Genomic DNA, 57,671 nt, shown 5'->3' on the forward strand with positions numbered 1-57,671 from the left:
GAATGTGAATATCGCACAAAAATAAACCAAACAGCAGTTGAGCAAGGTCAACTCAGACTAGAGCATTTACGCACATTGCTGCTCGAATCTCGCGCCAAAGAATCAATGACCTATGATAAGAGTGGTAAAGCCCGGGGTGGCAAAAGTGGTAGAGGGATTAGAGCTTAAGTTGTAACTGATTCAGTTGAGCGCTTTATTAATTCAATTAGCGATTCGTTTTGTAGAAATACTCAAGACAAAATTTATTAACAGTTTTTCTGACGCCTTTATTTATAGGTTCTTTTTATCGACTATTTCAATGACTGTTTTCACACGTACTTTTCAACTACACAGTTTTGCCATTCATGTAAAAACGAAGAGTCAGACTCTGATATAGCTAGTTCATAATCAAATAATTCACTTTAAAAAAGTTCACATCAAACATTCATCCACGGCAACCTATTGCCGCCTAGCTAACTTAAGTAGCCCGTCGCACCTTAGTGCTAACCTTACGACTTCTAATAGTAATGTACATCCTTTACTCGTTTAGGCCGCGCAGTTGAGAGGTAAATGTCATACACACGTTTAAAGTCTAACTCTAGTTCTGTTGCATACAGATCGTCACCTACCGGATAGCTTTTAATAACGCGAGCACCGCGAATAACGCCTTGAACTGAGCTCGACAAACGCTCATCTGATAACAAAAAATTTGATAACGTTTGGCTGCCGTCAACTTTTTGGCCATATACTTGCTCAGTGAGCTCGCGATACGCATCAAGTTTCGAGGCCTTAATCGCCATTAATATCTTTGTGGAGTCTGAATTGCCACGTTGTCCTTTAATTGGCGCATAACCAATGGCTGATAGCACTGGGTAATCTTGCGGCTCTACCACTTCCCATTCAACTTGTTTATCAAAGACTGATGAGCAGCCAACAAGCACTAGGCTCAAACCCAATAAAGTCATACTTAATATTTTCATAATCATTCCAGTGATAACGGACCTGCACCTTTAATTAAGTGCTTTTATGACCATTCATAGTTGTAACTTGATAACTAGTAACAATAGCAAGCAAGAACCGCACCTATATTTGAAAATGTAACACCAATAGGAGGTAGCCGGTAATACTCTTCCAATGAATTAGTTTAGGTACGAAAAATGCTTCATTCGAACATATTGGGAAAATTGACAGTTTTTTATTCTATTTCGTCATTTTTCAAAGAGTAAAAGCACAACCTTAGTCATCATCACAAGCGAGCAACACTATGCCAAAGCCAGGCGACATGCTAACCACCTTATTAACCTGGGTTTTCTTGGTACTCATTTCGATGCCAATACCAACCAATGCGGCGTGGTTCGAAGCGACGGGTCAAGCAGTTATCAATAACGGCAATAAGGCCTTAGCTAAAAAGCAAGCCACTCATGAGGCCGTCAAACAGGCATTGATGTTCGCGGGCGCGTCCATTACCAGTGTGCAGGCAATGTCGAATGGCTTACTGGAAAATGACCGGTTCGAAATACGCAGTGGCGGTGAAGTCAATGACTTAACTTTGATCAGTGAAACTTACCATGATGATTATGTGACCGTCGTCATTCGCGCAGACATCTTTGCCCAAAGAACACAGTGTGATGCGGCACAGTATAAAAAGCGTTTAGTCAGTACTTGGTTCCCTATTCGAGACCGACAGCAAGGTATCACTGGTGGATTAACAGGATTTGGCCAAACAGTCAGTGAGCGCTTTGAACAACAGTTTAACCAGACCAGTCGTTTCGCGCGCATGACTCAGCGCCAACCTTACTATTTATCACCGCAAAGCCCTGACATAGAAAGCGACATCATCACGCTGGCTCGCCAAACTGATAATCAATATGTGCTGATTGGTGAAATCACCGAGTTCTCTGTAGAACGCTCGTCACGTAATGCATTGCTATTTTGGCAAGATGCCCCGTTGTCTAGGAATTTTCGTTTAGAACTCTCCTTATACGACGGCAACAACGCTAATTTGCTCAAGCAAGAACGCTTAGCTACTAACACGCCGTGGGAATTTGAACTACACCAACAAGTCAGCCCATCCAGTCAGCTGTTATGGCAGTCGCAGTTTGGCCAAGCTGTGACCGCAATAATCACCGAACAAGCATCATTAATAGATGAAGCCTTAGACTGTCTACCTACTTACGCTCGAGTTTTACAGGTCAATAGCGAGCAACTCACCGTCAACATTGGCAAACAAGACGGTGTACAGATTGGTGACGAGTTAACCCTTTTCAAACACACCCAATTTGTGGATGCCATCGGTAACCTGCATCAACAATTACGGCTTCATCCAAATCAAGTGAAAGTGATGCAAGTGTACAATGAAACCGCTGTGCTAATGTCGACCTCAAGCGTCCCATTGGCTAACATTCAACCAAACGATTTTGTGGCACGTCAGTAGCGCTTTCATTATGAGTAGTGCTGGGCAATAATAGCAGCGCTTGAACGGCGTCCCCGTAGTTTAATGGATAAAACGAGCCCCTCCTAAGGGCTAGATCTTGGTTCGATTCCAGGTGGGGATACCAAATTAGTTTTAGATTGAATCACTTCTTGTCGCCAAGGTTTATTACAATAACTCCCCCCTAGTTACCAAGCCGTTTATTTTATACCTAGATTATATTTACTTAGAGACCCTATTTTTACTGGATATATGCCCATGGGCATGTTTTGAGAAACTGAACTAGTTTTGTGTGAATCGAAAATAGATGGATAAAGAGCGAACAGAATACCTAGTTCAAATATGCTCAGGGGCTTGTGTCCCTGAGCATGACGTTTATGCGTCTTGTTCTCTAGCGTGACGCACGAGATTTGTCATCCAAGAACCTCCTGAGCACCAGTTTTCATCAGATGCTTCCGCTGATGCCACGGCAACGACATATGGCCCATCGTTCCAAAATGCAAACATAGGCCCACCCGAGTTACCGGGTGTTAAATCCGCGTGGGTACTCATCGATCTACCTGGGCCGAGATCATACCAAGGCTCATCAAGTTTCTTATCCCTTTGGTAAGTTGGTCGCATGGTGCCGCCTATGCTTCCAGGATAACCAATGTTGAACCAGTAGGGTTCGCCATCCCATGAGCTGTTGTACGTCCGAGTCCCCATCCAACCAAATAAATCACCGATTCTGTCATTCGTTACTAGCACGGCATAATCTTCATCAACCTCAAACCAACTAACGGTACGACCGGTAATTTTGGTGTAAAACCAAACTCTTGATATAGATGTGCTAGCCCTAAGAGAGCCGGCAGACCTATGTACTTCAACCGTGCCTGCACCATTTGAACTCCAATCAACTACGTGACTTGCAGTTAACACATGCCGAGGACCAACAATAACTCCAGACCCACTCCCAGATGACGTAACGACTTTACAAATGGTTCCCCACGGATAACTCGTGTCATTGTATATCCTGCGGTCCTCTGCGTTAAAAACAGTCAATGGCTTTAAGTCTTTACCGTTGAGAGTTACTCGCGCGGGCTTAGCTAGCTTTGCTTTACAAGGTTTTGGGCTGGTGCCGAACCACTTAGGTATCATTGGAATGGTGGGTTTACTGTCAACATCTTGGATACTTTTATGCTCAACGCTCTTCAGTTTGTAGCTCTTTAACTCAGGCAAGAGCATCGATTGCAGCTCCTTGGGAATTTTACCTTTCGAACTTCTAGCAAAAAATTTAGCAACTTGATCGTAGGCCAAGGGGGATTCAACATCTTTTTCATTTCCATTAGTCATTAGAATTTCCTTTTAAAATTAAATAATGTTTATCAGTAATCTCTACTAAATGATCACCACTATGAGCATAGTCGCTGCTCAATATCGACGCGAGTCAAATGGAATTTTTTTACCTTAAATGGGAAGGCAGTGGATTGAGAATTACGCTCTTAATAAGCTAAATTTTTCTCGATATTGGAAATTCGCCCCTAGGCACGCCGAGTCAAAATCTTGCAACATATCTAAAGACATCATAAATGGAAGCGACGCTGACTTTCTCATTTTGAAAGAAACAACACCCATTGACGTAAAGCTTAGATAAGTGTTTTTTACCGCAAGTATTATCGCGTCTGCCGAAGGGGCAAGAAATTAGAGTATGTTTCGTAATGATTTCATTACTCACAAAATCATCACGAAACAGGGTAAATCCACTTCATTACCCCACATAAGCAATACATTTCTACACCAGTGAAATTATCACGACATATTTCACTAACCGCTCATACTTAATACTGTTCACCCCGCCTATAAGTTATTGATAATAGTTTGCATTACCCTTTCTCTTTACATATTATCTCGACGTTTTTAGCATGCTTGACACACAATCAACACAAAAGTAACGGATACCTAAACTAAAATGAAAAGAACGCTACTCGCTACCGCTATCGCAACCACAATGTTTACCGCAGTTGCACAAGAAACGCCTAACAGTAGAGCCATTGAAACCGTCACTATTTACGGCAATCAACTTAAAGCACAGGAAGCAACAGGCGCGGCACAGTACATTGGTGAGCAAGACTTGGAGAAGTTCGCCTATACAGATATTCAACGCATTATTAGGCAAGCGCCGGGTGTGTCTTTACAAGTAGAAGACGGTTACGGCTTACGCCCAAACATCAGTATCCGCGGTGTAGCGACTGAGCGAAGTGGTCGTATTACGTTGTTAGAAGACAACGTTTTGATTGCTCCAGCCCCCTACTCTGCCCCTTCTGCGTACTACTTTCCCACAGCTGGGAGAATGAGCGCTTTTGAAGTGGTTAAAGGCCCTGCGGCGATTACCCAAGGGCCTTATACTATAGGCGGGGCAATCAATATGATTTCAACACCTATCCCAAGCACCCAAAGTGGACAAGTCACATTGGAAGCAGGTCAAGATGCAACCTATCGCGCCCACGCCACGATAGGCGGTCAGAATAACAATGGCTTCGGTTATTTACTTGAAGCGCACCAATGGCAATCCGATGGTTTTCAAGACATTGACCGCAGCAGCAATGACACAGGTTTAGATGTGACCGATGTCACCATGAAACTTGCCTACGCGCCAAGTGATTCACGTCATAGCGTAGAGCTTAAACTGCAATACACAGATCAAGATTCAGAGCAAAGCTACTTAGGTTTGACGGATGCTGACTTTGCTAACAACGCACAGCGTCGCTATGGTTTATCAGCTCTAGACAACATCAGCACAGAACATACACAAGTGATGTTAAATTATGCGTTTGAAATTAATAAAGACTTACACTTCACGACTGTTGCTTATAACAATACCCACGAACGTGATTGGTTTAAAACCGAAGGGATTGACTTAGATGGTAGCGAAAACGCCCAGGACTTCTCACGTACCAGTTGGTCCGATGTAGTCAACGCTATCAATAGCAATGAAGCAATTGGTGATACCAGTGTCGCGATGCTTCAAGGCATTTTAGATGGCAGCGTAAATACTGAAGTCGGCAGCATTCAATTGCGCTCTAACAGTCGAGAGTATTATTCACGTGGTATTCAATTTGGTTTGAACTGGAACAAGCAACTCGGTGAAGCCAAGCATCATATTGAGATGGGTGTGCGCCTACACGAGGATGAAGAGGACCGCCTACAGCGTAACAGTACCTACCAGCAAGTAGACGGCCAATTGTTATTAAGTGATTTAGGGGAGCTTGGCAACGCGGGCAATCGCGTACAGGATGCAGATGCATTAGCTCTGCACGTTTACGATCGCATAGAGCTCGGTGATTGGGTATTCACCCCAGGTTTACGCTTTGAAGATATCAGCCAAAGCCGCACTCGCTACACAAATGGCGCTGAGCGAGTATTTCGTGACGACAGAGAAAACGACACCACGGTATTATTACCAGGTTTAGGCGTGTTGTATAAAGTGGATAGCAACCTAAACTTGATTGCTGGTGCTCATAAAGGGTTCACTGCACCAAGTAACTCCCCTGGCGCGAAAGAAGAAGAAGCGGTTAACTATGAACTTGGCTTTCGCTACAACAATAACGCTTTGAACGCAGAGTTAGTCTACTTTTTAAGCGATTACGACAACATCGTAGGAGTGTGTACTGCATCTTCTGGCAGTAATTGTGAAATAGGTGACGCGTTTAATGGGGATGCTGCCACAGTGCAAGGCATTGAATTCTTACTCAAAACCGAGTTAGGCCAAATTAACGGCGTGCGCATTCCATTCAATCTAACCTACAGCTACATCGACAGTGAATTTGATACGGACATTTCAGGCACTGACTTTTTTGGAGACGTTAGTGCTGGCGACAGTATTCCTTATATTCCAGAAAACCAAGGCCAAATAACCATAGGGTTAGAAGGCGATAAATGGACAACCTACTTGAACGCCGTGTATGTAGACGGTGTTTGTACCCGTGCTTCCTGCGGCGGTTTCGAGGTGACAGATAGTTCATTCATTCTTGACCTATCTGGCTCGTATAACGTAAGTAACGACTTACGTGTTTTTGCTCGTATCGAAAACCTAACCGACCAAGAAGATATTGTTAGCCGTCAGCCTTATGGTGCTCGCCCCAACAAATCGCGTACAGCCTCTGTAGGCGTCACTTACAGCTTTTAATCTGAATTTGTAGTAACGTAGTTAATCAACATAAGTTAAATCGCACATCGCCTTACATTTGGAGTCAACCAAATCTAAGGCGATGTTTTATTCTCACTGCTAGAGTTTTCTGACGTCAACGGTCTCTCACACACTTCAAATACCTCACTTACTTTCTTTTTGAGCGTGCAAATTAATCTAATCCTAATTCCATTCAATAATGGCTGAGTGGTTAATTATTTATTGGAATTGGTATAACTGCATCGTCCCTTGTCTCAAGAATAGGATGCTAACCATGTCATTGAGCCTAAATTTTCGTTAAATCAAGGTCATAATCGATACTGACTTGGTAATTTATCTTGAATCAACGTTATAATCGAGCCAGTTGTAATTCGCTAGAGGATGTATACGAGTTTATGTCGAACGATAATAGTAAAGATGAAATGCCCTCCATGGTTTTGGATAAAGACGATGTGGAATCTTATCGTCGTAATCGTGGCCCTGCGCCATCGAAAAAGGAAAAATCATCCCCCACTGCTACACCCAGTAAAGCGCCAAAAGCGAAAGGCTCTGGCCCTTCTTGGTTAGCGTTAACCTTTATTATTATTATTTTAGGTGCGGGCATTGGTTATACGGCCTACACCATTGAGCAACAAAAGCTAGTGATCATTGAAGCGCAAAAGCGCATTGGCGATTTAGAAAACCGGCTTTCCGCCACCGGTGAAGAGATGGACCAATCAGCAGTCGCTTTGCAAGTAAAAGTGGGTGAGCTGAGTAAAAAAACGCAAGATTTGTGGGAACAAATGGATAAGCTTTGGGCTTCTGCTTGGCGCAGAAACCAGTCTGAAATCAAAGATCTCGAAGCTAGTATGAAATCTCAGAAATCAGTCCTTGAACAGAGCATCAGTGCCGTAAAAGGTGAAACAGACGTGAACGCTACAACGGTAGGCCTATTGCAAGAACAGTTAGACAGCACTAACAATACGGCTAATCGCTTAGCAGAGCTATTAAACAAAGTAGAGCAAACCGGCATAGATACCGATCAGCAAGTGACGAGTTTGCGTGAAAAATTAATGTCCACTGCATTAGCCAGTAATGGTTTAACTGGTCGTATAGCTGAGCTAGAAAAATGGCGAAAAAATGCTGAGCAGCAATTGAAGGCCAGTAATCAACCTGCTGCAACAACCCCGTAGTACTTAGCAATCGCTATAAAATAGCGCCTAAAATGTATTCATGTTTACAGACATTAAAAAAGGAGACCTAGGTCTCCTTTTTTAATTGGATTGTTATCTTATCTACTCAACGAAATAACTAGTCTACAAACCCTTCATTGGCTTTCACCGTTAACGGATGATAACCAGGTTTAGCTTCTGCGAAGGCTTTTTGCGCCAATACTTTACCTTTAGGCGTTTGCGACAATGCCTTGTAAATCGGCTTCACCAGCTTGTTACGACCAATACTCACTAAATAACTGTGCACCCGAGGTAGCGCGGGTTCATACCAGTTTTCCACGGCCATTAACAACCAGCTATGGGCAATCTCATTGTTCTTACTTTGGGTTAAATCAAATACCGCATCCAATTCAGCTAACTGATCTTGGCTAAGCGTTTCGGGCATGTTATTCAAGAAATACAACCACTGATGAACAACCCAATCTTTTGCGTCAATATCTTTGGCTTGTAACTCGCCATTGAGCCACTGATTGCGGGCGTCATCGACAATTTTAAACGCATTTGAATGCGGCACAGGTGCGCCTTGCGGGATCCCCGGTTGGAATATCCATTGATGAATACGCTCTGATGACAATTTATCAGCATAGTCGTTTAACAAAGTATCGTTCAAATAAGCCATGAACTGATCAGTGGTGATACTTTGAAACGCGAAATGCTCGAAATAATTTAGTAAAAATTGATCAAAATTATCTCGTCCGACTTTTTGCTCTAACTCCCTTAAAAACAGCGCTCCTTTTTCATAAGGAATATTACTAAACACCGCATCAGGATCTCGACCTCGAAGATCGATAGCAAGTATTTCATCATCTGCAGGTAAGCTATCGATATCGGCTTGTAAGTCTTGGCGACCTAATACTGCTTCCATGTTATATCTATTATCGCCATACACCATTTGCATGATGCGGTAAGTTAAATACGTGGTGAATCCTTCGTTTAACCATAGGTCACGCCAGGTCGCATTTGTTACGGTATTGCCAGACCACGAATGTGCTAATTCATGTGCAATCAATGACACTAGGCTTTTATCACCTGCAATCACCGTTGGCGTAATAAACGACAAGCGGGGATTTTCCATACCACCAAACGGGAAGGATGGCGGCAATATTAATAAGTCGTAACGATCCCATCGATAAGGCCCGTACGTCTTTTCGGTCACTTCAAGCATAGATTCCGTGTCGGCAAATTCGTCGGCTGCTGCATCAAGTAAGGCTGGCTCCGCATATACACCGGTGCGCTTACCCATAGGCTTAAATTTCAAATCCCCCACTGCTAACGCTATCAAATAGGCTGGGATTGGCTGGGGCATATTGAACTCGTAGACACCGTCACGAACCGTGTCAGGGTCGTTCGAAGCGCTCATCACAGCTAGCAGTTCTTTTGGTGTATGCACAGTGGCGTCGTAGGTAACACGCACCTGAGGTGAGTCTTGTAATGGCATAAAGCTACGCGCATGAATCGCTTGAGACTGGGTAAACAAGAACGGATGCTGCTTACCTGCTGTTTGCGCTGGTGTTAACCATTGTACACCTGATGCTTGCGGCGACGTTTGATATGAAACAGTGACTTTATCGGCACCTTCAGGCACGGTGATAGACAAAGGAGCGCCTAAAAAAGAATCTTCTTTACCCAAAGAATAAGGAATCGGCATGCCGTTTGCCGTTACCCCTTTAATAGTCAAATCACGTGTATCAAGTACTAACGTGTTATTGCCTTCCTGCATACGTTTTACCGTTAACTGCACATCCCCTGAGATAACTTTTTTGTCAAAGTTAACATCCAAATCTAATGCTAGGTGCGTCACACTGATTTGCTCTGGGTTTGAAAATGAATGGTAGTCTTTACCTGACTCAATATTCACTGCGACGTTAGTCAGAGTATCTGAAGAGGCTGTATGATTGGTTTGGTTAGAGCTGCCTTGTCCGGCACATCCGCTTAATGCAAAAATGGCAGATATGGTTGTCGCTAAAATGGCTGACTTCATTGTTGTTCCTGATGGTGAGTCCACGATAAATTGTTGCATATACCGAAGCCAAACAGAACCGTTAACCCACAGCTGACCCGTCAGTATTTTGTAAATTGAAATTTCTTTGTTTACCCTTATATAGATAAGGGCCAAACGCATAACCGAATGGAGAGCAGTATGTCATTTGACGAAGAATGCTTAGAAGATGATTTTTTATCGGCGATGAGTGACGTCACACCATTAGGTCCAGATGACAGAGTCAGCACAACCCAAGCTGAGAAAACCCTTGCCCAACAATTAAGGCGTAAGGCATTAGAGCAACAACTGAATCGTGCGAACAATTTTTTATCCTCTGAAATTACCCAGTTAGTGGCGCCAGATGACATGCTCGGCTTTAAGCAAGACGGTGTGCAAGAGGGAGTGTATAAAAATTTACGTTTGGGTAAATACCCAATTGATGATGTGTTGAATCTGCACACTGGCAGTTTCGAAAAGTCTCGACAATTGTTGTTTGATGCCATCATGGTAAATCAAGCTAAAGGCGTGCGGTGTATGCTCATTAAGCATGGGCGTGGTGAACAAAGCAAACCCATAGTAGCTTACTTAAAGAGTGCCGTTAATCATTGGCTGCTGCAATTACCCCAAGTTATTGCCTTTCACAGCGCACAAATTCACCACGGGGGAAGCGCGTCTGTGTATGCATTACTGAAGAAAAGCGAACAGCAAAAAGACCTTAACAGAGAATTACATCGTAAAAAATAGCCGCTGTTAAAACATATTCAAGCGTAAGATGTATGCATGAAAGAGGTACGTTATCTGGCTGATCAATAACGTTCAACACAGTTGATCAAGCACAACAAAGTGGCAAAGCTGAAAACGCTCAGTCCCTTTATTTCTCCGCAAGTACTGCTGGGGCGCTTACATAATGCGGTATTGCATTCGTCGACACGGGTTGTGATTTTGCTGAAGCGCTAAATATAGCGGCAACAATGAGAAATACGACAGTTGCTAACACGCCTGCCAAACCAAAACCTTTAGATGAACGATTCATATCAGTCTCTTATTATTTTATGGGGTACTTGCATCCTGCCCTAAAGTCTTAACATCCTTTTCACAAGCAGAATTGCAAAGTTCTGTCAAGAAACGAACGAATAATAATCAGCTTTTGCTCAGGTTACAAGTTTTTATTAAGTAAAATCAGTAAATTGAAAGAATAAAAAAAATTTCTCTCTCGGGAACTTTTTGTTTATTTTTTAAACATTGATTGTTTTTTGCGACAGAGAAACTAAACAAAAGTCGTAAACCTCTAATACTAAAAAAGAAATTCAAAAAAGCCCCAAATTCGGGGCTTTCTTTATAGGGTGTAATATTTACCTAAGGACTTCTTCGCCTGACTTACCCCAAATAAACACGGGCGTTTCTAAACATTCGCATCCACGGGCTATCTTCTTGCCAATCGTCCGGGTGCCAAGAGTTGGCCACCGTTCTAAACACACGTTCAGGGTGCGGCATCATGATGGTTGCGCGGCCATCCTTTGAAGTTAAACCTGAAAGTCCTGCAGGAGAGCCATTCGGGTTTGCCGGATATTGCTCAGTAATCTTGCCGTAGTTATCAATGTATCGCAGGGCAACAGTATTGCTATTTAGCGCAGCTTCCAAGCCCGAAGGTTGAGCAAATTCAGCACGCCCTTCACCATGGGATATCGCAATTGGCATTTTTGAACCTTGCATGCCTTTGAAGAATATCGACGGGGAGTCTTGCACTTCAAGCATAGCAACACGGGCTTCAAAACGCTCAGATTGATTGGTCACGAAATGCGGCCAAAGTTCAGCCCCAGGTATTAGCGACTTAAGATTCGATAACATCTGACAGCCATTACACACACCAAGGCTAAAAGTTTCGTTACGCTCGAAGAACGCTGAGAATTCATCACGCGCCATGGCGTTGAACAAAATAGACTTCGCCCAACCTTCCCCAGCACCTAATACATCACCATAAGAAAAACCACCACAGGCCACTAAGCCTTGGAATTCACTAAGTGACACCCGACCGGCGAGTATGTCACTCATGTGCACATCCACTGAAGCAAAGCCTGCGCGGTCAAATGCAGCAGCCATTTCAACATGTGAGTTCACGCCCTGTTCGCGCAATATCGCCATTTTAGGGGCGGTACCTTTTGCGATATACGGCGCCGCAACATCTTCATTCACATCGAAAGAAAGTACAGCGTGCAAACCTGGGTTATTCAGGTCGTTTTTGCTCGCCAGTTCTTGCTCTGCGCATTCTGGGTTGTCACGCAAACGCTGCATATGATGCGTAGTTTGCGCCCATGCATTACGATACACCCCGCGACTATTTTGCAGCACAGGCTTACCTTCGCGAGAAAAACGAATTTGATCATCATCTGATAACGTTCCAATGACATGGCTCACGTCCGATAAGCCATTGGCAGCTAATACTGCTTCTACCTGGTTTAGTTTATCTGCATTGAACTGAATAACCGCGCCTAACTCTTCATTAAACAAGGCGCTAGCATTGTCACCGGCTAATGCATCTAGCTTAACATCCAAGCCAGTATTACCGGCGAACGCCATTTCCACTAGAGTAGTAAACAAGCCGCCGTCAGAACGGTCATGATAAGCATGCAATGCTTTTTCGTTCACCAACTGTTGCATCGCTAAAAAGAAGCCTTTGAGCAACTCTGGAGAATCTACATCTGGCGTTTTATCGCCCAACTGTTGATATACCTGCGCTAAACAGGATGCCCCCATGCGATTTTGACCTGCGCCCAAATCGATTAACATCAGGCGCGTATCGCCTTTTGTTGTCAATTCTGGGGTCAAGGTTTTACGCACATCCTTCACCGCACCAAAAGCGGTGATCACCAATGACATGGGCGAAGTAACAGCCTTATCGCCTTGTGCATCTTGCCACTGGGTCTTCATAGACATAGAGTCTTTGCCCACTGGAATAGTCAATCCTAGGGCTGGGCATAACTCTTCACCAACCGCTTTGACCGCTTCGTAAAGGCCCGCATCTTCCCCTGGGTGACCAGCTGCAGCCATCCAGTTAGCTGATAATTTAATACGTTTTAAGTCGCCGATATCGGCAGCGGCAATGTTAGTCAAGGCTTCGCCTACAGCTAATCGCGCAGATGCACCATAGTTTAATAACGCAGCTGGTGTGCGCTCGCCTAAAGACATCGCCTCACCCTGATATGAATCAAAAGCCGCAGCAGTGACGGCTACATCGGCCACAGGGATTTGCCAGGGGCCTACCATTTGGTCACGATTTACCAAGCCCGTTACCGAGCGATCGCCTATGGTGATCAAAAAGGTTTTCTCAGCAACCGCGGGCAAATGTAACAGACGCAGTGCGGCTTCATCTAAATCGATATTGCTAACATCAAAAGCACTGCCAGTCAGTGCTTTTGATTGTACATCACGATGCATTTTAGGCGCTTTACCGAGTAAGACATCAAGGGGCATATCAATCGGTTTATTATTGAAATGGCTATCATCCAAGGTCAAATGGCGGGCTTGTGTCGCTTCACCGACCACAGCAAACGGCGCACGTTCACGGGCACAAATATCGGTAAAGGTGGCTAAATTTTCTGGGGCCACAGACATCACATAACGTTCTTGCGACTCGTTACACCAGACCTCTAATGGGGTCATCCCGGGTTCGTCGTTCGGTACATTACGTAATGAGAAATTAGCGCCTCGGCCACCGTCGTTAACCAGTTCTGGGAAAGCATTGGATAAACCACCAGCGCCCACATCGTGGATAAACTGGATTGGATTGTTTTCGCCTAGTTGCCAACATTTGTCGATCACTTCCTGACAACGTCGCTCCATTTCAGGGTTGTCACGTTGTACCGAAGCAAAGTCTAAATCTTCGTTAGATTCGCCAGATGCCATTGACGATGCCGCGCCGCCGCCTAAACCAATGTTCATGGCCGGGCCGCCCAGGGCGATAAGCTTGGCCCCAATGGTTATTTCACCTTTTTGAGTATGTTGCTTACGAATATTACCTAACCCACCCGCCAACATGATGGGTTTGTGATAACCGCGCACTTCTTCGCCATTAAAGCTGGTCACTTGTTGCTCGTAGGTACGGAAATAGCCAAGAATATTCGGGCGACCAAACTCGTTGTTAAAGGCTGCGCCGCCCAGTGGGCCATTTAGCATAATATCGAAGGCCGTTACGATGCGCTCAGGCTTACCATAATCGTTCTCCCAAGGTTGCTCAAACCCTGGAATACGTAAGTTAGATACAGAAAACCCGACTAAACCTGCTTTAGGTTTAGAGCCGCGACCTGTAGCACCTTCATCTCGAATTTCACCACCCGAGCCTGTGGCCGCACCACTGAAAGGGGCAATAGCGGTTGGGTGGTTGTGGGTTTCAACTTTCATCAGAATATCGATGTCTTCATGGTGATAGCGATACTGATTACTGTCTGCTTGAGGGAAGAAACGCCCTGCGAAACTACCTTCCATTACAGCGGCATTGTCTGCGTACGCCGAATGCACATAGTCTGGGCACTTTTCGTAGGTATTCTTAATCATTTTAAACAATGATTTAGGCTGCGCTTGCCCATCGATTGTCCAATCAGCGTTAAAAATTTTATGGCGACAATGCTCTGAGTTTGCTTGAGCAAACATGTAAAGTTCGATGTCGTTAGGGTTACGTCCCAACTTTTCGAAACTGCTAACCAAATAATCTACCTCATCTTCGGCCAAGGCTAAGCCCAGTCGCACATTGGCACTGACTAACTCTTCACGGCCGCCGCCTAACACATCGATAGTCGTTAACGGCTTCGGTGCTTCGTGCTTAAACAAGATACTCGCGTCTTGTAAATCGCCGACCACGCTTTGGGTCATGCGATCATGCAGTACATTCTTTAACTGAATAAGTTGAGTGTCATTTAGTGGGTCAGCATCCACGTAAAATGCGCAGCCTCGCTCTAAACGCTCAACCTGAGTAAGACCACAATTGTGCGCGATATCGGTGGCTTTTGATGACCAAGGGGAAATCGTTCCTGCTCGCGGTATTACCAATAACAGCAGCCCTTTATGCTTTTTCTCTTGAATTTTGGGGCCGTAAGTCAGCAGTTTATCCAATACCTGCTGGTCGTTCGCTTCTAGCGGCGCACTGACTTGAGCAAAATGCACAAATTCAGCAAACAAAGCGTGAACAGGTAAGTTGAGGGCCTCAATTGACTGCATGAGTTTTTTAGTACGAAATTCAGAAAGGGCTGGAGCGCCGCGAAGGACAAGCATAAAGGTAATCACCAAGTTGCAGGGCTCACCCACTTTCGTGATGGCAAACCGATTTTCGGGAAAATTTTAAGCGCAGGATTATATACTGATTTTTGAGTAATTGATAAGCGATTAACCCCTTGAATAAAGACTTTTATTAAATGATAAATATCTGGATGAATTGATCACTTTTGGTCACAATATCAATCGATGTTTTTTTAAGGGGTGTGGTATTTCTTTTCGTTGTTCTTTTCACCATTTTTTTTATCAACCTTTTCGTTACGGTTTCCTGCTTGCTGTTTCACTGATACTCAGCGCGTGCGATGAACCTAAAAAGCAAGATAGCTTGCAACACGTGCTCGACACGGGCGTATTACGTGTGGGTACGATTTACGGCTTAACGACCTATTACAATGGCCCTAATGGGCCAGAAGGGTTTGAATATGAGTTAGCAGCCGGTTTTGCAGAGTACCTCGGGGTAAAACTAGAAATATTTCCTTATTACACAGTCAATGAGCTTTTCCCTCAACTCGATAATGGCCATTTAGATGTGATTGCGGCAGGCATTAACGTCAGCCCAGAACGTTACGCTCAATATCGCTTTGGCCCTGCTTATCAAAATGTCAGCCAGAAATTAGTTTTCAAGCAAGGGGATGTGCGCCCACGAGAGTTAGACGATCTAACCGGTGATTTCATGGTTGTTGCTGGTAGTGGCCACAGTGAAACCTTACGCAATTTTAAAGGGCAGCACCCAGAATTAAGCTGGCAAGAAACCAACGATAAAGATTCAGAAGAACTGCTTGAAGCAGTGTTGGCGGACGAGCTGGACTACACAGTGGTCGATTCAAACATTTTGGCTTTGATGCGCCGCCGTTATCCTGAACTGAGTATTGGTTTTTCTTTGAGTCAATCACAAGGCATTGCTTGGGCCACCAGTCAAAAAAGCGATGACGCGTTGCGTGCCGCTCTGATTGAATATTTTGGGAAGATTCATCAAAACGGTACCCTCGCCGCATTAGAGGACAAGCATTTCGGCCATGTTCGCCAGTTTAACTACGTAGATACCCGGGATTTCATTCGCTCTGCCGCTAAAAAGCTTCCCCGATATCAACCCTTATTTGAGCGTTATGCCGATGATTTAGACTGGCGTTTGTTAGCCGCTTTGAGCTACCAAGAGAGCCACTGGAACCCCAAAGCAAAATCAGTCACAGGTGTTAGAGGCTTGATGATGCTCACCTTGAATACAGCGAAAGACTTGGGAGTGACGTCACGCCTCGATCCGGAACAAAGTATTCGCGGTGGCTCTGAATATCTATCAACCTTACTTACCCGCATTCCAGACCGAATTCCACACCCTGATAGATTATGGTTTGCGCTGGCGGCCTATAACATAGGCTTGGGGCACTTAGAAGATGCTCGCGTATTAACCGAGCGCCAAGGAGGCAACCCAGATATGTGGGTTGATGTGAAAAAACGCCTCCCCCAATTAAGACAAAAGCGCTATTACAAGACCACGCGATACGGATATGCTAGAGGAAACGAAGCCGTTATTTATGTGGATAATATTCGTCGCTACTATGACACCCTCGTTTGGCTTAATGAACAGCAACCGGAGCTTCTGCCTACTGAACCTGATGAGACTGAGCTTGATGAGACAGAGCTAGACGGCGATACAGTCGATGAAACAGCAATAGAAGTCCTGAAAGATGATGATAACTTAACGCCGGTAGAAGAGTCGAACGAGCAGACCGAGGGTGGACAGACTGAAGCAGAAACGATAGAAACAACTGACGAAGCAAAAAATGAAAACGCTGATACAGAAGGCGCTGAGAACGTTGAAGACTCTGATAACGCTGATGACGCTGACGGCTCTAATATTGCTGAAGGCTTTATTAACGCTGAAGGCTCGGACAACACAGAAAATAACCTATAATGTTTAGCTTCTCGCTAGCCTCGTTAAGTACTTGGAACGCTTTTATCGACTAAATCTGAGCTTTACCCTTCTTAAGTACACTTTATTTTACAACATTACATCCACTATTTTTAGCTGTCATTTTTCATTCACAATCAACTGTTAGATTATGTTTTAGTGAACATAAATACTCTTTCGGGTGTCTATTATTAGTCAGAAAAGATCTGATTGGGTACTTTGGCAGTAGAACTACAGCGTAAAAAGTTCATTTACTGAAACATGAACATTCAACGTTGCGACCTTACAAACAAAGAATGTTAAGCATCATTAGTGACAGAAATATTGCATATTGAAATACGAGCACACTAGCAATATTGGTATGAAGAAAAAAATATAAGAGAAAAGACGAAAGGAAAAAAGAATGAAAAAAAGAGCCACCATCAATAATCGTAGTCGTGTTGCAAATACCAGCCGACGTCGTCAATTATTAAAGCGTGTACACAGCAAAGTCATCAGCCGCCGTCAGCAGTATCAAATGACAGAATTGACTGAAGAATGGGCAACTGCGATAGCTAACTAAGCCTTTTTTTGCTTGTTGGCTTTAATTTGCGCACGGCGCTGACGAAAAAAAGCCGATATCGTTTCACCGCACTCCTCACCTAAAACACCACCTTGTACCTCTACTTGATGGTTTAAACGCGTATCGTTAAGCACATCCATGATACTACCGGCGGCGCCCGTCTTCGCATCATAAGCACCAAACACTACACGCTTAATGCGACTGTGAACTAATAAACCCGCACACATAGTGCATGGCTCTAACGTCACGTATAAGGTGGTATCTATTAATCTATAGTTTTTTACATTGATGCCAGCTTGTCTTATCGCCAGCATCTCAGCGTGAGCTGATGGGTCGTTGAGCGTGATAGACTGATTCCAACCTTCCCCAACGATTTGCTGATCTTTAACCAACACTGCCCCTACGGGGATCTCCCCTGCCTGTGCTGCTTTACTTGCAAGGCTTAACGCGTGACGCATCCAAAGTTGATCTTGTTCTAAACTCATCTTACTCTTAAATTTATTGTATGCAGGGACATGAAGTTGGTGAAATAGATTAAATATTTCGTCAAATTAACCAATCAAGACACTAATGAAACTCTCTATAAACTGCTAAACAATTGATAATATTGGATTTTTAATTCTGGTCAGCGAATTGCTTAGTACTATATAAATATGGATACTATTTTAACACATAGATTTGAGGAATAGACATGAACATCACCGCCGTTGCGATCGTTGCTATAGTTTGTTGGGCCATTGTTGAACTAACCAATGGAACAAAAACCAAGAAAAAAAATAAAGCCGCACTCGAACAAGATGCTGAATTAGCGAAGCAAGTGTCCGATTTAAAAGAGCGCATCGAAACATTAGAAAAAATTGTAACCGATGAAAAATACGACTTACACCGTCAGTTCGATGATCTAAAGAAAGACAGAGTTGCCTGAGATCCAAAAAAAAACCCAGCGAAAAAGGGCCACCTCTTATTGAGTTGGCTCCTTTTTGTTGTCGAGTTGTTTATCCTGAGCCTATTTGTGAGTAATAGGCACCGCATACATAGACAACACTTTGCGTTTAATTTCTGCGGACTCTTCACTTAAGCGAGAAGATAAATGTAATTTGGCTTCATCGACTTCGGCTGGAGTAAACGAACCGTCACTCTCAATGTTAACTTCTCCCAACAACTCAACAGCCGCATCAGCGCTTGCAAAACGTTGGTAATTTTGTTTTATCTGGCTATCGATTTGCTCTGCTACGCCTTTAGCACTGTCAAATTCAGCATCTAGAAGCTTACCAAATGCCACATGCACATTACCTTTAAAACCCACTATTCCATCGACTATGCTGCGAATATCTTCGCTATCCGCCTTATCGTAACTTCCCTCTACTTCTGTAGTGTGTAATTCTTTTGCTTTACTTAAATCACAAGGGTCGAATTCATAAGAGATAGAGACAGGTACAATCCGCAAGCTGCGAACATAATCTGCTAAAGGTTGCTCTTTAGGTTTATTCAAACTGAGCATAGAGATAATAGCGGGATTCGTTGCATCCACACCATCCTTTGCGCGTCCTTCCCTTTGGGCAATCCAAATATGTTGCGCATCATTTTTTAACGTATGAAAAATATATTCGCTGAGCAACTTAGCATCGGCCAGCTTTTGTCGCCTGTCTTTGGCGCTGCGATGTACGATAAAGCATTTATTCAAGCGGATTAAGTCTGCTACCCAATCTTGCTTAAGTAGATTATCCCCTACGGCAATTCGAACCGTGTCTTGTCCGCTTAAATGCAGTGACCAATTGACGAAGGCAGGATCTAAAGCGATATCACGGTGATTACTAACAAAAATACACGGTTGGCTTAGATCCAACGCTTCAAGACCAGATACGCTGAAACTGTCCGTCGTTTGCTCGATCATGCGCTCCATATAGGGTTCGACCAACACTTGAAAGTCGCGAAGACTTTTAATGCTGCTGCGCCGCTTAGACAAATACAACCGAGTCACCGCTCTTAATAGCGGATAACAAAAGCGCGGCCAGGTAGAAAACCGAAAGGCAACTAAACTGTCCATGAGTTGCCGATTACGGATTAGTCGCTCCAGTACCTGGGGCAAATCGCAATCGTTAAATGGACGAATTGAGTCAAACTTTTCATTCATGAAGGAAAACTACTTACGGATAATAAATGGGCCAGCATTTTGCCTGCGAACAAGCAAATCAGCAAACCTAATTTGGTTAATATCAGCAGCAATACCGCTGCTCCTACCTGTTGTTATACCCTACAACTGACAGTGTATTACGCCTGAAGTTCGCGACAAATAATGTCCACTTCCCCATTTTGGGTGGTAATGTAAGTCGAGTCGCCAGTAATCGTGAACGACATATCACTGGTACGAGAAATTAACTTAGCCAGCGCTTGAATGTCTTCCCAAGGGAATTGATATACTTGCACAGGTAACGCCGAAAAGCTCGATTGACTCTGTTGCCACCAAGTATCAGATTTACTATTGAAACTATACACTTTGGTATTTTTGGCCATGCGACTGGCTTTTTTGATCCGCTCCTGGGCAGGCTCCCCTACATCAATCCATAAATGTAATTGATCGTCTAGACCGCGCAACCAAATGTCCGGCTCCTCAACGGAGCTAAGCCCCTTGGTAAAGCTCAACAACTCATCGGCGTTTAGGCAGTATGCAAGTACCCTGGCCATCATGCGTTCCACGGTTTCTGATGGATGCTGCGCAACAGTTAAATTAAGCGCAGTGTAATAGTCGCGATTAAGATCAGACAAAGAGATTTTGAATTTATAGATCGTTGGCTTTAACGCCATAATGGTTACTCAAAGTAAGATATTGAATACAAAATAAAAAAGGCCAGAGATACTGGCCTTATTCACAAGAAAAACTATTCCCACTCAATAGTCGCTGGCGGTTTGCCAGAAATGTCATACACCACTCGCGAAATACCATCTATTTCGTTGATGATACGGTTCGATACTTTACCTAAAAATTCGTAAGGTAAATGGGCCCAATGCGCGGTCATAAAATCAATCGTCTCTACTGCACGCAATGAAACAACCCAATCGTATTTACGTGCATCACCCATGACGCCTACTGACTTAACGGGCAAGAAAACCGTAAACGCTTGACTCACTTTATTGTACAAGTCGTGCTTGTGTAACTCATCAATAAAGATGGCATCAGCGCGGCGCAACAGGTCACAATATTCTTTTTTCACTTCACCTAAAACCCGAACGCCTAAACCCGGCCCTGGGAATGGGTGGCGATACAACATGTCATAAGGCAAACCCAGCTCTAAACCAATTTTTCGCACTTCGTCTTTAAACAATTCACGCAAAGGCTCTACTAAGCCCATAGCCATATCGTCAGGTAAACCACCAACGTTGTGGTGCGATTTAATTACGTGAGCTTTACCGGTAGCAGAGCCAGCTGACTCGATAACATCTGGGTAAATCGTGCCTTGTGCTAACCACTTAGCATTCTTGAGTTTCTTTGATTCTTCATCAAACACTTCAACAAATACGCGGCCTATGATCTTGCGTTTTGCTTCAGGCTCATCCGTACCGGCCAATGCAGATAAAAAGCGCTTTTCTGCATCAATTTTGATGATATTAAGTCCAAAATGATCACCGAACATGTCCATAACTTGTTGGCCTTCGTTTAAACGTAATAAGCCGTTATCTACAAATACACAGGTCAGGTTTTTACCAATCGCGCGGTGCAACAACATCGCTACGACAGACGAATCAACACCACCAGACAACCCTAAAATAACTTCGTCATCACCGATTTGCTTCTTCATGCGCGCAACTGCATCCTCGATGATTGCACCAGGTGTCCAAAGTTTTTCGCACTGACAAATATCTAATACGAAATGCGACAACATACGCTGACCTTGGCGAGTGTGCGTCACTTCAGGGTGAAACTGTACACCGTAGAATTGTTTTTCGGGGTGTACGATCGCGGCAAATGGGCAACTATCGGTCTTCGCTGCTGTGATAAACCCGTCCGGTACCGCCGCCACTTTATCACCATGACTCATCCATACGTCAAGCAACGCGTTACCATTGGGGCTAACATGATCCTCGATGTTATTCAGTAATGCCATTTGCTCAACCACTTCCACTTGAGCATAACCGAACTCTCGCATATCTGAGCCTAACACGGCACCGCCTAACTGTTCGGCCATGGTTTGCATGCCGTAGCAAATACCAAATACGGGGACACCCGCATCAAATACATATTGCGGCGCACGCGGCGAGTCTTTTGCGTGAACGGATTCAGGTCCACCAGATAAAATAATACCGTTTGGATTAAATTCACGAATTTGCTCTTCGGTCACATCCCATGCCCATAATTCACAGTACACACCTATTTCGCGCACTCTACGTGCGATAAGTTGAGTGTACTGAGAGCCGAAGTCGAGAATGAGTATGCGTTGGTCGTGAATGTTTGTTGTCATCTTGGTACTCGTGTTATTAGCGCAGTGGCGATAAAAAAAGGCTGGTTATAACCAGCCCAGTAGTCAGTTTAAATCATTAACCTAAGCGGTAGTTTGGCGCTTCTTTGGTAATGCTTACATCGTGTACATGAGACTCACCCATGCCGGCCGCCGTCACTTTAACGAACATTGCTTTGGTGCGCATGTCGTCAATGGTGGCTGACCCCGTCAATCCCATTGCTGAGCGCAAGCCGCCCATTTGTTGGTGAATAATGGTTGAGATAGGGCCTTTATAAGCGACACGACCTTCAATGCCCTCTGGTACCAATTTTTCAGCACTGTTGCTGTCTTGGAAGTAACGATCCGACGAACCATTGTTTTGATCCATCGCTCCAAGTGAGCCCATGCCGCGGTACGACTTGTAATAACGGCCTTGATATAATTCTACTTCCCCCGGCGCTTCTTCGGTACCGGCTAGCATACTGCCTACCATTACCGAGCTAGCACCTGCAGCGATTGCCTTAGCAATGTCACCAGAGAAACGAATACCACCATCGGCGATAACCGGTACATCAGTGTCTTTAAGCGCTTCAACGGCGTCAGAAACCGCAGTAATTTGCGGTACACCACAACCAGTAACAATACGCGTAGTACAAATAGAGCCTGGGCCGATACCCACTTTCACAGCATCAACACCCGCATCGGCTAGGGCTTTCGCACCTGCACCTGTGGCTACGTTACCTGCAATTAATTGTACGTCAGGGAAGTCAGCACGGACTTTTTTCACCCGATCAATAACTCCCTGGGAATGACCATGCGAAGTATCAATCAGCAATACGTCAACGCCAGCTTCAACCAACAATTTAATGCGCTCATCAGTACCTGCACCAACGCTCACGGCAGCGCCTACACGTAAACGGCCCAATTCGTCTTTACAAGCGTTAGGCTTACTTTCCGCTTTTTGGAAATCTTTAACCGTAATCAAACCGGTTAAGCGAAAAGCGTCATCAACCACTAAGATTTTTTCGATGCGGTGTTCGTGCATTAGCTCAAGCACTTGGTCCGAATCAGCCCCCTCTTTTACCGTTACCAAATCTTCTTTGCGAGTCATCACTGACGAAATGGGTTGATCTAAGCGATTTTCAAAACGTAAATCGCGTCCAGTAACGATACCTACCAAGGCGTTGTCTTTATCCACAACAGGGAAACCAGAAAAGCCATGGTGCTTACTTAGTGTGTTAATTTCACCTATGGTGGCGTTTGGCGAGACGGTAACAGGGTCTGATACCACACCACTTTCGTATTTTTTCACCATACGAACATGATCGGCTTGAGTTTCAGCTGGCATATTTTTATGAATAAAGCCGATGCCGCCTTCTTGCGCTAGGGCGATAGCAAGCCGCGCTTCGGATACAGTATCCATAGCAGCTGAAATAAGTGGGATATTTAGCGTCACACCGCGGGTTAATTTGGTTTTCAAATCAGCGGTATGGGGGAGAACGGTTGAGTGCCCGGGCACTAACAACACATCATCAAACGTAAGAGCTTCTTTAGCGATCCGTAACATGCAACAACACCTGTTAAATGGGTTTTTATTGCGGCGCAATTGTAGCGGCTTTACCTTATCAGGTAAACTCCAATCCTGTTATTTATTTAAGATTTTGTGCCTTATGTTTAGTGCGTCACCCGCAAACCGAAATATCTTCACCGTAAGTAAGCTAAATCATCTCGCTCGCTCGGTTTTAGAATCTGAAATAGGCCAAGTTTGGCTGAGCGCTGAAATATCAAATTTCGTTGCTGCCAGTTCAGGACATTGGTATTTCACCCTAAAAGACAACCGCGCTCAAATTAAAAGCGCGATGTTCAAAGGTGCTAATCGAAAAGTCATGACTCGCCCGAAAGAAGGCGACAAAGTATTGGTACGGGCGAATTTGAGCATTTATGAGCCAAGAGGAGATTATCAGCTGATAGTTGAGCACCTTGAACCAGAGGGTGAAGGTCAACTTAAGCGCCAGTTCGAAGCGCTAAAACAGGCTCTTTCTGCACAAGGCTTATTTGCCAATGAGAACAAGCAACCATTACCTAACAGCATTAGCCGAATTGGTGTAGTCACATCTGCGACGGGCGCTGCGCTGCACGATATTCTAACGGTGTTAAAACGTCGTAACCCAGCTGTCGAAGTCATTATTTATCCTACCCAAGTACAAGGTGCTAACGCCAGTAGGCAAATTTGCCGGGCGATAGAAATCGCCAACCGGCGAAATGAAGTAGACATACTTGTCGTCGGGCGCGGCGGCGGCTCATTGGAAGACCTATGGTGCTTTAATGAAGAAAATGTAGCTTGGGCTATTCATTACAGTGTGCTGCCCATTGTGAGCGCTGTGGGCCACGAAGTGGATATCACCATTGCTGACTTTGTGGCTGATTTACGCGCCCCTACCCCATCGGCAGCAGCGGAATTAGTCAGTCAGTCACAAATTGAGATGCTAAGCGCATTGACGTCTAAACGTGACAGGTTATACAAAAATACCCGTACATTGCTCAAGGAACTACAATATCAGCAGCAGTCGCTAACACAAGAACTCAATACTTATCACCCTAAAAATCAACTTCGCCAACACATGCAACGGGTCGATAACCAGCTAACCGCTATCACCCATAATATGACAACTCGATTAATGCGCGCCAAGCAAACCTGCGATAGCCGTATCAGCAAGCTGTCACAGTTTTCGCCCATGGCATTATTGAAAGAACAACAGAACACCCACAGCTTGTTGTCACAGCGATTAACCCAAGCGTGGCGCCGTGGCGTAGAGCAACGTCATTTAAAGCTCGCTAATGCCAGCCACCTTCTTGACACCGTCAGTCCTTTATCAACTTTAGCAAGGGGATACAGCATCACCTTTAAAGACGATAACGTAGTAAAAAGCCAAAAAGATTTAGTAAGGGGCGATGTGATCACCAATCGGTTTGCTGATGGTGAAACCAAAAGTACGGTGAATTAATACCAATTCCATTAAGTAATTGCCCTCTCAGAATTCATCCTGCGGGTTTTGGACAAGGCGTCGGTGTACAGGAATGGTTGTTCCCTTTCAAATACCGAGAACGCAGTGCAGAATCCGCAGGGGTATTCCCACTGGGCGAATTATTTAATGGAGTTGGTATAACCCGTGTTGGCAGTGAGCCTATAAAAACAAAAAAGCCCGTTAATCTTCGTCAATCGATCAAGGGGCTTTTTGCTTTACTAAACATGCTTAACAAGACAGGTAGCTAAGACTTGTTGTCTATTATGCTTACTTATTATTTTTGTGCATCCGCATCAACATTTTACGTTTACGGCGCTGGGAGTCTGTCATGGTATTGGTGTTACTTTCGAATGGGTTTGCGCCTTCGCGGAATTCCACTTTAATTGGTGTACCCATGACTTTTAATGATTTACGAAAGTAGTTCATCATATAGCGCTTGTATGAATCTGGTAAGTCTTTCACCTGATTTCCGTGAATAACAATAATCGGTGGGTTATACCCCCCCGCATGGGCATACTTCATTTTCACACGACGACCGCGCACAACAGGCGGCTGGTGATCAGCCTGAGCCATGTCCATGATACGTGTCAGCATTGAGGTATTAATACGCTTCGTGGCGCTGTTATACGCTTCTTGAACCGATTCAAATAAATGCCCAACATTGGTACCGTGCAGAGCTGAAATATAATGCAATCGGGCAAAGTCGATAAAGCCTAAACGTCTATCAAGTTCACGTTTAATTTCATCTTTAACGTCTTTTGCTAGGCCATCCCACTTGTTCACTGCGACCACCAATGAACGCCCAGAATTAAGCACAAAACCCAACAAACTCAGATCTTGATCTGTCACTCCCTCTTGGGCATCTATCACTAAAAGCACAACGTTTGCTTCTTCAATCGCTTGTAACGTTTTAACAATAGAGAACTTCTCAACGGCCTCTGAAATACTGCGGCGACGGCGCACACCTGCCGTATCGATCAGTACATATTCGCGACCGTCTCGCTCCATAGGAATGAAAATACTGTCACGGGTTGTGCCTGGTTGGTCATACACCACCACGCGCTCTTCCCCTAAGATACGATTGGTCAGTGTGGATTTACCTACGTTTGGTTTCCCCACAATTGCCAATTTAATCGGCGATGCCAGTAACTTTTCCAGTTGCTTTTCAGCGTCGATTTCTTCATCGGCTTCTTCATCTTCTGGTACTTGCATATCAGGAAATTGTTCTGATAACGGCATTAAAGTATGAGTTAATAACTGCGTGACACCGCGACCGTGGGCTGCAGCTATCTGATTAACATCCCCTAAGCCTAACGCAAAGAAATCGGCACTTTCACTGTCACCGTCAATTCCATCGACTTTATTGGCCACTACGTAAACAGATTTATTCTGTTTACGTAGGTGGTCGGCAATGCCCTGATCTGCAGCCGTTAAACCCGCGCGGGCATCGACTAAAAATAAAACAACATCAGCTTCATCAATGGCCATTAATGATTGGTTGGCCATCGCCATATCAATGCCTTGCTCATCACCGCTGATACCACCGGTATCTACTACGATGAACTGTAAGCCTTCATAGTTAGCCTGACCGTACTTACGATCTCGGGTTAATCCAGGAAAATCCGCAACTAACGCATCGCGCGTACGCGTTAAGCGGTTAAACAACGTGGATTTACCCACATTAGGGCGGCCAACTAAGGCGACAACGGGTAACATATTTCACAATCCTTAAAACGCAAACGGCTCAGGAACATCCCAAGCCGATTAATATTATCAACGTGACACAAGCCACTATGGGCCAAATTAGGGCACTTGAATCGCCACTAACTTGCCATCACGAGTTTGAGTATACAGCATATTGCCATCAACCACTGGGGCGCTATATATACTCTCATCTTCGTCATCTCCCCCTACATCAACCCGAGAGACAATTTTGCCGTCAGTTTGATTAAAGAAATGTAAGAAGCCCCACTTGTCGCCCGAAACCAAGTATTCACCAATGGGTTCAGCTGCGGTAAGCAAGCGTTTTTTAAGGGCGCTTTGGCTCCACTTTTCAATACCATTTCTAGCATCAAGTGCGTACACGTTACTGTCTGAATCGACCACAAACAACGTATTACCTGCTTGGGTTAAACGACGATAGGATTTGTACTCACGCTTCCATATCGTGCGGCCACTTCTAAGCTCTACTGACGCTAAGCTACCATCGAAAGAAATAACATAAATAACGCCACCAGCCACCAACGGCTTGCTGTCGATATCAACAATGCGGTCAAGCTCAGTCGCACCAGTTGCAGAGCCTATGGGTTGCTCCCATGCGGTTTGCCCTGTACCTAAAATGTTAACAGCTAGTTTGCCAGACGCTGTACCCACAATGGCGCCTCCATTTGCCGCCACAGGCGCTGCAATACCACGTAACGATAATGGAGGAACATCAGACTCGTAAGACCATATCTGTTCGCCTGACTCAGCGTCTAGACCAAACATGGTGCCAGAGCCAGTATTAATAACGACAACGCCTTCATCAATCGCGGGAGCCGCTAATACTTCTCCTTTGACCGTAACAGACCATTTCTCTTCGCCTGTATGCACATCAAGGGCTGTCACATCGCCGTTCTCTGTACCAAAAAATAAGGTTTCATAAGCAACCGCTAAACCACCTGCGATTTTTGCAGAAGCACCACTAGACCACAGATTGGTGATACTAGAGGTAAAACCTTCATGGTTGTAAACGGCGTAGTTTTTCGTCCAGATTTCTTTACCGGTTTCTTTATTATACGCAGCCACTTTGCCTTGGCGATTTGCTGCGAATACCATGTCATAGGCAACAGCAGGCTTCAATCGAGAAAAGTAATGGTCTATTCCATCACCCAAATCGGTATCCCATAATGTTGTGGGTGTGAACTGAGAATCAATCGGCTTAAGGATACGGATTTCTAGCTCTTCATCATCGGTAAACCATCCTGAAATCGTGCTACAGGCTGATAAACCAAAGGTGCTAATCAATATTAAGGGCAGTAATGCTTTTTTCACGTTTAAATCCTTACCCGTTCGCCGCAAGAGCCAAATTATCAAGCTTCATTTTAACCACAGTGTTCGCACTATTTGCTGCCACAGCTGCACTGTACGCACTACGTGCTTTGTCAAACATTGCTTGCTTAACGTATATGTCGCCTTTAATTTCTTGCTGCTGAGCGTTAAACGCCGTTGAGGTGACTTTATCCACACTAGCAAGTGCTTTTTCAGGTTGCTCTAATGCTAATTGCACACGAGCTAAACGTAAATTTGCTAACGCGTTCACCGCGTCGCTTTCACTATTAGCGGCGGCAAATGAAAGTTGTTTTTCTGCTTCGTTCAGATCTTTACGATCAATTGCTTGTTGGGCAAGTTGAAACGCCATTAGTACGGCATAACCTGTATCGCTGTTTTCATCAATATAGGCTTTAGCTTGACCAAAATTGGCGTCCTGCGCCTGCAAAGCAGCGGTTTGCGTTTCAAATGCCGCTGATGCTTGTTCTTTTGTGGCGATTTGCTCATCGTTGTAATAACGCCATCCCCACAGGCCGCCTAAACCAAGAACTGCACCAACAATAATGGCGGTACCGTTCTCTTTCCAAAACCGCTTAATCGCTTCAACTTGTTGTTCTTCTGTTTCGTAATGTTCCATCGCAACTTCCTCTCACTGCACCACCGCTTCGACTATGAGCAGCGACTAATTATCTATTTAAATCGTATTAAAGCGAAAACAACTCAACCAATGTCGACTCAAGTTCTGAGCGAGCAATGCGAATTTGAGGCTTGTCTTCACGTAAAAACTTAATGCTGACTTGTGCATCTTGTTGTTCGGTTTCACCTAACACTAAAGCAACTCGGGCTGCACTTTTATCTGCACGTTTCATTTGCTTCTTAAAGTTTCCACCACCAAAATGGGTCTGTACTCTAAGGGTTGGCATAACGTCACGCAAACTTTCTGCAATTTTAAGCGCATATAACTCGACTTCGTCACCCATAGCCGTCACGTATACATCCACTGGAGACGCGACAAACTCTTCTGCACCGCTTGCTTGCAGCATTAACACTAAACGCTCCATACCGATAGCAAACCCAACGCCTTGAGTAGACTTACCGCCTAGCTGTTCAACAAGACCATCGTAGCGGCCACCTGCACACACAGTGCCTTGGGCACCTAAACTATCAGTCACCCATTCAAAAACCGTACGGTTGTAGTAGTCAAGCCCTCGCACCAAACGCGGATTAACTCGGTATTGGATACCTAAGGCGTCTAAACGTTCACACAAAGCGTGAAAATGTTCTTTAGATTCAGCATCTAAGTAATCAATCAGGCTTGGTGCATCTGTAATAGCTGCTTGTACTTGTGGATTCTTACTGTCAAGCACTCGCAAAGGGTTGCTTTCCAATCGGCGTAAGCTGTCTTCATCCAAGTGTTCTTTTCTAGCGAGTAAGAACTCAACTAGGGCTTTGCGGTAGGTTTCACGCGCTTCATTTGAACCTAATGAATTAAGCTCTAAGGTCACCTGCTCTGAGATACCAAATTTTTTCCATAAACGGGCGCTAAGCGCAATTACTTCAGCGTCAATGTCTGGGCCGGCTAGCCCGAATACTTCTACACCGAACTGATGAAACTGGCGGTAACGACCTTTTTGTGGGCGTTCGTGGCGAAACATAGGCCCTAAATACCATAAACGTTGCTGTTGGTTATACAACAAACCATGTTCATTACCGGCGCGAACAACACTGGCCGTACCCTCTGGACGCAACGTTAAGCTGTCGTCGTTGCGGTCTGCGAAGGTGTACATTTCTTTTTCGACAATATCAGTCACTTCGCCAATAGAGCGCTTAAAAAGATCGGTGCTTTCAACGATGGGCGTGCGTACTTCTTGGTAACCATAACTGGCAACGACTTCACGGATCGCTTTTTCAGCCCATTGCCATAAGCCTGACTGTTCAGGAAGGCAATCATTCATGCCTCGTATTGCCTGTATTTGTTTAGACACTAAGGAGATTCTCTTTGACTAGATAGTATTAAAAAGCCCCGTATTATAGGGGCGTTGTAGGTAAACGTAAACGAAGACTCCGCTTTATCACGTTTTTTTGCCTAAGTTGGCAATTATCCTAGATGCTTTACGTCGATTTTCTTGCTGCTATCAAGCAATGCAGCTTTCGCTCTAATGCGCTTTTCCAGTTGATCAACCAGATCATCATTCGACAAACGTTCTTTTTGGCGTTTGCCATCCACGTAATAGCCGCTCATATTGCGCGCGCCTGTTAAGCCCAAATCTGAGACTTCAGCTTCACCTGGTCCATTAACCACGCACCCAATAATCGACACATCCATAGGGGTTAATAAATCTTCTAAGCGTGTTTCTAATGCATTCACTGTGCTTATTACATCGAACTCTTGGCGAGAGCAGCTTGGGCAGGCTATAAAATTGATGCCACGTGAGCGAATACGAAGCGATTTTAGAATATCAAAACCCACTTTGATTTCTTCAACTGGGTCAGCCGCCAGCGAAATACGAATGGTATCGCCTATGCCTTCGGCAAGTAACATTCCCAGGCCCACCGCACTTTTCACTGCGCCAGCACGCAAGCCGCCTGCTTCGGTAATACCAAGATGTAACGGTTGATCAATTTTTTTGGCTAATTCACGGTAGGCGCCTACCGCTAAAAATACGTCTGAGGCTTTAACGCTGACTTTAAACTGATCGAAATTGAGTTTATCGAGAATATCAACATGACGCATGGCTGACTCAACCAGTGCATCAGGTGTGGGCTCACCGTACTTTTCTTGAAGGTCTTTCTCTAATGAACCGCCATTAACACCTATACGAATAGGAATGCCTTTATCCCGGGCACAATCAACAACTGAACGCACGCGCTCCATACTGCCGATATTTCCTGGGTTGATGCGTAGACAATCAACACCGTATTCAGCGACTTTTAAAGCAATTCGATAATCAAAGTGGATGTCTGCAATCAGAGGGACATTAACTTGCTGCTTAATCAATTTAAACGCTTCAGCTGCATCCATGGTGGGTACAGATACACGCACGATTTCGCCGCCCACCGCCACAATGCGTTTAATTTGCGCTACGGTCGCCTCAACATCTGTGGTCGGCGTATTGGTCATAGATTGCACCGCAATAGGTGCTCCCCCGCCAATAGGAACGCTACCCACATTGATCCTAGTTGATTCTCTGCGCTTTATTGGTGACTCTGCAAACATGCTGTTTCCTAACTCAATTTGATAAGGTCAAACGTGTACTGAGAGCTTAAGCTCAGCACATACTACTTAATGGCTTAATTAAGACCGAGGTAAAGTAAATTTAGCCGTACTATTTGGTGCTAAAAATGACATATCTAGGTCTTCATCCGCGTACCGAATTTGCACCACACTTGGTGCCCCTAAAATGACTTCAAAGGGGGCGACTCCGGAAATACTCATTACACGGCCCGCTACTTTAACCCCGACAGCAATGGTTTCTCCGGTGGCATCAATAACGCTCACCCAACAATCCTCAGCAAACGTGAAAACCACATCAACTAATTCACCAGTTTGCTCGTTTTGTGCGGTAGCAGAGAATAGAGGGTCTAGTGACGCAGAAGCACTTTCATTATTTGCGGTTAGCGCTGGGGCAACACCGTCTTTAGGTGATGCAATATTAGGGACTAAAGCGCTATTACTATCTTCAAGGCTTCCACTTGCATCAAGCTCGCTACCTTGACTTAATTCATCACGAGCTGTTTCAGCCATTTCTTGGGCCATATCTTTAGAGCTCGAACCTGACTCGTTAATACCTCCAGTAGCGATAACGGCAGTGTCGTTTTCAACATCGCTTTGGATAGCGGCAGGCTGTTCACTTTTTACTTTATTTTGTGCTTCACTTTGTACAATGGGGGTATCTAACGTACCTGCGGTGTCGTTGTCACCCTGTTGAAACCACCAGACAACAACTAGCGCGACAACTATCGCCAAAATAAGGTAAGTGACTAACATAAGCTTATCGTCGTTAGCTTGATGGGCCACTCGACGGGAAAAACTTTGTAATTTGGCTGGTTCTTTTTTATGGGCATCTAGGTTATCTAACCCGTCGAGCACTTGAGCTTCTGATACATCAACCTGACGAGCATACAATTTAAGATAGCCCTTGATGAAAGTCATCGAGATACTAGGGTCGTATTCATCGTTCTCTAAAGCGATAATTAAGCTCGGCTTTAAATGGATCAGGCCTGCAATTTGCTCTACCGTTAAACCTTTTTCTAATCGCGCAGCCTTCAATACAGGTCCTGGACCGAATACCTGAGACTCTTCCATATGTTGTACTTCTTCACTCATTTAACTAACGCTACTCTTAATAATGATTAGGGATGGCTATTTGGGTTCAACAACCATCAATTTTTGCCCGATATAGATGGAAGCAGGATCAGAAATGTTGTTCCACTCCATAAGTTTGCTCATCTTAACGTTATATTGCAAAGAAAGGCGATAAAGATTCTCTTTCGCCGTAACAACGTGATATTGACTTGCTTTTACATCTGACGGGGCAGCATCCTTTCTAGGCTCTACCGCTGGCACGTTAACAGTCTGTAAGGGCGAGTCCATTGGTGCAATGCCATTAATATAATCCCTGGCTGGCTGAAAGTCTGGATATAGGCTCAGCAACATATTTGCGTAATCACTCGCTCGATTTGGCGAACCGGCGCCCTGCTCTATTTTTACCGCTAACCACAAACTGTCAGCAGAAACGGATGCCACTTTTTCATAGCGACGCAAGCTATCTCTCGCTGCGGCAAAGCGATTGGCCTGCAACTGCATTTGTGCTAACAAGAATAAACTTTTAGCCCGGCCTGGTTGATGATTTAGCGCATCTTCGAGAAAGTCGATCGCATCGGCTAACGCATTTTGACTTTGGCTACACAGCGCTAAGTTCTCGTAGGTTTCTGCGGATGAATTATAAATATCACTATTCAATGCTTTGAAGAAATAAACTTTGGCTTGTTCGTAATCGCCTTGTGAGCACAAAAACGCACCATAGCTATTGGCGATATCGGCATTTTTAGGCGCCAACTCCATGGCTTTTTTATATGACGCTGCGGCAGAGCCATATTCTTCGACGTTCTGAAAATAATATGCCATACCGTAATGCACATCTGCCATTTCTGGAGCAAAGGACAATGCTTTATCAAGGTTAAATTTAGCTTGGCTGAAATTACCGTTTTCTAGATAGGTTAGCCCTAGAGATAAGCGTGTCTTTGCGGCCTTTTGCTTATCGAAGTCATCAGCGCCTGACCCAGCATTTTGGCTAGCACAAGCACTCAAGGCGAAAATCAAAATGACACTCATTACTCGGAAAAAGCGGAAAACATTCATAGGGATCATTCGGTTAATACTCAATGTTCCATTTTTACCGAAATTTCATCACCCTTCATCTGTTTTTTCAACATCCGTTTAGTTCTATCAACCACGTCGCCCACAAGTTGACCACAGGCTGCATCAATATCATCACCTCGAGTCTTACGCACGACTACCATCAAACCGTAACTCGAAAGCACTTTCGCAAAGCGGTCAATGCGTGAATTACTCGAGCGACTATAAGGAGAACCTGGGTAAGGATTAAACGGAATCAAGTTAATTTTGCACGGTGTATCTGCCAATACTTTCGCCAGTTCATGGGCTTGGTCGGTACTGTCATTGATACCGTTGAGCATGACATACTCTACTGTCACTTTACCTTGGTTAGCATTCGATTTGGCTAGATAACGGCGCACCCCAGCCAGAAATTCTTGAATAGGATATTTTTTGTTGATTGGCACTATTTCGTCACGCAATTTATCATCTGGGGCGTGCAGCGAAATAGCCAGCGCGACATCTATCTGATCGCCTAACATGTCGAGTGCTGGTACCACTCCTGAAGTACTCAAGGTCACACGGCGTTTTGATAAACCGAATGCGAGATCATCAAGCATTAAATCCATCGCCGGCACCACATTCTTCAAGTTTAACAGTGGCTCGCCCATCCCCATCATGACCACATTAGTTATGGGACGTTTGGCACTATCATTAGATAAGCCGATGGTCGTTGCTACGCGCCACACCTGACCAATAATTTCAGACACACTTAAGTTGCGGTTAAAGCCTTGCTGAGCAGTCGAGCAAAAAGTGCATTCTAGGGCGCAGCCAACTTGCGACGACACGCATAAAGTCGCGCGGTCCGCGTCTGGGATCCACACAGTTTCGACTTCTTGTCCACCTTCTAGGCGTAACGCAAATTTTATCGTACCATCACTTGCGCCTTGCTGATAGGCGATTTCTGGCGCTTTGACTTCACATTGTGCTTTGAGCTTTTCACGTAACGCTTTGTTCAAATTAGTCATTTGATCAAAGTCTGACACCCCAGCTTGATAAATCCATTTCATCATTTGGTCGGCACGAAATGGCTTTTCGCCAATCGAACTAAAATACTCTCTTAAACCCGCTCGGTTAAAGTTGAGTAAATTAATTTTAGTCGGTTTTGCTGACATCACTTCTGACATGGAACGGGGTACCTCAAATAAAAGAAACTAGTGTACATTTTTTATGCGAAAACTACCATTTTGTTGGTCGTTCTAGCGCGTTTAGATCGCAAAAGGGAGCCTAAGCTCCCTTACCTACAATCGTTAAAAAAATTAACGAGTGCGTGGGCAAATTTCTTCGTCAGAGAAGAAGTATGCAATCTCACGTGCTGCTGACTCAGGCGCATCTGAACCGTGACACGCATTTTCGTCGATTGATGCAGCGTAGTCTGCACGCAACGTACCAGCAAGTGCTTCAGCAGGATTAGTTGCACCCATGATTTCACGGTTCTTAAGAACAGCGTTTTCGCCTTCTAAAACCTGAACCATCACTGGACCTGAAGTCATGAATTCAACCAAAGCGCCAAAGAAAGGACGTTCGCTATGCTCAGCATAGAAACCTTCTGCTTGTTCTTTGCTAAGGTGAAGCATTTTAGAAGCAACAATGCGTAGACCTGCGCTTTCGAAACGGTTGTAGATTGCGCCGATTACATTTTTAGCAACTGCGTCTGGTTTGATAATTGAAAAAGTACGTTCTAAGGCCATGATTGGTCTCCGATTACAAAATAAAAAAGTGCGATTAAAAATTCGCGCGGATTATATGCGTTTCCTTGGCAAAAGCCCAACAAATCGCGAAATTAATCTGCCAAGAGATTGAAACTTTATTATTCTTTGCCCGAGAGGCTTTAGATTGACGTATATTCGATGCCACAAACTGTTTATGATAGCTTTCAGGAAAACCATTAATAAGGAGAAACGGTGCTTCGCTTACTTTTTTTACTGCCACTTATTTTATGTTTGCTATGGTTTGCTTACCTCAGACTACGAGGATTTTCATTACGCCAAGGGAAACAAGGGTTCATCTATATCTTGGTTTTCTCCGCTATTATTGCGGCCTTCTATACGCTGATGCTGTGGTTAACAGCCACATAAAAAACACTAAAACAACGAAAAAGAAAATAACAAAAAAGGAGCCGAAGCTCCTTTTTTTGTTTTTCAGGTAACGCTTAGTAAATTTCTACATCCGCTTGTTCACGCAGTGCATTAATAAACTCACCATAGGTAAATTGCGCTCGCATTGTAGATAATCTATTTTGCAAAGCCGCTACGTCAGTGCTTGGTAACTCGGTGCCGTCATTAACTTTAATAAGTTGGACTAAACCGACATCACCATTGAATAGCTCAACCACTTGCGCGTTTGATTCTTTGTCCTCAGTCAATTTAAACAAGGCCGTCACTAAGGCTGGAGAAACCTGAGAGCCGCTTCTAGCAACAGCTTCCTGCTCTTGCCACTCAACAGCTTTAGCTTGCAAGCTTTCGCTGACGTCCTGCTCAGCCTTAATATCAACTAATAAGGTTTCGGCCCACTCTTTAGCCGCCTGCTGAGCTTTCTCAGCCAATAAAATATCATTAATTTCAGGTGATACTTCTTCAAGAGCTTTAGTACGCTGAGCTTCGTAATTAGCAACGCGCACGAACATAACGTGATTGTCACCTAGCTCGATTACATCGCTGTTTACTTGATCGTTAATGAGCTCATCAGAGAATGCTTGAGCAACAACGTTAGGATAATTAACCGCTGCTGGAACACTGTCTTGGCTAAACATAACGGTTGTGTTGACATCAACCTCAGCGATTGCTGCCACTTCATCAAGTGTATCAGGCGTTTCAAAAGCAACTTCTGCCATACGTAATTGCTTAGCATAGAACTCTTCTTCAGCGCGTTCAGATTTAAGCTTAGCGATCACATCTTCTTTCACGTCAATGAATGGGCTTGTCTGTTCAGGCTTTATATCCGTTAGTTTGATGATGTGGTAACCAAATTCACTTTCTACCACATTGGATACATCATCAACATTAGCCAACGCAAAAGTAGCTTCTTCGAATGCAGGATCCATCATGCCTGCGCTGAACCAATCTAAATCACCGCCGTTCTCTGCACTAAATGTATCACTGGAATACTCTTTAGCGAGTTCGGCAAAGTCACCACCGTCGTTGATTTTAGATAAGACATCTTCTGCTTGCTGACGAGCGCTTTGCTCATCATCACCGAATTCTATAAGAATGTGTGATGCGCGGCGTTCTTCTTGGGTTCTGAAATCTTGTATATTTTGTTCGTAGTATTGCTCTGCTTCATCATCAGAAACAACGATGTCGGTCAATAAGTCATCTACCGACAATTCGACATAGGCCAAGCTCACTTTTTGCTCGGTATCAAATTGAGTGATATTGGCTTGATAATAGTTCTCAACATCATCATCAGATACGTTAATACCATCTTTGAATGACTCAGCAGGTATGGTTAAGTAACGAGCATCTCGTGTTTGCTGTTGAAGCTTATAAGCCTGTGTTGTTTCAGCGGCTAGCGTGAATTCAGAGCCTAATAATGCATTTGATAGTTGACGACGAGTCATGTCAACACGCATGTAATCGCGAAATTCGTTTGGCTGAAAGCCAGCTTGGCGTAATACTGCGGTGTAACGATCATTATCGAATTTGCCGTCAAATTGAAACTCTGGCATCGCTACAATAGCTTGCTTGATTTGTGCATCGCTGACGCGTAAGCCCATATCAATGGCTGCTTGCTCAAGAAGTTTGTCGCCGATTAAACGGTCCAAAACACCCTGCCTAAATTGTTGCAAGTAAGCGCTATCGGCGGTCAATGCAGCGAAAGCTTCACCGTACTGTGACTCCATGCGTCCGCGTTCATTTTGATAGGCGCGTTCTAAATCGGCTTGTGAAATAGTGTCATCATTAACTTTAGCTGCCGCTGTTTCGGCAGAAGAATTGATATAGCTACCGACGCCGGCAAATACAAAACTTAAAATCACCAATCCTAGGATAGCCATGGCCCAAGTGCCCTGGGTTCCCTCTCTGATTCTTTCCAACATGTTCGTTTTTAACTCCAAATGAGTTGCTTTAGATAAGCTGAATTTTTACTAGTTATTAGGGCGTGTTGACCTAAAGAGGCAGGATTATATATTAAACGTAATCATAATTAACAGCAGATAAACAAAAGGCGATGATAAATCATCGCCTTTTTTTTGGAAAAGCTTTGCTTAGTTACAAGCGTCTTTAAGGGCTTTACCCGCTTTGAAAGACGGAACTTTAGCTGCTGAGATTTGAATAGTTTCGCCAGTCTGTGGATTACGACCACTACGAGCTGCACGTTCACGCACTGAGAATGTGCCGAAACCTACAAGAGCAACTTGATCACCTTCCTTAAGTGCTGCAGTAATAGCATCAGTTAATGCATCTAATGCACGTCCTGAAGCTGCTTTAGAAATGTCTGCACTTGCAGCGATTTGGTCGATAAGTTGAGACTTATTCACAATATGATCCCCTTCAATTGTTATTATTTGAGTTTCCGCAAAACAAAAATGCGGCAAACGTTATACCAAGCTTAAATTCGAACTTCAAGCATATATTCACAAAATTTTAACTTTATAGATATCGCCGCAATCCCTTTTGTGACAAGGCCTAAAGCGAAACTGGGATAAAGGCTACCACAACTTATTGCTCTGTGAAGCCCTATTTTCCAAAAAAAACAAAAAAATTCGCCGTAAGTGGCTATTTTTTACCCTTGCTTGGCTTTTCAAGGCTAAAACGCTCGGGATTTTCTTGTAATGCCAGCTCTAAAACGTCGTCAATCCAGCGCACAGGATGGATTGACAGGTCTTGTTTTACATTATCTGGGATCTCTTGTAAATCGCGTTCGTTCTCTTTTGGAATGATAACTGTTTTTATTCCGCCCCTGTGTGCAGCCAGCAATTTCTCTTTTAAACCACCAATTGCAAGCACTTCACCCCGTAACGTAATCTCACCTGTCATGGCAACATCACAGCGCACAGGATTGCCCGTAAGCGCAGAAATCAATGCTGTGCACATGCCAATACCGGCACTTGGTCCATCTTTCGGCGTTGCCCCTTCAGGTACATGCACGTGAATGTCACGCTTCTCATGAAAGTCACTGTTGATACGGAGCTTTTCAGCTCGGCTACGCACTACTGTCATCGCCGTTTGTATCGACTCTTGCATGACATCACCCAAGGAGCCGGTTGAGGTCATCTTGCCTTTGCCCACGACTGATGTCGCCTCAATCGTTAACAGCTCCCCACCGACTTGAGTCCAAGCTAACCCTGTTACTTGGCCAATCTGATTATTGTTTTCTGCCTTTCCGTAATCAAAGCGCTGTACACCAAGATAATCAGACAGATTGTCTTGAGATACAGTGACGGATTTAATATCTTTGTTTAGCAAAATATTTTTTACCGCTTTGCGGCACACTTTAGAGATTTCACGCTCTAAACTACGTACACCCGCTTCACGCGTATAGTGACGGATCATACCAATGATCGCGGATTCCTCAATCACTAACTCTTTACTTTTCAAACCATTACGACTGATTTGTTTATCAAGTAAGTGGCGTGTGGCGATGTTGAGTTTTTCATCTTCTGTGTAGCCAGATAAACGAATAACTTCCATTCTGTCCAACAGCGGACCAGGAATGTCCATACTGTTCGACGTAGCAACAAACATCACGTCAGACAAATCGTAATCAACTTCTAAGTAGTGATCGCTAAACGTACTGTTTTGCTCAGGATCGAGCACTTCTAATAACGCTGAAGATGGGTCTCCGCGCATGTCAGAAGACATTTTGTCGATTTCATCAAGCAAAAACAGTGGGTTTTTCACCCCCACTTTTGCCATTTTTTGGATCAGCTTACCTGGCATAGAACCGATGTAAGTCCGTCTGTGGCCGCGTATTTCTGCTTCGTCGCGGACACCACCTAACGCCATGCGCACATATTTACGCCCAGTGGCCTTGGCAATAGATTGCCCAAGTGAGGTTTTACCCACCCCTGGAGGGCCCACTAAACATAATATTGGCCCTTTAAGTTTTCTAACACGTTGTTGCACCGCTAGATACTCGATAATACGTTCTTTGACCTTTTCAAGCCCGTAGTGCTCCGTATCGAGCAACTTATCAGCGGCAGCTAAATCTTTCTTCACTGCACTGCGTTTAGTCCAAGGTACATTTGTTAGCCAATCGATGTAGCTGCGTACAACGGTCGCTTCAGCAGACATGGGTGACATCATTTTTAATTTGCTAAGTTCCGTTGTTGCTTTTTTCTTAGCTTCTTCTGGCATCTTAGCATCATCGATTTTTTTGCTTAGCGCTTCAAATTCATCAGGCGCTTCGTCTAGTTCACCGAGTTCTTTTTGAATGGCTTTCATTTGCTCATTCAAATAGTACTCGCGCTGACTCTTCTCCATCTGTTTCTTAACGCGGGTGCGAATTTTCTTTTCGACCTGAAGCAAATCTATTTCGCTTTCCATTAATGCCATCAAGTATTCAAGACGATCGTTGACTTGATCCATTTCTAATACTTTTTGTTTTTCAGCTAATTTGAGGGGCATATGCGCTGCCATGGTGTCAGCTAAACGAGCAGCTTGCTCAATACCACTTAACGAAGTCAGCACTTCCGGTGGGATCTTCTTATTAAGTTTTACGTAACCTTCAAACTGAGAAATCGCTGAGCGAATAATGACTTCTTGCTCATTTTCTTCGACTTCAAGATCTTCTTTATTCGAAATATTTGCGATAAAAAAATCATCAGTGCTGACAAATTCAGCAATTTCAGCACGCTGATTACCTTCGACCAACACTTTCACCGTGCCGTCTGGTAATTTTAATAGCTGCAAAATGGTCGCTATGGTGCCGACAGTAAAAATATCATCAGGCTGTGGCTCATCGGTACTGGCGTCTTTTTGGGCTACTAAAAATATTTGTTTGTCTTTATCCATCGCGGCTTCTAAGCAACGTATCGACTTCTCCCGACCGACAAATAAGGGAATAACCATATGCGGATAAACCACCACATCACGTAATGCCAAGACCGGCATTTCTGTGTAATCAACATTCTCTTTGGTCATATATTGTCTCGTGTAATAAAAAGGAAAATCTTCGCAATGAAATTGTATATGGGGCTTAGCACAAAAAGTTCAAACGAAAAACTGAAACTAACCTCATCAGCTGTTCATTCTATACCACTAATAGAGCATAAAAAGTGAAGCGAAAAAAGTGTATCCGTGAAGATGAGGGGTAAGATTAGAGATTAATCTGATATTAGAAAATGAAAAGGCTCCCATAGGAGCCTTTACTATTTATAACGCATTGGTTATTCCGAAATGGATTTTTTATCCGGCGCACTATCGTAAATTAAGATAGGCTTTGATTCCCCGCGAATGACGGTTTCGTCTACCACAACTTTGCTTACGTTCGACATAGAAGGCAACTCGTACATTGTATCGAGTAACACTGCCTCAACAATTGAACGCAGACCTCGAGCACCTGTTTTACGTGACATTGCTTTCTTAGCTATCGCTTGCAAAGCATCTTCTCTAAACTCTAACTCTGTATCTTCTAAAGAGAATAAAGCCGCGTATTGCTTCGTCAGAGAGTTTTTCGGCTCACGTAAGATTTGGATAAGCGCTTCTTCACTCAACTCTTCAAGGCTGGTCAGAACAGGCAAACGCCCAATAAACTCAGGAATAAGACCGTATTTGACCAAATCCTCTGGCTCAACCTTTTTCAACAACTCGCCTTCTTTCGACTTATTGCTGCTGTCTTTAATTGCTGTGCCAAAACCAATGCCAGTGCCTGTATGCGCACGTTGTTCAATGACTTTATCAAGCCCAGCAAACGCCCCACCACAGATAAACAGAATTTTAGAGGTATCGACTTGCAAAAACTCTTGTTGAGGATGTTTACGCCCACCCTGCGGAGGAACGGACGCAATAGTGCCTTCAATCAGCTTAAGCAAAGCCTGCTGCACACCCTCACCGGATACGTCTCGTGTAATCGATGGATTGTCTGACTTACGAGAGATCTTGTCGATTTCATCGATATAAACGATCCCGCGCTGCGCCTTTTCAACATCGTAGTCGCATTTTTGCAATAACTTCTGAATGATATTCTCTACATCTTCACCCACATATCCCGCTTCGGTCAGAGTAGTCGCATCGGCCATCGTAAATGGAACATCTAATAAACGAGCTAGCGTTTCAGCGAGCAAGGTTTTACCACTACCAGTTGGGCCCATTAGCAAAATATTACTTTTACCTAGTTCAACACCGTCATGCACGTCACCATTACGTAATCGTTTATAGTGGTTATACACAGCGACGGAAAGCACCTTTTTGGCGTGTTCTTGACCGATGACATAATCATCCAGATGACTGTGGATCTCTTTTGGAGTAGGAAGCTCGTCTTGCTTTTGCTTCGGAGCGATTTCTTTTATCTCTTCGCGAATAATGTCATTACATAATTCAACGCATTCATCGCATACAAAAACTGACGGGCCAGCGATGAGCTTTCTCACTTCATGCTGGCTTTTCCCACAAAAAGAACAATAAAGTAGCTTGTTATCGCCATCTCCGCTTTGCTTATCACTCATCTATTATCTCTTCTTTATTTGGTTGACCTAGTGCGCTTCATTGCTCGTTCCTTGCAAATGGGTGCACTAAACAAAATCAACAATAACTAATTACTTCTTAGCGTCGCTATTGCTAGCATCCGGTCGGTTAGCGAGTACTTGATCCACTAAACCGTAATCCACAGATTCCTGCGCGCTTAAGAAATTATCTCTGTCGGTATCACGAGCTACTTTATCGTAGTCTTGACCCGTGTGAGCCGCCATCAAGCGGTTCATTTTCTCTTTAATTGACAGGATTTCTTTGGCATGAATTTCAAAATCAGACGCCTGACCTTGGAATCCGCCTAGCGGCTGATGGATCATGACACGGGCATTCGGTAGACAATAACGCTTACCTTTCGCACCACCAGACAACAAAAATGCGCCCATACTAGCCGCCTGACCGATGCACACTGTGCTGACGTCAGGTTTTATAAAGTTCATGGTATCGTAGATCGCCATGCCGGCTGTCACTGAGCCGCCAGGAGAATTAATGTAAAGGAAAATATCCTTTTCTGGATTTTCAGCTTCTAAAAATAACATCTGTGCGACGATAAGGTTAGCCATATGGTCTTCGACTTGGCCAACCATGAAAATGACGTTCTCTTTTAGCAAGCGTGAATAAATATCATAAGAGCGCTCGCCTTTAGCAGTTTGTTCAACCACCATAGGTACTAATGCATTTGTAGGATCAAACGGTGTATTCATCATATATATTTCTTCACAAATAAAAATGCTCGGTATTTACCGAGCATTTAAGCAGTTGCAGACTAGATAAGTCAATTAACAAAGGGCAATTTACGCCTGTTTGTTCATGATCTCATCAAAAGCTTTGTTTACTTCTTTCACTTTTGCTTTGTTAAGAAGTACTTCAACAGCTTGCTCTTCTAACGCGACATTTTGCATTTGCTGCATTAATTCGTCATTAGTTTTGTAATACTCGATCACTTCTTGAGGATCTTCATACGCTGAAGCAGCTGTTTCGATCAATGCATCAACCTTAGCAGAATCTACTTTCAACTCTTCAGTTTTGATGATTTCGCCAAGCAACAAGCCAATTGAAACACGCTTACGTGCATTTTCTTGGAACAAGTCAGCTGGAAGTTCAGGAAGATTATCAACATTACCACCTTGTTGCTGGCTGAAGCGCTGCTTAGCTTGCTCACGTAGGGCGTTAATTTCTTGATCAACCAATGCTTTAGGCAAGTCGATTTCGTTGTTTGCTAACAAACCTTCGATAACTTGCTCTTTCACGTTAGCTTTCAACGTTTGCTCAAGTTCACGCTGCATGTTTTTACGTACTTCAGCATTTAGTGCTTCAACGTCGCCGTCATCTACACCAAACAATTTAGCAAACTCTTCGTCAACTTTAGGAAGGCTCAGACCCTCTACTTTGTTAACGGTAATTTTAAACTGTGCTTCTTTACCTTTAAGTGCTTCTGCATGGTAATCTTCAGGGAAGGTCACGTCAGCCACAACTTCTTCGCCAGCTTTAGCGCCAACGATTGGTGTTTCAAAGCCAGGGATCATGCGATCTTTGCCCATTTCAAGTTCGAAGTTTTCAGCCTTACCGCCTTCAAACTCTTCACCGTCGATAGTACCAACGAAATCTACCGTTACACGGTCATCTTTCTTAGACTTACGCTTTACTTCTTTCCAAGTAGCATGCTGTTTACGCAACGTTTCCATCATCGTTTCAAGGTCCGCATCAGTAATTTCTACTACTGGCTTCTCTACTTCGATTTTATCAACGTCTTTGACTTCCACTTCAGGATAAACTTCAAACGCAGCAACAAACTCTAAGTCTTGTCCGTCAACGTCTGTCTTCATTTCGAAGTTAGGCATACCTGCTGGCGTAATTTTTTCTTGAACAATTGCTTCATAGAAGTTGCGCTGCATAGCTTCGCCAGCAATCTCTTGACGTACGGCTTGACCATAACGTTTTTTAATAACGCTTACTGGTACTTTACCTGGGCGAAAACCATTAATACGTTGGGTCTTAGCTAACTGTTGTAAGCGAGACTTAACCTGTGAATCGATTGATTCTGCAGGAACAGTGATGGTAAGACGGCGTTCTAAACCTTGAGTCGTCTCAACGGAAACTTGCATTCTTCTACCTCAACTTTGCGCTCGTCTGCGCATTTATAAAATTTTTGATGGGTTTTTTTATCGGTGGGATACGACCAAGGTAAACTTAATCCACCCATGCAATCGCGAGTTGACCTATTTATCTTCTCGCCTATCCGGATAAAAAAGACGCAGCAGTATAGCGATACAGCTACTTTAAGTCGAGCCGAAATGCGAAATAGTTTAACTCAAAAAAAAATAACGAGGATATGTAGTCAAGACTAAAATATATAAAAGGGAGTAAAACGAGTTGTAACGAAGAATCAAACAAAAAATATGGTGCGGAAGGAGAGACTTGAACTCTCACGCCCTAAGGCACTGGAACCTAAATCCAGCGTGTATACCAATTTCACCACTTCCGCAAGTGGGGTGGACGATGGGGCTCGAACCCACGACAACCGGAATCACAATCCGGGGCTCTACCAACTGAGCTACGCCCACCAAAGCTAACATTGTTGCCAGGTTCGCGTGGTGCGCCCGGCAGGATTCGAACCTGCGACCACCCGCTTAGAAGGCGGGTGCTCTATCCAGCTGAGCTACGGGCGCTCTACGAATCTGTTACAATTTTAGAGAAAGTGGTCGGTGAGACAGGATTCGAACCTGCGACCCCTTGGACCCAAACCAAGTGCGCTACCAAGCTGCGCTACTCACCGACTTAACAACCCGAAGAGTTATTCTCTGTCTCTCAACGGGGAGCGCATAGTAAACAGATGTATTTCTGCCGTCAAACACTTTTTTAAAAGAAATTTACTGACTGCTGTTTTTTTTAGCAATATGGCTGCGATTCAAACAAAATGAGCATTAATCGCACTGATAAGCCGTAAATTCTTTCGTAGCGAGTGATACAGACTAATCATTCATTTTGCCAAATTCCGTGCTGACAATCATAAAACAACTTTATTTTTCGCCATCAAACGTCCACCTACCGTTCTTTTTTGGACTAAACCCAATGCGGTTTAAGTAATTTTCATGTTCATAACTGTCAGCGAGTGCCACTATTTCTTTAAATTCGAACTGTTTCGCAAGTTGTTGCCCCTTGCCAATAACGTATTCACCAAGGTGACAATCACGATAAGCGGGGATCACAAAATCGAAATCTACCACAAAACGACCATTTTCTTCGCTAAAGCCTGACAACATACCTACGACCTCGGTTCGCTCAGTAAGAAAAAAATACGCGCGACGTGGGTCCGCTGAGACTTTCATAAAGCGCGGAAACAGGTGTTTGATTTCTTGTTTGTGGTAATCCAGAAAGAAATCCACGTAGTTTGATGGGCGACTCACAGCAAGGACTGAAAATTGACGCTCAACATCAAACAGTAGTCTTCGTAGAAAAAACAAATTCGTCAGGGTAATAAAGCCATTTAATATTGCCACTGGGTACGCTTGGATAATAATACCGTATAAGCAAAATGACGATGCGCCCGCTAAATTGAACCAACGCAGTCGAACAATCGAACTGCGCGTTAAAGAATAAGCAATTACCGCTGACGCACAATAACCAAAAATTTCTACTGGAGAGAGTTCCAAACCACACACCTTTATAAAGATAACAAATCAGATAGACGCATATCTTTGTTTAGATGCCGGAAAGGGGCAAGAAGATTCGATACTATTTACAAATTAGCACCAGTGCGATTGTTGAAACTGGCACAGTATGTGACAATACAGCCCCCTAGTCTTTCAGTTACTTTATACTATGCCTGCTCAAAAAATTGATGGTAAATTAATCGCTCAACAGGTGCGTCAGCACGTAAAATCTCATGTTGAATCTATTATTTCTTCGGGCAAACGCCCCCCCGGCTTAGCTGTAGTTTTGGTGGGTAGTGACGCGGCATCTCATGTTTATGTGACTAATAAGCGTAGAGCTTGTGAAGAGGTAGGCTTCGTTTCTAAATCCTATGACTTACCTTCAACGACGTCACAACAGAAACTGCTCGAACTTATCGATACTTTAAATGCAGATGAAGAAATTGACGGCATATTAGTTCAGCTACCTTTACCCGCAGGTTTGGACAAAGAACAAGTGCTTGAACGGATATTACCGCATAAAGATGTAGACGGTTTCCACCCTTACAACATTGGTCGCTTGGCTCAGCGTATACCAGCATTACGCCCTTGTACTCCTAAGGGAATAATGACCCTCATCGAATCGACTAAACGCCCAATAAAAGGCCTAGATGCAGTTATTGTGGGTGCATCAAATATTGTTGGAAGGCCGATGTTCATGGAATTATTACTTGCGGGCTGCACGGTCACTAGCTGCCACAAATTCACTAAAGATTTACAGTCTCATGTTGAGCGAGCTGACTTGGTGGTGGTGGCCGTGGGGATTTCTGCGTTCATACCAGGTGAATGGATTAAACCAGGCGCAATTGTGATCGATGTAGGTATCAATCGTCAAACAGATGGCACACTCATCGGTGATGTGGATTACATGACCGCGGAGCAACGAGCGGGCTGGATAACACCGGTACCTGGTGGCGTTGGCCCGATGACAGTCGCGAGCCTAATCGAAAATACGTTAGAAGCTTACGTTAAGTACCACTCAAACTAAGGCATACCTGCGTCACGTGAATATTTCTGCGCCCCCCACTGATGTCATTCAATCCATTCGCACTTGGTTGAGTGACATCATAATTGGCCATAACTTTTGCCCTTTCGCGAAACGTGAATTTGAGCGCAATAGCATTGAATATACTGTAAGCGACGCCTATTCATTAGCAGATGCCACTGATCAATTTCTCGCTGAGCTTCAAATACTGGAAAAAAATAATACCATTGAGACCAGCTTGATTATTTTCAGCTCAGGTTTCAAATCCTTTGATGATTACCTAACATTGGTTGAAATGAGTCAAGCGCTCATCGACAAAGGGGGATATGCAGGGCAGTTTCAGCTTGCGAGCTTTCATCCAGATTATTGTTTTGAGGGCGAGCCTCTAGAGGATTTGTCCCACTATACGAATCGAGCTCCCTACCCTATTTTGCATGTGCTGCGAGAGAGAAGTCTTGAGCGAGTGTTAAAAACCTTCCCCGATCCTGAAAACATCCCAACACGAAATATCGCCAAAGCACGTCAACTAGGCTCGGCTTACTGGCAACGGGTAATGCAACAATTGAGCGCAACACAACCAAAAGACTAGCCGGCTAAATTTCTGGGCATTGCGCTAAAGTAATCACCTATTTAGGCGATTCCCCTTCATCTATCGGGTATGAACGAATTGGCTCTTGCGCTTCTTCTTGCGCTTGCTCAAGTAAGAAGTCATCTAGGCTTTTATTCAATTGTTCCGCATTAAATTTCGGTATTTGATAAATCCAATCAGCCCAGTAATCAGTTGGAGTAGCATTGGCAATGCGTAAATATGCGTTTTCTTGCGTCTGTGCAACTTCAACTTGAAACGCATGTCCATAAGCCGTGTTCACATCTAACGTTAGCATTGGAGTTAACGTTTCCCACTGAAGTGTTGTTTGAGGCAAAAGCTGCTCGAAGTGCAGGCCGGCAAGATTAAGAGCGACGGCATCTAATACCCCAGCGTACTTAAGCGCTTGATTTTGCCCTCGACCGGTTAGCACGAATGAATCATCTGAGCCGGCTCTCACAATCTGCCACGTATCGCCATCCACTCGGGAAATACTGGATAAATCCGTTTCATCAAACGGTAAAATAGGCTGCTGTAACCATTCACTATTAGTCATGGGTAAGCTTATCGCTCGGTCGCTTAACCACGCTTGCGACTGCTTAGGTATACGCATATAACTTTTATTGCCTACTGAAGATTGATTGCCTACTAATACCTGCCAAGATTTGCCGTTGCCGCCGAGCGCAACTAAGGTGGCTAAGCTGTCGTCTGCTGAAATATCTTGTAAGCCTAAATGGTGATAATTACTGGCCTTGCTTGTTTTTGGTTCGATTAACTCGGCTTGGGAGAGCGCATTCACTAACGTAGCCAATTTCTCGCGGTCTACTGGAAACATCCCCACTTGCACACCATTGTCAGCATATACTTCTGTCTGCCAGCGATCCCCCTCTCGCCGAGCATTAAGTAAAACACCTGTGGCGTTTGTCAGGGTGATACGATCCACAGAAGCCGCATTTTCAGTCAGTGACGGAAGCGCCGCATTTGCTGCATCTTGAGAGCTTAGCTTGTGATGCAAAAGCCAGTAACCAGCCCCACACGCCAATACAGTAAGTACGCCTAGCACGATTAAAGAACGATTCATGATGGCTCCTTAACGGCGGCAAAGGACGAAGCATTTTTAGTCTTGTAGCGACTACGTGATAAACGCCTAGCCCCCATCAGTAATAGCACCAATGCTAAAGGAGCAATAACAATGTTGGTGAATTTAATAAGGTTGCCCAAGGTTTCAATATCCTTATCTAACTGGTGACGCACTTCTCGAAGGGATTTGCGTATTTCAATTTTCTGCGCCATAAAATCGTCAATGGCTTTCTGCTGTTGCGAAGAGATAACTAACGCCCCCCCCTCACCTTGCTGCTCTTGTAATTGCGCTAATTGCAATTCTGCCTCTTCCAACTGTTGTTGAAGTATTTTCTCTTGTTCACGGAATTTCTGCTCTGCGACCAACTTGAGCTGCTCTACCTTATCAAAAGGTCGCGCAAAAGTGCCACGACTTCGAATACTAATGAGTGCATCACTGCCTGCAAGATTCTCAACCGCATTGGTGACGAAATCTCCGTTGTTGGCAAATGGCGTAGTAATGGTTTGACCAAAAAATGAAGATTGCTGCACCCAAAATCTGTCTGATAACAAATCGGTATCACCCACTAACATTACATTTAAGTCTTTTGTGCTGGATAATGATCCGTCGCTTTCAATGCCCTCTGGTGGTGACTCGAATGCCGACTTTGCATTTCCTGTGATCCTCGTTGCCAGCACATACTCTTGGTTATTGCTTGTATATTCCTGACTTAACGCTAAAGGCTCTCTTGTCTGTGCATATAATGCACTATCGATCAGATCTGAATTTTTAGTTGAATGAATAAGCTTGGCCCAGCGCTGGCCTGAACTAGCCCCTTTCTTGAAAATCCCAAAAGACGCACCATTAATCAAATCTAAATTTGAAGTGGTGACATCTTTGTCGTTCAATTCATTGGCGCTGAAGCCCACAAAACCAAAGTGCCTAGCAATATCACCGTTTTGGGTGCGCACATCTAAGCCTGCATAAGCATCGAGCAAGACGTGCTGCTCGTCATAGTTAACGCCCCATGCCTCAAACAAACGAGTAAGATTCGAACTGTTCGCACCCATGCCTGACCCCAAGAGCATACTCATTTGATCTGATTCATTATGAGGATCGACAAAAATCAGGGCTCTCCCGCCTTTCATCGTGTATTGGTCGATGGCGTATAATAACTCGTCGCTAAAATTCTTCGGGTGAGCGACAATCAACACATCGGTACCTTTAGGTAACTCAGTCGCATCGCTGCCGATTTTATCGACGACATAGAGTTGCTGTAACTGAGTGTAAAAGGTCCACGGTTGTTCGAACTCCCCCGTCATCGGATTTTGTCCGCCTGCTACTGGCAAATCAGTTAATAACGTCACTTTGACTTGCTTAGGATTAACCAACTGATAAATCAATTTACTGATTTCGTACTCTAAAAATCGCTCCTGCTGGGGATCAAAGAACGCAATCACTTGTTGGTCATCTAGCGCATTTGTTGCGCCTAACCCTAAATAAATCGCTTCTCCGGCGGTACCGATGTTTGCTCCTGTGAGTCCAAACTGATCTGCCCTATCTTCCTTTTCAGAAAAAGGTTCGGGGTCAAGAATATGCAGTTTAATTTTACCGTTGGAGCGCCCAGCGTATTCTTCAAGTAAACTTTGTACCCGCACCGCGTAATTACGCAGGGTCGTCATATTCTTTGATGCTTTGTCGGAAAAGAAAAAGTACAGGTTCAACGGCTCATCAATTTCCGTTAAAATTTGCTGACTACCTTGCGACAAAGAGTAAACATTGTTCTCAGTTAAATCGACACGATATACGCTAAGCAACTGATTATTTAGTAAAACCAAGGCACAAAACAGTGTTGCGATAAAGAGCATGCTTAACCAAGTAATAAATCGAGTAGACATGGTTAATCCGCCTTCTTTTGTTCAATAATAAGTAAACCAGCGTACAACCAAGCTACCGTCACGAGGAAGAAGTACCCCAAATCATTTAGTGCTATCACGCCTTTTGCCATCGCTTCGAAATGGGTCAAAAAGCTAAATGACGCCACAGTATCGAGTAATAACGAAGGCGCCCATCCTTTAAATGAATCCAACACGATAGAACTGCCACTTACGACGAACAAAAAACACACCACAATAGCCAGAATAAAGGCGATAATTTGATTCTTAGATAAGGCCGACATACACATGCCGATAGCCAAAAAAGCGCCCGCCATCAACCAACTTCCTAAGTATGCCGCGACGATAATGCCGTTATCAGGCTCCCCGAGATAATTAACCGTTAACCACAACGGGAAAGTCAAAATTAGTGCTAATCCTAAAACGCTCCAGGCAGCTAAAAATTTACCTAATGTTACCTGCCAAGTGCTCACGGGCAAGGTCATTAATAATTCTATACTGCCGCTTTTGCGCTCTTCGGCCCAACTCCGCATAGCGATGGCTGGTACCAAGAACAGATATAACCAAGGATGAAAATTGAAGAAGGCCAATAAATCAGCTTGACCTCGCTCATAAAAACCGCCGATAAAGAACGCAAATACCGAAGATAACACTAAGAAAATGCCGATAAACACGTAGGCGACAGGTGAGGCAAAGTAACCTGCAAATTCCCGTTTAAACAAAATAAAAATATGTGCCACAGCTAAGCAACCTCCGTTGTCAAATCTCTAAAGACTTGGTCTAAACGACCTTGCTCAATAAACAAAGTATCCACGGGTAATTTCGCACGCTGAACATGGGCAGTGACCTCGTGCAATATATGTTGTCCCGGTTCAGGAAAAAGCGTGACGTGACCTGTTTTTTGCTCAACTTCCATTTCTGCTACCCCTTCTAACTCTGCTAAACCAGAGATGTCAGCTAAATAACTTAAATGGATCGTAACCGCTTGATAGTAACGCGACCGCTGCTGCAATCTTAAGGGCGTATCATCAAACAACAACTTTCCTTTGGCGATGATCATCACACGATTACACACAGCGGTGACTTCTTCTAAAATGTGAGTGGAAATGATGACTATTTTGTCTTGGGCAAGTTGGGTGATTAACTCGCGTACTTGATGTTTCTGATTCGGGTCGAGACCGTCAGTAGGCTCGTCGAGGATTAATATGTCCGGGTCATGAATCAATGCCTGAGCAAGACCAACACGACGTTTAAAGCCCTTTGATAAGTTCTCAATAGGTCGATTGACGACGTCTTGTAATTCAATTTTTTCGATGACGTTTCGAATGCGTTGTTCCTTGTCCTTACCTCTAAATCCTCGGACCTCGGCAATAAATTTTAGAAACTGATAAGTTGTCATATCGCCATAGGCTGGCGCACCTTCTGGTAAATAACCAATTCGTTCCTGGATGTCTTTCGTATGCTGCGCGATAGACATATCAAAAATCTCAATACTACCGTGAGTCGGCTGCAGGAAACCCGTGAGCATTTTCATAGTGGTAGATTTGCCAGCACCGTTCGGCCCCAAAAAACCGACTATGTCTCCAGGTTTGACGTCAAAATTGAGATCTTCGACCGCAGAAAAATGACCGAAGGATTTCGACAAATTCTTAACAGATATCATAGTGTTCCTAGTTATGATCCAAAGAAAGCGTGATAAAGATATAGCCTTCTCAGGTCTCTTTCAACGCTTGCATTCAAGAGAAAGAAAGATCAATTGCACTTAATTGATCATTCTTTAATTTTCACCAAGTTTAACGGTTAATGATCCCCAAAGGGAGTCGAATTTTGTGTTTTACGCGCGAAATTTCTTGGCAAAGTGATGCGCTTCCCTTATTGTCTCGCAATATGAGCATGGCAAAATCACTTCTACATACAGCCGACTTACACATTCATAGTCGCTACTCAATATTCAAGCGTATCATTAATCTGATCATTGTTATCGTGATGGTATTACTGTTCGTGAACCTGTGGTTCGTGGATAACGATAATGCACAGAATTGGCAAAATAAACAGAGTACTCAATTAGGTAATAGCTTAGGGTTAATCAGTAGCCAAATTATTGCCCAACCTCTGATTGATAGGGATAAAGCGCGAATTGATCAAGTGCTAAAAATATTACTCAACGATCCCCACGTAGACGCGGTTGCTGTTTATGATCAATACGGCCAACAGGTGGCACAGCAAGGTGTTGAAAGTTCTATCGTCGCCCAATACCAATCTAATGAACAGAACACGCCCTTAGTATTTGTTAAAGATATTCGAGTAGAAAAGCAGATTTATGGTTATGTTCGCTTATTATTAAGTGAACAGACTGTCATGGCCCTGCACAGTGAATATCAAAGCCAGTTGCGTCAGCAGACTCAAGTACTGGGTATCTTAGCCGCGTTAGCAGCCCTGCTAATAACGCGAATTTTCTACAAAGTGCGTTTCCGGCGTTATATTCATCCCAGTGACGCTGAAAAAGTCACCCATTAGTTTGATATATTGGGCAAGATATTAAGGGTATTTTGCCAACATGCCTGCTTGACGTCGTTTTCAGGTTCCGTCCTCAAGGCTTGAAGCGCATCCAAGATAAGCGGTAAATAGCTCGGACTGTTACGTTCACCTTGTTTACTGTTAATAGGCATATCAGGAGCGTCGGTTTCTAACACCAAACTCGAAAGAGGCACTTGAGCGATCACTGCGCGTGTTTTCTTCGCTCTAGGGTAGGTAATAGTACCGCCAATGCCTAACTTAAAGCCTAGGTCAATATACGCCCGCGCTTCTTGAAGGCTCCCCGAAAAAGCATGAATAATACCGCCATTACAAAACGTACTTTTCTTTAGCAGCCTAATTAAAGCATTATGAGATTGCCTATGGTGCACAATGACAGGTAGCCGATGTTGGTGAGCTAAATCAAGCTGTTCACTAAACACTCGCTCCTGCAGTACTTCGTCGGTGGGCAGACTGAAATCCAAACCAATTTCCCCAACGGCAACCACCTTACCTTGGTGCAAGGATAGCTGTTGGTCCAACAGTTGTAATTGCTCAGTGCGGTAATTGTGCAAAAAATAGGGGTGCAAACCTAACGCGAACTTAAGCTGCGAGTACGACTCACACAGTAAAATTTGCCGTGGCCACATACTTGCTTGGGTGCCTGGAATGACAATTGAATTGACCCCGAGCTGAGCACATTTTAGCAACACTTGGTCGCGATCGAGATCAAAAGCGGGGAAATCTAAGTGACAGTGACTATCGATCACAGTCTGAACTCGTTATGGCATCAAACGTTGAATTGACCAATGCGAGCTGTTTTCTCTGCTAAACAAGAAGCGATCGTGCAATCTGTGCTCCCCTCCCTGCCAGAACTCAATCTCTTGAGGTATGATTTTAAAGCCTCCCCAGAATTCTGGCGCAGGAATTTCCTTACCAGAGAACTTCGTTTTGGTGTCTTCAAAGCGAGAAAGTAACGCATCGCGGCTTTCAATCGATTGGCTTTGTTTGGATGTCCAAGCAGCAAGCTGACTCGATAATGGGCGAGACGAGAAATAGTGTTGTACGTCTTGGCGAGGCAATAGCGAAGCGCTTCCTCTGACTAGCACTTGGCGCTCTAAAATATGCCAAGGAAAGTGCAGAGAAATTTTGCTATTAGTGAGTAGGTCTCGTGCTTTGCGACTACCCAAATTAGTGTAAAAGACAAAGCAACCGTCCATAACATCTTTCAGTAAAACGATACGTTGTGACGGTTGGCCCTGACTATTGACCGTTGCTACTGTCATGGCTGTTGGGTCAGGTAAGCCAGCCTCTACTGCGTCCGCCATCCACTTATCAAACTGTGCGTAGGGATCTGTCAGCAATGACGCTTCGGTGAGATGCCCCTGGCTATATTCCCGTCTTATTTGACTTAAAGGTTGCATGCTTTACTCCCTCAAAAACGCCATTCAATAAATGTTGGTTACAACACGCAAATCTAGGTGCTTACGTGAACTTTAGATCAACTATCTTGCCCGTAACCCAGACTGCGCAGCGCACGTTCGTCATCGGCCCAACCTGATTTTACTTTTACCCAAAGTTCTAAAAAGACCTTGGTATCAAACAGGCTTTCCATGTCTTTTCGGGCTTCTGCACCAATTGTTTTTAAGCGCTGTCCACCTTTACCGATGACCATACTTTTTTGACTATCGCGTTCGACCAATATCAAACCATTAATACGATAAACACCGTTTTCAGCCATCATGAATTGCTCGATTTCGACAGTAATTGAATAAGGTAATTCATCACCTGTGAAGCGCATCAATTTCTCACGGATGATCTCAGCTGCCATAAAACGGCTAGAGCGGTCGGTGATGTAATCGTCAGGGAAATAAAACTCACTTTCCGGAAGTGTTTCATTCACCATGTCGCGTAATTCATTCACGTTCTTGCCGTTTCTGGCTGAAATAGGCATGATTTTATCAAAGGCGTGTTGTTCACCTAACCACTTTAAATGTGGCAGCAATATTTCTTTGTCTTTCACGTTGTCTGACTTGTTAACGATTAACCAGCAAGGCACGTTACTTTGCATAATTTTGGTCAATACCATTTGATCGTCTTCATTCCATTTTGTGCCCTCGACCACGAATAGCACCAAACCAACGTCAGAAATAGAACTTGATGCTGCACGGTTCATAAAACGGTTAATGGCACGCTTCTCTTCAATATGTAAACCTGGGGTATCTACATATATGGCTTGGCGATTTTCATGAGTGTCAATGCCCATAATACGATGGCGAGTGGTTTGCGGTTTGCGTGAGGTAATACTCACTTTTTGGCCTAGAAGCGCATTGAGTAGGGTTGATTTACCTACATTAGGACGGCCGACGATGGCAATCATTCCACAATAAGTGATATCAGACATTTTTTAAATTCTCGAGTGCTTGCTTTGCTGTGCGCTGTTCAGCGCGACGTCTACTTTTTCCACAACCAATAATAGGTTTGCTCAACCCTGATACTGTGCACTGCACCGTAAAGGTCTGGTCATGGGACTTACCGCTAATATCAATGACTTCGTATTCGGGTAAAGGCAATTGTCGACCTTGTAAATATTCCTGTAACCGCGTCTTATCATCTTTGGGCGTTGCGTCTGGATTAAGTGCATCGATGCGCTTCGCAAACCAAGCTAAAATTAAGGGTTCGCAGCCCTGCATTCCCACTTCTTGATAAATAGCACCTATGATAGCTTCAACCGCATCGGCCAATATTGAATCTCGGCGATGACCACCGCTCTTAAGCTCACCAGGGCCAAGTAACAGCAGGTCGCCTAAGGCAAACTCTCTGGCAACTTCTGCCAGAGTATCACCTTTGACTAAACTGGAACGCATTCGCGTTAAATTGCCCTCGGGCTGTTTAGGGAAACGCTCAAAAAGTGCTTTTGCGATAACAAGGCCCAGTACGGCATCACCTAAAAATTCTAGGCGCTCGTTATGATTAGCACCAACACTTCTATGAGTGAGAGCAACCGTGAGGTTCTTTGGGTCCTGAAACTCATAACCAAGTTTGGTGTATAAAGGTTTGTAAGGGTCAATCAACTGCATCTAAATAATGCTACCTACTCGATTAAAACGTACGTCGGTTGGGATCCAGCTTGGTACCCAGCTACTAGGTGCACGGTCGAACTCAAAACTGATCCAAATCGCCACCGCTTTGCCAACTAGGTTTGCATCCGGAACGAATCCCCAGAAACGACCGTCTAAGCTGTTATCACGGTTATCACCCATCATGAAGTACTGCCCTTCAGGGACAATCCACTCATCGGCTTGCGTGCCGGGTTGCTGATAATAATCCTGCGTGCGATTCAGATTACTAGGTAAACGGAAGATGTTATGGGTCACTTCACCTAGTCTTTCTTGATATTTTTCCAGAGGCACAAAGTTTTGATATGCCTCACCGCGATCAACAAAGTTTAATTCTACCGGTTCAATAGCGGCGCAGTCTTTGCCTGAATTACAAGCAGGCTTAACAAATAGTTGCTTGTTTCGGTAAATAACCGTGTCACCTGGTAGGCCAATCACTCGCTTAATGTAATCTTGGCTAGGATTTTTTGGGTACTTAAATACTGCAACATCCCCGCGCTCTGGCACACCTGTGTCCCAAAATTTACTTCTGAAGACAGGGTCTTTTACCCCGTAGGCATATTTTTCAACCAGAATAAAGTCACCCACTAACAAGGTAGGCATCATCGATCCAGATGGAATTTGGAACGGTTCATATAGAAACGAACGTAATACCAATACAAACGCTATAACGGGGAAAATCTGTTGAGATGTATCCACCAACCAAGGTAATGTTTGCTCTTCTGGGTCGCCTGTCACTCTGGAGCCGTCTTCCCCTGTCACCGCTCGCTCTTTACGTTTTGGTGCGAACATTAAAGAGTCAGCAAGCCAAATGAGGCCAGATGCTAGGGTAAGTACCACTAGGAATAATGAGAAATAATTTGCCATTTACTTACCTACCTTAAGTAAAGCAAGGAACGCTTCTTGAGGAAGTTCAACGTTACCCACTGACTTCATACGTTTCTTACCGTCTTTTTGTTTCTGAAGAAGCTTCTTCTTACGACTCACATCACCACCGTAACATTTAGCGATTACATTTTTACGCAATTGCTTAATCGTGCTACGCGCTACAATCTGGTTGCCTATAGCGGCTTGAATAGCGATATCGAACATTTGACGCGGGATCAGCTCACGCAACTTTTCAACCAAATCACGCCCACGAGATTGAGCATTGTCCTTGTGGGTTATCATCGCGAGCGCATCAACTCGCTCGCCATTGATAAGAATATCCAGTCTAGACATTTCAGCTGTTTGGAAGTGTTTGAAATTGTAATCAAGTGATGCAAAACCACGGCTAGTGGATTTAAGCTTATCGAAAAAGTCCATGACGACTTCAGCCATAGGCAGTTCATAAGTCACCGCGACTTGCTTGCCATGATAAGTCATGCTGGTTTGTACACCACGCTTATCTACACACAAGGTAATAACGCTACCTAAATACTCTTGTGGCACAAGAATATGCGCTTCTACGATAGGTTCGTGAATTTCATCAATGGAGTTAACCGGGGGTAACTTTGAGGGATTATCAACGTACAGAGTTTCACCATCAGTGGTCACAACTTCATAAACTACCGTTGGCGCAGTGGTGATCAAATCTAAATCGTACTCGCGCTCTAAGCGCTCTTGAATAATTTCCATGTGCAACATGCCAAGGAAACCAATGCGGAAACCAAAACCTAGTGCTGATGAGCTTTCAGGCTCAAAGAACAAAGACGCATCATTCAAACTAAGTTTAGCCAGCGCATCCCGAAAATCTTCGTAGTCATCTGAGCTTATGGGGAAAAGACCAGCATAAACCTGAGGCTTCACTTTTTTGAAACC

Annotated in this window: 48 protein-coding genes and 5 tRNA genes (2 of these 53 cut by a window edge); 13 read left to right on the top strand and 40 right to left on the bottom strand. The window is 44.2% G+C overall.

From position 1 onward, the window contains the following. Positions 1–168: the 3' end of a flagellar export chaperone FlgN gene (flgN, locus tag GMES_RS12580; protein ID WP_006993083.1), read on the top strand. Its footprint begins 261 nt before the window's first position; 168 of the gene's 429 nt are visible here — the last part of the coding sequence; its start codon lies off the left edge, out of view; the stop codon is at positions 166–168. Positions 169–497: 329 nt separating this feature from the next. Here the strand turns inward: flgN and GMES_RS12585 are convergent, their stop codons facing one another. After that, complete coding sequence (locus tag GMES_RS12585) at positions 498–959, bottom strand: LPP20 family lipoprotein (RefSeq protein ID WP_006993084.1); 462 nt, start codon at positions 957–959, stop codon at positions 498–500. 284 nt (positions 960–1,243) lie between these two features. On the opposite strand from GMES_RS12585, the gene GMES_RS12590 reads away from it, so the two are divergent. Together GMES_RS12590 and GMES_RS12595 are read left to right on the top strand one after the other, a co-directional pair. Next, positions 1,244–2,413, top strand: coding sequence for a flagella assembly protein FlgT (locus tag GMES_RS12590; RefSeq protein ID WP_006993085.1), 1,170 nt, complete (start codon positions 1,244–1,246; stop codon positions 2,411–2,413). Between the two features lie 49 nt (positions 2,414–2,462). Next, positions 2,463–2,537, top strand: a tRNA-Arg gene (locus tag GMES_RS12595). A gap of 248 nt (positions 2,538–2,785) precedes the next feature. On the opposite strand, the gene GMES_RS12600 is transcribed toward GMES_RS12595, so the two are convergent. Next, positions 2,786–3,742, bottom strand: a complete 957-nt coding sequence (locus tag GMES_RS12600) for a trypsin-like serine peptidase (RefSeq protein ID WP_006993086.1) — start codon at positions 3,740–3,742, stop codon at positions 2,786–2,788. A 616-nt stretch (positions 3,743–4,358) separates the two neighbouring features. Between GMES_RS12600 and GMES_RS12610 the strand changes: the two genes are divergently transcribed. Further along, complete coding sequence (locus tag GMES_RS12610; protein ID WP_006993088.1) at positions 4,359–6,575, top strand: TonB-dependent receptor family protein; 2,217 nt, start codon at positions 4,359–4,361, stop codon at positions 6,573–6,575. A gap of 395 nt (positions 6,576–6,970) precedes the next feature. Then, complete coding sequence (locus GMES_RS12615; RefSeq protein WP_006993089.1) at positions 6,971–7,747, top strand: hypothetical protein; 777 nt, start codon at positions 6,971–6,973, stop codon at positions 7,745–7,747. Between the two features lie 118 nt (positions 7,748–7,865). Here the strand turns inward: GMES_RS12615 and GMES_RS12620 are convergent, their stop codons facing one another. After that, a complete protein-coding gene (locus GMES_RS12620; RefSeq protein WP_006993090.1) occupies positions 7,866–9,767 on the bottom strand; it encodes a M1 family metallopeptidase in 1,902 nt (633 codons plus the stop codon). Positions 9,768–9,926: 159 nt separating this feature from the next. Between GMES_RS12620 and smrA the strand changes: the two genes are divergently transcribed. Next, positions 9,927–10,511 carry a DNA endonuclease SmrA gene (smrA, locus tag GMES_RS12625; RefSeq protein WP_006993091.1) on the top strand — a complete coding sequence of 195 codons (585 nt, stop codon included), beginning with the start codon at positions 9,927–9,929 and terminating at the stop codon, positions 10,509–10,511. A 127-nt stretch (positions 10,512–10,638) separates the two neighbouring features. Here smrA and GMES_RS22690 read toward each other — a convergent pair whose 3' ends face one another. Both GMES_RS22690 and purL read right to left on the bottom strand, forming a co-directional pair. Then, the gene (locus GMES_RS22690) at positions 10,639–10,800 is read right to left on the bottom strand and encodes a hypothetical protein (RefSeq protein WP_006993092.1); all 162 of its coding nucleotides are present in this window, start codon (positions 10,798–10,800) and stop codon (positions 10,639–10,641) included. A 344-nt stretch (positions 10,801–11,144) separates the two neighbouring features. After that, positions 11,145–15,032, bottom strand: coding sequence for a phosphoribosylformylglycinamidine synthase (gene purL, locus GMES_RS12630; RefSeq protein WP_006993093.1), 3,888 nt, complete (start codon positions 15,030–15,032; stop codon positions 11,145–11,147). Between the two features lie 325 nt (positions 15,033–15,357). On the opposite strand from purL, the gene mltF reads away from it, so the two are divergent. Further along, positions 15,358–16,944 carry a membrane-bound lytic murein transglycosylase MltF gene (gene mltF, locus GMES_RS12635; protein WP_264368581.1) on the top strand — a complete coding sequence of 529 codons (1,587 nt, stop codon included), beginning with the start codon at positions 15,358–15,360 and terminating at the stop codon, positions 16,942–16,944. A gap of 400 nt (positions 16,945–17,344) precedes the next feature. Next, a complete protein-coding gene (locus tag GMES_RS22695) occupies positions 17,345–17,503 on the top strand; it encodes a hypothetical protein (protein ID WP_006993095.1) in 159 nt (52 codons plus the stop codon). On the opposite strand, the gene tadA is transcribed toward GMES_RS22695, so the two are convergent. After that, positions 17,500–17,988 carry a tRNA adenosine(34) deaminase TadA gene (tadA, locus tag GMES_RS12640; protein ID WP_006993096.1) on the bottom strand — a complete coding sequence of 163 codons (489 nt, stop codon included), beginning with the start codon at positions 17,986–17,988 and terminating at the stop codon, positions 17,500–17,502. The two genes, GMES_RS22695 and tadA, sit on opposite strands and share 4 nt — an antisense overlap. Before the next feature lie 206 nt (positions 17,989–18,194). On the opposite strand from tadA, the gene GMES_RS12645 reads away from it, so the two are divergent. Then, on the top strand, positions 18,195–18,428 hold the full coding sequence (locus GMES_RS12645) for a hypothetical protein (protein WP_006993097.1): 234 nt from the start codon (positions 18,195–18,197) through the stop codon (positions 18,426–18,428). Between the two features lie 81 nt (positions 18,429–18,509). On the opposite strand, the gene GMES_RS12650 is transcribed toward GMES_RS12645, so the two are convergent. The 4 genes from GMES_RS12650 to guaB all read right to left on the bottom strand — a co-directional run bounded on the left by GMES_RS12650 (position 18,510) and on the right by guaB (position 23,506). Beyond that, positions 18,510–19,637, bottom strand: coding sequence for a 1-acyl-sn-glycerol-3-phosphate acyltransferase (locus GMES_RS12650; RefSeq protein ID WP_039987388.1), 1,128 nt, complete (start codon positions 19,635–19,637; stop codon positions 18,510–18,512). Between the two features lie 137 nt (positions 19,638–19,774). Further along, positions 19,775–20,308 carry a YaeQ family protein gene (locus GMES_RS12655; RefSeq protein ID WP_006993099.1) on the bottom strand — a complete coding sequence of 178 codons (534 nt, stop codon included), beginning with the start codon at positions 20,306–20,308 and terminating at the stop codon, positions 19,775–19,777. Positions 20,309–20,382: 74 nt separating this feature from the next. Further along, positions 20,383–21,960: a glutamine-hydrolyzing GMP synthase gene (gene guaA, locus GMES_RS12660; protein WP_006993100.1), complete on the bottom strand. Its 1,578-nt coding sequence runs from the start codon at positions 21,958–21,960 to the stop codon at positions 20,383–20,385. A 76-nt stretch (positions 21,961–22,036) separates the two neighbouring features. After that, positions 22,037–23,506 carry an IMP dehydrogenase gene (guaB, locus tag GMES_RS12665; protein ID WP_006993101.1) on the bottom strand — a complete coding sequence of 490 codons (1,470 nt, stop codon included), beginning with the start codon at positions 23,504–23,506 and terminating at the stop codon, positions 22,037–22,039. Positions 23,507–23,609: 103 nt separating this feature from the next. On the opposite strand from guaB, the gene xseA reads away from it, so the two are divergent. Continuing rightward, on the top strand, positions 23,610–24,944 hold the full coding sequence (xseA, locus tag GMES_RS12670; protein ID WP_006993102.1) for an exodeoxyribonuclease VII large subunit: 1,335 nt from the start codon (positions 23,610–23,612) through the stop codon (positions 24,942–24,944). Positions 24,945–25,232: 288 nt separating this feature from the next. Here xseA and der read toward each other — a convergent pair whose 3' ends face one another. The 20 genes from der to GMES_RS12770 form a co-directional block, all read right to left on the bottom strand. Continuing rightward, positions 25,233–26,681: a ribosome biogenesis GTPase Der gene (gene der, locus GMES_RS12675; RefSeq protein WP_006993104.1), complete on the bottom strand. Its 1,449-nt coding sequence runs from the start codon at positions 26,679–26,681 to the stop codon at positions 25,233–25,235. Between the two features lie 87 nt (positions 26,682–26,768). Continuing rightward, on the bottom strand, positions 26,769–27,998 hold the full coding sequence (gene bamB / locus GMES_RS12680; RefSeq protein ID WP_006993105.1) for an outer membrane protein assembly factor BamB: 1,230 nt from the start codon (positions 27,996–27,998) through the stop codon (positions 26,769–26,771). A 10-nt stretch (positions 27,999–28,008) separates the two neighbouring features. Next, positions 28,009–28,632, bottom strand: a complete 624-nt coding sequence (locus tag GMES_RS12685) for a YfgM family protein (RefSeq protein ID WP_006993106.1) — start codon at positions 28,630–28,632, stop codon at positions 28,009–28,011. Positions 28,633–28,699: 67 nt separating this feature from the next. Continuing rightward, the gene (gene hisS / locus GMES_RS12690) at positions 28,700–29,980 is read right to left on the bottom strand and encodes a histidine--tRNA ligase (RefSeq protein ID WP_083879610.1); all 1,281 of its coding nucleotides are present in this window, start codon (positions 29,978–29,980) and stop codon (positions 28,700–28,702) included. Positions 29,981–30,093: 113 nt separating this feature from the next. Then, on the bottom strand, positions 30,094–31,212 hold the full coding sequence (gene ispG / locus GMES_RS12695; RefSeq protein ID WP_006993108.1) for a flavodoxin-dependent (E)-4-hydroxy-3-methylbut-2-enyl-diphosphate synthase: 1,119 nt from the start codon (positions 31,210–31,212) through the stop codon (positions 30,094–30,096). 78 nt (positions 31,213–31,290) lie between these two features. Continuing rightward, the gene (locus tag GMES_RS12700) at positions 31,291–32,322 is read right to left on the bottom strand and encodes a RodZ domain-containing protein (protein ID WP_006993109.1); all 1,032 of its coding nucleotides are present in this window, start codon (positions 32,320–32,322) and stop codon (positions 31,291–31,293) included. 36 nt (positions 32,323–32,358) lie between these two features. After that, positions 32,359–33,366, bottom strand: coding sequence for a type IV pilus biogenesis/stability protein PilW (pilW, locus tag GMES_RS12705; protein WP_006993110.1), 1,008 nt, complete (start codon positions 33,364–33,366; stop codon positions 32,359–32,361). An 11-nt stretch (positions 33,367–33,377) separates the two neighbouring features. Continuing rightward, on the bottom strand, positions 33,378–34,520 hold the full coding sequence (locus GMES_RS12710; RefSeq protein WP_006993111.1) for a dual-specificity RNA methyltransferase RlmN: 1,143 nt from the start codon (positions 34,518–34,520) through the stop codon (positions 33,378–33,380). A gap of 132 nt (positions 34,521–34,652) precedes the next feature. Further along, complete coding sequence (gene ndk / locus GMES_RS12715) at positions 34,653–35,084, bottom strand: nucleoside-diphosphate kinase (protein WP_006993112.1); 432 nt, start codon at positions 35,082–35,084, stop codon at positions 34,653–34,655. A 461-nt stretch (positions 35,085–35,545) separates the two neighbouring features. Beyond that, complete coding sequence (locus tag GMES_RS12720) at positions 35,546–37,429, bottom strand: SurA N-terminal domain-containing protein (RefSeq protein ID WP_039987395.1); 1,884 nt, start codon at positions 37,427–37,429, stop codon at positions 35,546–35,548. Positions 37,430–37,597: 168 nt separating this feature from the next. Further along, positions 37,598–37,888, bottom strand: a complete 291-nt coding sequence (locus GMES_RS12725) for an HU family DNA-binding protein (RefSeq protein ID WP_418889522.1) — start codon at positions 37,886–37,888, stop codon at positions 37,598–37,600. A 220-nt stretch (positions 37,889–38,108) separates the two neighbouring features. Next, positions 38,109–40,475: an endopeptidase La gene (gene lon / locus GMES_RS12730; RefSeq protein WP_006993117.1), complete on the bottom strand. Its 2,367-nt coding sequence runs from the start codon at positions 40,473–40,475 to the stop codon at positions 38,109–38,111. A gap of 245 nt (positions 40,476–40,720) precedes the next feature. Then, a complete protein-coding gene (clpX, locus tag GMES_RS12735) occupies positions 40,721–41,998 on the bottom strand; it encodes an ATP-dependent protease ATP-binding subunit ClpX (protein WP_006993118.1) in 1,278 nt (425 codons plus the stop codon). Between the two features lie 90 nt (positions 41,999–42,088). Further along, positions 42,089–42,727: an ATP-dependent Clp endopeptidase proteolytic subunit ClpP gene (gene clpP / locus GMES_RS12740; protein WP_006993119.1), complete on the bottom strand. Its 639-nt coding sequence runs from the start codon at positions 42,725–42,727 to the stop codon at positions 42,089–42,091. Positions 42,728–42,814: 87 nt separating this feature from the next. Beyond that, positions 42,815–44,125 carry a trigger factor gene (gene tig / locus GMES_RS12745; RefSeq protein WP_006993120.1) on the bottom strand — a complete coding sequence of 437 codons (1,311 nt, stop codon included), beginning with the start codon at positions 44,123–44,125 and terminating at the stop codon, positions 42,815–42,817. Between the two features lie 295 nt (positions 44,126–44,420). Beyond that, positions 44,421–44,505: transfer RNA gene (locus GMES_RS12750), tRNA-Leu, on the bottom strand. Positions 44,506–44,508: 3 nt separating this feature from the next. Then, positions 44,509–44,584, bottom strand: a tRNA-His gene (locus tag GMES_RS12755). 28 nt (positions 44,585–44,612) lie between these two features. After that, positions 44,613–44,689 (bottom strand) — tRNA-Arg (locus tag GMES_RS12760). Between the two features lie 30 nt (positions 44,690–44,719). Beyond that, positions 44,720–44,796 (bottom strand) — tRNA-Pro (locus GMES_RS12765). Positions 44,797–45,040: 244 nt separating this feature from the next. Then, positions 45,041–45,673, bottom strand: a complete 633-nt coding sequence (locus GMES_RS12770; protein WP_006993121.1) for a hypothetical protein — start codon at positions 45,671–45,673, stop codon at positions 45,041–45,043. Between the two features lie 169 nt (positions 45,674–45,842). On the opposite strand from GMES_RS12770, the gene folD reads away from it, so the two are divergent. Next, complete coding sequence (gene folD / locus GMES_RS12775) at positions 45,843–46,700, top strand: bifunctional methylenetetrahydrofolate dehydrogenase/methenyltetrahydrofolate cyclohydrolase FolD (protein ID WP_006993122.1); 858 nt, start codon at positions 45,843–45,845, stop codon at positions 46,698–46,700. A 16-nt stretch (positions 46,701–46,716) separates the two neighbouring features. Beyond that, positions 46,717–47,286: a DUF1415 domain-containing protein gene (locus GMES_RS12780; protein ID WP_006993123.1), complete on the top strand. Its 570-nt coding sequence runs from the start codon at positions 46,717–46,719 to the stop codon at positions 47,284–47,286. 37 nt (positions 47,287–47,323) lie between these two features. Here the strand turns inward: GMES_RS12780 and GMES_RS12785 are convergent, their stop codons facing one another. Genes GMES_RS12785 through GMES_RS12800 form a run of 4 tightly spaced genes read right to left on the bottom strand, consistent with a single transcriptional unit; the run spans position 47,324 to position 51,901 of the window. Then, positions 47,324–48,364, bottom strand: coding sequence for a DUF4340 domain-containing protein (locus GMES_RS12785; protein ID WP_006993124.1), 1,041 nt, complete (start codon positions 48,362–48,364; stop codon positions 47,324–47,326). Next, positions 48,361–50,241, bottom strand: coding sequence for a GldG family protein (locus GMES_RS12790; protein WP_006993125.1), 1,881 nt, complete (start codon positions 50,239–50,241; stop codon positions 48,361–48,363). Before GMES_RS12790 ends, GMES_RS12785 begins: the two co-directional genes overlap by 4 nt. A 2-nt stretch (positions 50,242–50,243) precedes the next feature. Next, a complete protein-coding gene (locus GMES_RS12795; protein ID WP_006993126.1) occupies positions 50,244–50,978 on the bottom strand; it encodes an ABC transporter permease in 735 nt (244 codons plus the stop codon). 2 nt (positions 50,979–50,980) lie between these two features. After that, positions 50,981–51,901: an ABC transporter ATP-binding protein gene (locus GMES_RS12800; RefSeq protein ID WP_006993127.1), complete on the bottom strand. Its 921-nt coding sequence runs from the start codon at positions 51,899–51,901 to the stop codon at positions 50,981–50,983. 164 nt (positions 51,902–52,065) lie between these two features. Between GMES_RS12800 and GMES_RS12805 the strand changes: the two genes are divergently transcribed. After that, the gene (locus GMES_RS12805; protein ID WP_006993128.1) at positions 52,066–52,755 is read left to right on the top strand and encodes an AhpA/YtjB family protein; all 690 of its coding nucleotides are present in this window, start codon (positions 52,066–52,068) and stop codon (positions 52,753–52,755) included. Here GMES_RS12805 and GMES_RS12810 read toward each other — a convergent pair. From GMES_RS12810 to lepA, 6 genes are all read right to left on the bottom strand, one after another. Continuing rightward, positions 52,752–53,522 carry a TatD family hydrolase gene (locus GMES_RS12810; protein ID WP_006993129.1) on the bottom strand — a complete coding sequence of 257 codons (771 nt, stop codon included), beginning with the start codon at positions 53,520–53,522 and terminating at the stop codon, positions 52,752–52,754. The genes GMES_RS12805 and GMES_RS12810 overlap by 4 nt on opposite strands. Positions 53,523–53,534: 12 nt before the next feature. Next, positions 53,535–54,176 (bottom strand): pyridoxamine 5'-phosphate oxidase, encoded by a 642-nt coding sequence (gene pdxH / locus GMES_RS12815; RefSeq protein WP_006993130.1) that lies wholly within the window; start codon positions 54,174–54,176, stop codon positions 53,535–53,537. Between the two features lie 77 nt (positions 54,177–54,253). Continuing rightward, the gene (gene era, locus GMES_RS12820; protein WP_006993131.1) at positions 54,254–55,156 is read right to left on the bottom strand and encodes a GTPase Era; all 903 of its coding nucleotides are present in this window, start codon (positions 55,154–55,156) and stop codon (positions 54,254–54,256) included. Then, on the bottom strand, positions 55,149–55,832 hold the full coding sequence (gene rnc / locus GMES_RS12825) for a ribonuclease III (protein ID WP_006993132.1): 684 nt from the start codon (positions 55,830–55,832) through the stop codon (positions 55,149–55,151). Before rnc ends, era begins: the two co-directional genes overlap by 8 nt. Next, positions 55,833–56,738: a signal peptidase I gene (lepB, locus tag GMES_RS12830; protein WP_006993133.1), complete on the bottom strand. Its 906-nt coding sequence runs from the start codon at positions 56,736–56,738 to the stop codon at positions 55,833–55,835. After that, positions 56,739–57,671 carry the 3' portion of a translation elongation factor 4 gene (gene lepA / locus GMES_RS12835; protein WP_006993134.1) on the bottom strand. Its footprint extends 864 nt past the window's final position, so 933 of the gene's 1,797 nt are visible here — the last part of the coding sequence; its start codon lies off the right edge, out of view; its stop codon occupies positions 56,739–56,741.

The sequence above is a fragment of the Paraglaciecola mesophila KMM 241 genome, assembly GCF_000315015.1.
GTDB lineage: Bacteria > Pseudomonadota > Gammaproteobacteria > Enterobacterales > Alteromonadaceae > Paraglaciecola > Paraglaciecola mesophila.

Coding starts and splice junctions, on each gene's coding strand:
- GMES_RS12585 (WP_006993084.1), bottom strand. CDS start 959: ATGAAAATATTAAGTATGACTTTATTGGGTTTGAGCCTAGTGCTTGTT.
- GMES_RS12590 (WP_006993085.1), top strand. CDS start 1,244: ATGCCAAAGCCAGGCGACATGCTAACCACCTTATTAACCTGGGTTTTC.
- GMES_RS12600 (WP_006993086.1), bottom strand. CDS start 3,742: ATGACTAATGGAAATGAAAAAGATGTTGAATCCCCCTTGGCCTACGAT.
- GMES_RS12610 (WP_006993088.1), top strand. CDS start 4,359: ATGAAAAGAACGCTACTCGCTACCGCTATCGCAACCACAATGTTTACC.
- GMES_RS12615 (WP_006993089.1), top strand. CDS start 6,971: ATGTCGAACGATAATAGTAAAGATGAAATGCCCTCCATGGTTTTGGAT.
- GMES_RS12620 (WP_006993090.1), bottom strand. CDS start 9,767: ATGAAGTCAGCCATTTTAGCGACAACCATATCTGCCATTTTTGCATTA.
- smrA (WP_006993091.1), top strand. CDS start 9,927: ATGTCATTTGACGAAGAATGCTTAGAAGATGATTTTTTATCGGCGATG.
- GMES_RS22690 (WP_006993092.1), bottom strand. CDS start 10,800: ATGAATCGTTCATCTAAAGGTTTTGGTTTGGCAGGCGTGTTAGCAACT.
- purL (WP_006993093.1), bottom strand. CDS start 15,032: ATGCTTGTCCTTCGCGGCGCTCCAGCCCTTTCTGAATTTCGTACTAAA.
- GMES_RS22695 (WP_006993095.1), top strand. CDS start 17,345: ATGAAAAAAAGAGCCACCATCAATAATCGTAGTCGTGTTGCAAATACC.
- tadA (WP_006993096.1), bottom strand. CDS start 17,988: ATGAGTTTAGAACAAGATCAACTTTGGATGCGTCACGCGTTAAGCCTT.
- GMES_RS12645 (WP_006993097.1), top strand. CDS start 18,195: ATGAACATCACCGCCGTTGCGATCGTTGCTATAGTTTGTTGGGCCATT.
- GMES_RS12650 (WP_039987388.1), bottom strand. CDS start 19,637: ATGAATGAAAAGTTTGACTCAATTCGTCCATTTAACGATTGCGATTTG.
- GMES_RS12655 (WP_006993099.1), bottom strand. CDS start 20,308: ATGGCGTTAAAGCCAACGATCTATAAATTCAAAATCTCTTTGTCTGAT.
- guaA (WP_006993100.1), bottom strand. CDS start 21,960: ATGACAACAAACATTCACGACCAACGCATACTCATTCTCGACTTCGGC.
- guaB (WP_006993101.1), bottom strand. CDS start 23,506: ATGTTACGGATCGCTAAAGAAGCTCTTACGTTTGATGATGTGTTGTTA.
- xseA (WP_006993102.1), top strand. CDS start 23,610: ATGTTTAGTGCGTCACCCGCAAACCGAAATATCTTCACCGTAAGTAAG.
- der (WP_006993104.1), bottom strand. CDS start 26,681: ATGTTACCCGTTGTCGCCTTAGTTGGCCGCCCTAATGTGGGTAAATCC.
- GMES_RS12685 (WP_006993106.1), bottom strand. CDS start 28,632: ATGGAACATTACGAAACAGAAGAACAACAAGTTGAAGCGATTAAGCGG.
- ispG (WP_006993108.1), bottom strand. CDS start 31,212: ATGTTTGCAGAGTCACCAATAAAGCGCAGAGAATCAACTAGGATCAAT.
- GMES_RS12700 (WP_006993109.1), bottom strand. CDS start 32,322: ATGAGTGAAGAAGTACAACATATGGAAGAGTCTCAGGTATTCGGTCCA.
- pilW (WP_006993110.1), bottom strand. CDS start 33,366: ATGATCCCTATGAATGTTTTCCGCTTTTTCCGAGTAATGAGTGTCATT.
- GMES_RS12710 (WP_006993111.1), bottom strand. CDS start 34,520: ATGTCAGAAGTGATGTCAGCAAAACCGACTAAAATTAATTTACTCAAC.
- ndk (WP_006993112.1), bottom strand. CDS start 35,084: ATGGCCTTAGAACGTACTTTTTCAATTATCAAACCAGACGCAGTTGCT.
- GMES_RS12720 (WP_039987395.1), bottom strand. CDS start 37,429: ATGTTGGAAAGAATCAGAGAGGGAACCCAGGGCACTTGGGCCATGGCT.
- lon (WP_006993117.1), bottom strand. CDS start 40,475: ATGACCAAAGAGAATGTTGATTACACAGAAATGCCGGTCTTGGCATTA.
- clpX (WP_006993118.1), bottom strand. CDS start 41,998: ATGAGTGATAAGCAAAGCGGAGATGGCGATAACAAGCTACTTTATTGT.
- clpP (WP_006993119.1), bottom strand. CDS start 42,727: ATGATGAATACACCGTTTGATCCTACAAATGCATTAGTACCTATGGTG.
- tig (WP_006993120.1), bottom strand. CDS start 44,125: ATGCAAGTTTCCGTTGAGACGACTCAAGGTTTAGAACGCCGTCTTACC.
- folD (WP_006993122.1), top strand. CDS start 45,843: ATGCCTGCTCAAAAAATTGATGGTAAATTAATCGCTCAACAGGTGCGT.
- GMES_RS12785 (WP_006993124.1), bottom strand. CDS start 48,364: ATGAATCGTTCTTTAATCGTGCTAGGCGTACTTACTGTATTGGCGTGT.
- GMES_RS12790 (WP_006993125.1), bottom strand. CDS start 50,241: ATGTCTACTCGATTTATTACTTGGTTAAGCATGCTCTTTATCGCAACA.
- GMES_RS12800 (WP_006993127.1), bottom strand. CDS start 51,901: ATGATATCTGTTAAGAATTTGTCGAAATCCTTCGGTCATTTTTCTGCG.
- pdxH (WP_006993130.1), bottom strand. CDS start 54,176: ATGCAACCTTTAAGTCAAATAAGACGGGAATATAGCCAGGGGCATCTC.
- era (WP_006993131.1), bottom strand. CDS start 55,156: ATGTCTGATATCACTTATTGTGGAATGATTGCCATCGTCGGCCGTCCT.
- rnc (WP_006993132.1), bottom strand. CDS start 55,832: ATGCAGTTGATTGACCCTTACAAACCTTTATACACCAAACTTGGTTAT.
- lepB (WP_006993133.1), bottom strand. CDS start 56,738: ATGGCAAATTATTTCTCATTATTCCTAGTGGTACTTACCCTAGCATCT.